The 57671-nt window shown below is 35.2% G+C and carries 59 protein-coding genes, 2 pseudogenes and 1 riboswitch (1 of these 62 running past the window's edge); of the genes and pseudogenes, 6 read left to right on the forward strand and 55 right to left on the reverse strand.

The annotated features are described in order from the left end of the window. The 4 genes in view from LKE46_RS09090 to LKE46_RS09105 are tightly spaced (each overlapping or abutting the next) and all read right to left on the reverse strand, a layout consistent with a single transcriptional unit that may run on beyond the window. Window positions 1-94: the 5' end (the start) of a LiaF transmembrane domain-containing protein gene (locus LKE46_RS09090; protein ID WP_291720880.1), read on the reverse strand. The gene continues 212 nt to the left of window position 1, outside the view; the window shows 94 of its 306 coding nt (coding positions 1-94); its start codon is at window positions 92-94; its stop codon lies off the left edge, out of view. Further along, complete coding sequence (locus LKE46_RS09095) at window positions 91-612, reverse strand: hypothetical protein (RefSeq protein WP_291720883.1); 522 nt, start codon at window positions 610-612, stop codon at window positions 91-93. Before LKE46_RS09095 ends, LKE46_RS09090 begins: the two co-directional genes overlap by 4 nt. Then, window positions 593-1051, reverse strand: a complete 459-nt coding sequence (locus LKE46_RS09100) for an anti-sigma factor family protein (protein ID WP_291720886.1) — start codon at window positions 1049-1051, stop codon at window positions 593-595. The genes LKE46_RS09095 and LKE46_RS09100 overlap by 20 nt, the downstream gene beginning before the upstream one ends. Next, entirely contained in the window at window positions 1048-1566 is a 519-nt protein-coding gene (locus tag LKE46_RS09105) for an RNA polymerase sigma factor (protein ID WP_291720889.1), read from the reverse strand. Before LKE46_RS09105 ends, LKE46_RS09100 begins: the two co-directional genes overlap by 4 nt. Before the next feature lie 110 nt (window positions 1567-1676). Here LKE46_RS09105 and LKE46_RS09110 point away from each other — a divergent pair, with 110 nt between their 5' ends. Continuing rightward, window positions 1677-3122: a DEAD/DEAH box helicase gene (locus LKE46_RS09110; protein ID WP_291720892.1), complete on the forward strand. Its 1446-nt coding sequence runs from the start codon at window positions 1677-1679 to the stop codon at window positions 3120-3122. A 9-nt stretch (window positions 3123-3131) separates the two neighbouring features. Here LKE46_RS09110 and LKE46_RS09115 read toward each other — a convergent pair whose 3' ends face one another. From LKE46_RS09115 to LKE46_RS09145, 7 genes are all read right to left on the reverse strand, one after another. Continuing rightward, entirely contained in the window at window positions 3132-3962 is an 831-nt protein-coding gene (locus tag LKE46_RS09115; protein ID WP_291720895.1) for an HAD family hydrolase, read from the reverse strand. A 17-nt stretch (window positions 3963-3979) separates the two neighbouring features. Then, window positions 3980-4399, reverse strand: a complete 420-nt coding sequence (locus LKE46_RS09120) for a GNAT family N-acetyltransferase (RefSeq protein WP_291720899.1) — start codon at window positions 4397-4399, stop codon at window positions 3980-3982. Between the two features lie 37 nt (window positions 4400-4436). After that, window positions 4437-5552, reverse strand: coding sequence for a THUMP domain-containing class I SAM-dependent RNA methyltransferase (locus LKE46_RS09125; protein WP_291720902.1), 1116 nt, complete (start codon window positions 5550-5552; stop codon window positions 4437-4439). Window positions 5553-5579: 27 nt separating this feature from the next. Beyond that, window positions 5580-6692 (reverse strand): DUF362 domain-containing protein, encoded by a 1113-nt coding sequence (locus tag LKE46_RS09130; protein ID WP_291720905.1) that lies wholly within the window; start codon window positions 6690-6692, stop codon window positions 5580-5582. A 29-nt stretch (window positions 6693-6721) separates the two neighbouring features. Further along, window positions 6722-7495: an alpha/beta hydrolase family protein gene (locus LKE46_RS09135; RefSeq protein ID WP_291720908.1), complete on the reverse strand. Its 774-nt coding sequence runs from the start codon at window positions 7493-7495 to the stop codon at window positions 6722-6724. Window positions 7496-7632: 137 nt separating this feature from the next. Further along, window positions 7633-7941, reverse strand: coding sequence for a 2Fe-2S ferredoxin (locus LKE46_RS09140; protein WP_291720911.1), 309 nt, complete (start codon window positions 7939-7941; stop codon window positions 7633-7635). A gap of 122 nt (window positions 7942-8063) precedes the next feature. Further along, window positions 8064-8546, reverse strand: a complete 483-nt coding sequence (locus tag LKE46_RS09145) for a ferritin family protein (protein ID WP_291720914.1) — start codon at window positions 8544-8546, stop codon at window positions 8064-8066. Window positions 8547-8874: 328 nt separating this feature from the next. Between LKE46_RS09145 and LKE46_RS09150 the strand changes: the two genes are divergently transcribed. Continuing rightward, window positions 8875-9543 carry a CAP domain-containing protein gene (locus LKE46_RS09150; RefSeq protein ID WP_291720917.1) on the forward strand — a complete coding sequence of 223 codons (669 nt, stop codon included), beginning with the start codon at window positions 8875-8877 and terminating at the stop codon, window positions 9541-9543. 265 nt (window positions 9544-9808) lie between these two features. On the opposite strand, the gene LKE46_RS09155 is transcribed toward LKE46_RS09150, so the two are convergent. The 5 genes from LKE46_RS09155 to LKE46_RS09175 are packed head-to-tail and all read right to left on the reverse strand — an operon-like array spanning window position 9809 to window position 13772. Further along, the gene (locus LKE46_RS09155; RefSeq protein ID WP_291720920.1) at window positions 9809-10336 is read right to left on the reverse strand and encodes a cysteine hydrolase family protein; all 528 of its coding nucleotides are present in this window, start codon (window positions 10334-10336) and stop codon (window positions 9809-9811) included. 2 nt (window positions 10337-10338) lie between these two features. Further along, window positions 10339-10962, reverse strand: coding sequence for an HDIG domain-containing metalloprotein (locus tag LKE46_RS09160; protein WP_291720923.1), 624 nt, complete (start codon window positions 10960-10962; stop codon window positions 10339-10341). After that, window positions 10949-11791: an aldo/keto reductase gene (locus LKE46_RS09165; protein ID WP_291720927.1), complete on the reverse strand. Its 843-nt coding sequence runs from the start codon at window positions 11789-11791 to the stop codon at window positions 10949-10951. Before LKE46_RS09165 ends, LKE46_RS09160 begins: the two co-directional genes overlap by 14 nt. A 32-nt stretch (window positions 11792-11823) precedes the next feature. After that, window positions 11824-13218 carry a DUF4179 domain-containing protein gene (locus LKE46_RS09170; protein ID WP_291720930.1) on the reverse strand — a complete coding sequence of 465 codons (1395 nt, stop codon included), beginning with the start codon at window positions 13216-13218 and terminating at the stop codon, window positions 11824-11826. Further along, on the reverse strand, window positions 13215-13772 hold the full coding sequence (locus tag LKE46_RS09175) for a sigma-70 family RNA polymerase sigma factor (protein WP_291720933.1): 558 nt from the start codon (window positions 13770-13772) through the stop codon (window positions 13215-13217). Before LKE46_RS09175 ends, LKE46_RS09170 begins: the two co-directional genes overlap by 4 nt. A gap of 225 nt (window positions 13773-13997) precedes the next feature. On the opposite strand from LKE46_RS09175, the gene ahpC reads away from it, so the two are divergent. Both ahpC and ahpF read left to right on the forward strand, forming a co-directional pair. Next, complete coding sequence (ahpC, locus tag LKE46_RS09180; RefSeq protein WP_291720936.1) at window positions 13998-14561, forward strand: alkyl hydroperoxide reductase subunit C; 564 nt, start codon at window positions 13998-14000, stop codon at window positions 14559-14561. Window positions 14562-14574: 13 nt separating this feature from the next. Further along, window positions 14575-16104 (forward strand): alkyl hydroperoxide reductase subunit F, encoded by a 1530-nt coding sequence (ahpF, locus tag LKE46_RS09185; RefSeq protein ID WP_291720939.1) that lies wholly within the window; start codon window positions 14575-14577, stop codon window positions 16102-16104. Window positions 16105-16167: 63 nt separating this feature from the next. On the opposite strand, the gene LKE46_RS09190 is transcribed toward ahpF, so the two are convergent. From LKE46_RS09190 to LKE46_RS09300, 23 genes are all read right to left on the reverse strand, one after another. Then, window positions 16168-17088 carry an AEC family transporter gene (locus tag LKE46_RS09190; protein WP_291720942.1) on the reverse strand — a complete coding sequence of 307 codons (921 nt, stop codon included), beginning with the start codon at window positions 17086-17088 and terminating at the stop codon, window positions 16168-16170. A 2-nt stretch (window positions 17089-17090) separates the two neighbouring features. Further along, window positions 17091-17870 carry an aspartate/glutamate racemase family protein gene (locus LKE46_RS09195; protein WP_291720945.1) on the reverse strand — a complete coding sequence of 260 codons (780 nt, stop codon included), beginning with the start codon at window positions 17868-17870 and terminating at the stop codon, window positions 17091-17093. 33 nt (window positions 17871-17903) lie between these two features. Continuing rightward, on the reverse strand, window positions 17904-19094 hold the full coding sequence (locus tag LKE46_RS09200) for an NAD(P)/FAD-dependent oxidoreductase (protein WP_291720949.1): 1191 nt from the start codon (window positions 19092-19094) through the stop codon (window positions 17904-17906). Beyond that, window positions 19091-19378: a (2Fe-2S)-binding protein gene (locus tag LKE46_RS09205; RefSeq protein ID WP_291720952.1), complete on the reverse strand. Its 288-nt coding sequence runs from the start codon at window positions 19376-19378 to the stop codon at window positions 19091-19093. The genes LKE46_RS09200 and LKE46_RS09205 overlap by 4 nt, the downstream gene beginning before the upstream one ends. Next, window positions 19371-19874, reverse strand: coding sequence for a DUF362 domain-containing protein (locus tag LKE46_RS09210; protein ID WP_291720955.1), 504 nt, complete (start codon window positions 19872-19874; stop codon window positions 19371-19373). The genes LKE46_RS09205 and LKE46_RS09210 overlap by 8 nt, the downstream gene beginning before the upstream one ends. A 19-nt stretch (window positions 19875-19893) precedes the next feature. Then, entirely contained in the window at window positions 19894-21021 is a 1128-nt protein-coding gene (locus tag LKE46_RS09215; RefSeq protein WP_291720958.1) for an NAD(P)/FAD-dependent oxidoreductase, read from the reverse strand. Between the two features lies 1 nt (window position 21022). After that, complete coding sequence (locus LKE46_RS09220; protein ID WP_291720961.1) at window positions 21023-21340, reverse strand: (2Fe-2S)-binding protein; 318 nt, start codon at window positions 21338-21340, stop codon at window positions 21023-21025. Window positions 21341-21368: 28 nt separating this feature from the next. Next, complete coding sequence (locus LKE46_RS09225; protein WP_291720962.1) at window positions 21369-21740, reverse strand: Rid family hydrolase; 372 nt, start codon at window positions 21738-21740, stop codon at window positions 21369-21371. Between the two features lie 12 nt (window positions 21741-21752). Then, window positions 21753-22742: a C-terminal binding protein gene (locus LKE46_RS09230; protein ID WP_291720965.1), complete on the reverse strand. Its 990-nt coding sequence runs from the start codon at window positions 22740-22742 to the stop codon at window positions 21753-21755. Between the two features lie 14 nt (window positions 22743-22756). Continuing rightward, complete coding sequence (locus LKE46_RS09235; RefSeq protein WP_291720968.1) at window positions 22757-24034, reverse strand: aspartate aminotransferase family protein; 1278 nt, start codon at window positions 24032-24034, stop codon at window positions 22757-22759. A 30-nt stretch (window positions 24035-24064) separates the two neighbouring features. Beyond that, a complete protein-coding gene (locus tag LKE46_RS09240; RefSeq protein WP_291720971.1) occupies window positions 24065-25219 on the reverse strand; it encodes an iron-containing alcohol dehydrogenase in 1155 nt (384 codons plus the stop codon). Window positions 25220-25234: 15 nt separating this feature from the next. Beyond that, window positions 25235-25945: an amino acid ABC transporter permease gene (locus LKE46_RS09245; protein WP_291720974.1), complete on the reverse strand. Its 711-nt coding sequence runs from the start codon at window positions 25943-25945 to the stop codon at window positions 25235-25237. A gap of 20 nt (window positions 25946-25965) precedes the next feature. Beyond that, on the reverse strand, window positions 25966-26685 hold the full coding sequence (locus tag LKE46_RS09250; RefSeq protein WP_291720977.1) for an amino acid ABC transporter permease: 720 nt from the start codon (window positions 26683-26685) through the stop codon (window positions 25966-25968). A gap of 52 nt (window positions 26686-26737) precedes the next feature. Next, on the reverse strand, window positions 26738-27598 hold the full coding sequence (locus tag LKE46_RS09255) for a transporter substrate-binding domain-containing protein (protein ID WP_291720980.1): 861 nt from the start codon (window positions 27596-27598) through the stop codon (window positions 26738-26740). Window positions 27599-27625: 27 nt separating this feature from the next. Beyond that, window positions 27626-28381: an amino acid ABC transporter ATP-binding protein gene (locus LKE46_RS09260; RefSeq protein WP_291725638.1), complete on the reverse strand. Its 756-nt coding sequence runs from the start codon at window positions 28379-28381 to the stop codon at window positions 27626-27628. 214 nt (window positions 28382-28595) lie between these two features. Then, the gene (locus tag LKE46_RS09265) at window positions 28596-29273 is read right to left on the reverse strand and encodes a FadR/GntR family transcriptional regulator (protein WP_291720984.1); all 678 of its coding nucleotides are present in this window, start codon (window positions 29271-29273) and stop codon (window positions 28596-28598) included. Window positions 29274-29472: 199 nt separating this feature from the next. Then, window positions 29473-31119 (reverse strand): hydroxylamine reductase, encoded by a 1647-nt coding sequence (gene hcp / locus LKE46_RS09270; RefSeq protein WP_291720986.1) that lies wholly within the window; start codon window positions 31117-31119, stop codon window positions 29473-29475. A gap of 92 nt (window positions 31120-31211) precedes the next feature. Continuing rightward, the gene (locus LKE46_RS09275; protein ID WP_291720991.1) at window positions 31212-32099 is read right to left on the reverse strand and encodes a DUF4097 family beta strand repeat-containing protein; all 888 of its coding nucleotides are present in this window, start codon (window positions 32097-32099) and stop codon (window positions 31212-31214) included. Between the two features lie 4 nt (window positions 32100-32103). Continuing rightward, complete coding sequence (locus LKE46_RS09280) at window positions 32104-32760, reverse strand: permease prefix domain 1-containing protein (RefSeq protein ID WP_291720994.1); 657 nt, start codon at window positions 32758-32760, stop codon at window positions 32104-32106. Then, window positions 32753-33094 carry a PadR family transcriptional regulator gene (locus tag LKE46_RS09285; protein WP_291720997.1) on the reverse strand — a complete coding sequence of 114 codons (342 nt, stop codon included), beginning with the start codon at window positions 33092-33094 and terminating at the stop codon, window positions 32753-32755. Before LKE46_RS09285 ends, LKE46_RS09280 begins: the two co-directional genes overlap by 8 nt. A 147-nt stretch (window positions 33095-33241) precedes the next feature. After that, window positions 33242-34045, reverse strand: coding sequence for a zinc transporter ZupT (gene zupT / locus LKE46_RS09290; RefSeq protein ID WP_291721000.1), 804 nt, complete (start codon window positions 34043-34045; stop codon window positions 33242-33244). A 43-nt stretch (window positions 34046-34088) separates the two neighbouring features. After that, on the reverse strand, window positions 34089-35471 hold the full coding sequence (locus tag LKE46_RS09295; RefSeq protein WP_291721003.1) for an amino acid permease: 1383 nt from the start codon (window positions 35469-35471) through the stop codon (window positions 34089-34091). Between the two features lie 264 nt (window positions 35472-35735). After that, window positions 35736-35822: riboswitch (glycine riboswitch) on the reverse strand. Window positions 35823-35988: 166 nt separating this feature from the next. Further along, window positions 35989-37389: an APC family permease gene (locus LKE46_RS09300; protein ID WP_291721006.1), complete on the reverse strand. Its 1401-nt coding sequence runs from the start codon at window positions 37387-37389 to the stop codon at window positions 35989-35991. 611 nt (window positions 37390-38000) lie between these two features. On the opposite strand from LKE46_RS09300, the gene LKE46_RS09305 reads away from it, so the two are divergent. Next, the gene (locus LKE46_RS09305; RefSeq protein WP_291721009.1) at window positions 38001-38399 is read left to right on the forward strand and encodes a (deoxy)nucleoside triphosphate pyrophosphohydrolase; all 399 of its coding nucleotides are present in this window, start codon (window positions 38001-38003) and stop codon (window positions 38397-38399) included. A gap of 14 nt (window positions 38400-38413) precedes the next feature. On the opposite strand, the gene LKE46_RS09310 is transcribed toward LKE46_RS09305, so the two are convergent. After that, window positions 38414-41320 (reverse strand): DEAD/DEAH box helicase, encoded by a 2907-nt coding sequence (locus LKE46_RS09310; protein WP_291721012.1) that lies wholly within the window; start codon window positions 41318-41320, stop codon window positions 38414-38416. A gap of 1177 nt (window positions 41321-42497) precedes the next feature. Between LKE46_RS09310 and LKE46_RS09315 the strand changes: the two genes are divergently transcribed. Continuing rightward, window positions 42498-42662, forward strand: coding sequence for a hypothetical protein (locus tag LKE46_RS09315; RefSeq protein ID WP_291721015.1), 165 nt, complete (start codon window positions 42498-42500; stop codon window positions 42660-42662). Between the two features lie 215 nt (window positions 42663-42877). Here the strand turns inward: LKE46_RS09315 and LKE46_RS17720 are convergent, their stop codons facing one another. The 15 genes and pseudogenes from LKE46_RS17720 to LKE46_RS09385 all read right to left on the reverse strand — a co-directional run bounded on the left by LKE46_RS17720 (window position 42878) and on the right by LKE46_RS09385 (window position 57277). Beyond that, window positions 42878-43027, reverse strand: a complete 150-nt coding sequence (locus tag LKE46_RS17720; protein ID WP_291728102.1) for a CPCC family cysteine-rich protein — start codon at window positions 43025-43027, stop codon at window positions 42878-42880. A gap of 151 nt (window positions 43028-43178) precedes the next feature. Further along, a pseudogene (locus LKE46_RS09320) lies at window positions 43179-43595 on the reverse strand (GTP pyrophosphokinase); the annotation flags it as partial. 25 nt (window positions 43596-43620) lie between these two features. Then, complete coding sequence (locus tag LKE46_RS09325) at window positions 43621-44274, reverse strand: SIMPL domain-containing protein (RefSeq protein WP_291721019.1); 654 nt, start codon at window positions 44272-44274, stop codon at window positions 43621-43623. Window positions 44275-44307: 33 nt separating this feature from the next. Further along, window positions 44308-44466, reverse strand: a complete 159-nt coding sequence (locus LKE46_RS09330; protein WP_291721022.1) for a hypothetical protein — start codon at window positions 44464-44466, stop codon at window positions 44308-44310. Between the two features lie 20 nt (window positions 44467-44486). Next, window positions 44487-44714, reverse strand: coding sequence for an SWIM zinc finger family protein (locus LKE46_RS09335; protein WP_291721027.1), 228 nt, complete (start codon window positions 44712-44714; stop codon window positions 44487-44489). 194 nt (window positions 44715-44908) lie between these two features. Then, the gene (locus tag LKE46_RS09340) at window positions 44909-45967 is read right to left on the reverse strand and encodes an FAD-binding protein (protein WP_291721030.1); all 1059 of its coding nucleotides are present in this window, start codon (window positions 45965-45967) and stop codon (window positions 44909-44911) included. 28 nt (window positions 45968-45995) lie between these two features. Beyond that, entirely contained in the window at window positions 45996-46205 is a 210-nt protein-coding gene (locus LKE46_RS09345) for a helix-turn-helix domain-containing protein (protein WP_291721032.1), read from the reverse strand. Between the two features lie 10 nt (window positions 46206-46215). Then, on the reverse strand, window positions 46216-46668 hold the full coding sequence (locus tag LKE46_RS09350) for a DUF2975 domain-containing protein (protein WP_291721035.1): 453 nt from the start codon (window positions 46666-46668) through the stop codon (window positions 46216-46218). Window positions 46669-47079: 411 nt separating this feature from the next. Next, window positions 47080-48389 (reverse strand): annotated as a pseudogene (locus LKE46_RS09355) (IS30 family transposase). Window positions 48390-48637: 248 nt separating this feature from the next. Further along, window positions 48638-51253 (reverse strand): phosphoenolpyruvate synthase, encoded by a 2616-nt coding sequence (gene ppsA / locus LKE46_RS09360; RefSeq protein ID WP_291721036.1) that lies wholly within the window; start codon window positions 51251-51253, stop codon window positions 48638-48640. Window positions 51254-51423: 170 nt separating this feature from the next. After that, entirely contained in the window at window positions 51424-51840 is a 417-nt protein-coding gene (locus LKE46_RS09365) for a hypothetical protein (protein ID WP_291721039.1), read from the reverse strand. 25 nt (window positions 51841-51865) lie between these two features. Then, window positions 51866-52522 carry a hypothetical protein gene (locus tag LKE46_RS09370; RefSeq protein ID WP_291721041.1) on the reverse strand — a complete coding sequence of 219 codons (657 nt, stop codon included), beginning with the start codon at window positions 52520-52522 and terminating at the stop codon, window positions 51866-51868. A gap of 427 nt (window positions 52523-52949) precedes the next feature. Next, window positions 52950-54677, reverse strand: a complete 1728-nt coding sequence (locus LKE46_RS09375; RefSeq protein WP_291721044.1) for an ABC transporter ATP-binding protein — start codon at window positions 54675-54677, stop codon at window positions 52950-52952. Then, window positions 54667-56412 (reverse strand): ABC transporter ATP-binding protein, encoded by a 1746-nt coding sequence (locus LKE46_RS09380; RefSeq protein ID WP_291721046.1) that lies wholly within the window; start codon window positions 56410-56412, stop codon window positions 54667-54669. Before LKE46_RS09380 ends, LKE46_RS09375 begins: the two co-directional genes overlap by 11 nt. A gap of 205 nt (window positions 56413-56617) precedes the next feature. Then, window positions 56618-57277: a helix-turn-helix transcriptional regulator gene (locus LKE46_RS09385; RefSeq protein ID WP_291721048.1), complete on the reverse strand. Its 660-nt coding sequence runs from the start codon at window positions 57275-57277 to the stop codon at window positions 56618-56620. Between the last annotated feature and the right edge of the window lie 394 nt (window positions 57278-57671).

Consider the following 57671-nt stretch of genomic DNA (forward strand, 5'->3'; position numbering starts at 1 on the left):
TTTTCCCAAACATAGTATTGATCAAAAACATCACCCCGAATACAACAAGAACTATACCTGCCGTAAGTGTCCCAACTCTTCTTCCTCCTATCATTCTAAATTGTCCTCCTTTTTCCTGCCTATGATGAGTTTTATCCCGATTACAGTTATAACAGCACCAACAACAACCTGGGGAACTATTGTTCCAAGACCACAGATGAAATCATATACTCTGCTGTCCATATATGGTGCCAGTGCATATTTGAGATTATCCCATACGAGATATATTCCGAGGAGGATTAGGAGTACTCCAAAAAACAGCCTTCTCTTTTTAAATAAATTCCCGTCAAATTTCAATATTTTATCCATTGAAAACATGTATTCGTCCTGAAGCATATTGAACTTTTCCTCGGGCATATATTGTTTGTTTATACAGTCAAAGAAAGAATAGAACCATATAAGCGGAAGTACAAATAGAAGAGGTCCTATATGAAGCCATGAGGAAAGAAATATTATAAAGAAGAACAATGACATGAATGACAAGCCCATCTTCATAAATCCCATGTACATGTGTCCTGCTCCCGGCAGGAAAGAGAAAACTACAGTTAAGAAATTACCTTTTTTCATTTTCATTGTTGAATACCTCCGTATTGATTATTTTATCGGTAAAATTTCCAAGTTCCATATTGATTGAATTTACCATTTTAAAGCTCGGTGCATTGATCTGCATAGTCTTTATTCTGTTATTCGCCATAAAATTCAACACATTTGAGAATACAAGCATAAGGGAGAAACACACTGCAATAGAGACTCTGAATGAATACAGGAAAAATTGAGTATTGTTTTTTACTTTTCCAGCAACTTTTCTTTTAACTTCTTCTTGAAATCCGGAAGGTACTTCCAAAAGTTCACTGTCATCAAAACTTTCCGCAATAAGTTCGGCACATTCTTCACAATTTTCCATGTGTTCGGCTATACTGGCAAGTTCTTCGTCACTCAAGCATCCATCTTTGAATTTTTGTATGGATATCACCGTCAGATGCCCATAATCATCAAATAAATCATTTCTCAAATTGATTCCTCCCTCCATAAAACTGCAAGTAATTTCTTTGACCTGTACAGACGTGTTTGAAGTGTCTTTAAATTTTCACCTGTATTTTTTGCCATATCAGAAAGCTTCACATCCCTGCAGAAATAATTTACTGCCACGGTTTTATAGGGTTCTTTCAACTGGCTGCACAGATTGTATATTCTCTGATTCATATAATTGTTCAACATAACTTCTTCAGGTGAATTCCCACTTCTGTCATCCAGGAGTTCATAGTCCTCACAGGAAAGATTCTCCACCTTTCTGTGGGGGCTTTTAATATAGTCTCTGCATTTATTTGCCGCAATTTTTGTAATCCATGCTCTGAAGTTTTTTCCGTCAAATCTGTCCAAATTTTTATAGGCTGTCAAAAAAGTCTGCTGGGCCATATCTTCTGCATCAAAATAATTTTTGGTAAATGAAAAGCAGACGGTAATGACTAGACGTTCATATTGTCTTATGTATTTTTCAAACTGTTCTTTTTGAATAATCATCACCATCCTTATTTGTCTCTACACTAATATAACGATTCAAAAATAAAAAACACTTCAATTTGTAAAAATATATATTAGTATTATAATGATATTAAAAACATGTGAGGTCAAATATTATGAATAATCTAAGCTTTAATGATTTTGGACTCGATATGGATATACTCAAGTCCATAAAAATACTTGGATATAAAAATCCATCTGAAGTCCAGGAAAAAGTCATACCTCTCATTCTTAAAAAGAATGACATCATAGTGAAATCCCAGACCGGGAGCGGAAAGACTGCCGCCTTTTCCATACCAATCTGCAGCCAGATACATATTGATGAAAATCTGCCGCAGGTACTTGTAATCTCTCCGACAAGAGAACTTGCCATTCAGATAAAGGAGGATTTCTCAAACATAGGAAAATTCAAAAGAATAAACTGCATGGCTGTCTTTGGCAAAGAACCTATAACAGTACAGACAAGAAAGCTCAATCAAAGAGTTCATGTGGTAGTTGGAACACCTGGAAGAATACTTGACCATATAAAACGAAAAACATTCAATGTCAAAAACATAAGGTATCTCGTCATAGACGAGGCAGATGAAATGCTGAACATGGGATTTATAGACCAGGTTCGATCAATAATAAACAAACTTCCGAAAAATAGATCAACGCTTCTCTTTTCTGCAACTATATCCTCAGAAATACTAAAACTGTGCAGCAGTTACATGACCAATCCAACAAGTATAGATATCAAATCCAGAGATTCCGTTCTGGAGAGGATAAAACAAACATACTATGAAGTTGAGGCAGCTAAAAAATTCGATCTGTTAGCCAAATTGATATATATTGAAAAACCTGACAGTGCCATGATATTTTGCAGGACAAAGAAAAATGTTGAGGATTTATTGTGTAAAATGAAGGATAAGGGCTTCCCCTGCAGCGCTCTCCATGGTGGATTTCTTCAAAGTGAGCGAATTGATGCAATAAGACAATTCAGGGAGGGTAAATTCATCTTCCTGATATGTACGGATGTAGCAGCACGAGGCATAGACGTGGAGGACGTTACCCATGTAATAAACTATGATATTCCCATGGAAAAAGAAAGCTACATACATAGAATTGGAAGAACAGGCCGTGCGGGAAATACCGGAACTGCGATAACCTTCGTTACCCGCAAGGAATTGAGATTTCTGGAACAGACAGCAGAAACATTTAATCTGAACATAGAAAAAGGCAGAATTCCTACAAAAGAAAAAGCTGCATCAGGCAAAAAATTATTTAATGAAAAATTGGAATCCGCTCCGAAGCTAAAAAAAGACAGATCGAAGCATATCGACAAGGATGTGACAAAGGTATATATAAGTGCCGGTAAAAAGAAAAAGATAGGCCCCGGGGACATAGCAGGAACCATATCAAGCATAGCTGGAGTAAATCCTGAAGACGTAGGCGTAATAGATATAAATGATACCTTTTCTTACGTAGATATACTCTCCGGAAAGGGCAACATGGTCATCAACGGACTTGAAGGGAAAACCATAAAAGGGAGAAAAATACGTGCGGAAAAGGCACAGAAATAACATTTTATCTTAAATTCTATTTGAATTCAGTTTTAAAAATTCTGCCACTCCGTCTTCATTGTTGGAATCTATGACTCCTGTTGCCAGCTTCTTCAGCTGTGCATATGCATTTTTAACTGCATATTTTACATCTGCCGCTCTAAAAAGAGGTGCATCATTTAGATTGTCTCCAAAGCAGATAAGTCTGTCAGCCTTCAAACACTTTTTAAGATATAGCGCTGCACAGCTCTTGTTTGCATTGATATTTGTAGTCTCAAGCCAGAAAAACCCCTTTGAATATATTTCCTCGGTATAATGACAGCTTACATTGAGTTTATCTTTAAACAATTTGTATTCATAATCCAGCCTGCCGCTTTCTTCTATTGAAAAAATGTTTATAATATTGAAGTGCCCGATTATTGAGAAGTCGCTTACTCTTTGAAGTCTCCTGTCTTTATTCTTCCTCCTTGAATTTATATATATCTCCTGTCCTCTGTTAAATACACCCTTGTAAAATATTTTTTTATTTCCTGCTGAATCCACTGCGGATACAAAGGGAGAAATATTTCTATAAAGGTAGCTGTCCAGTATAAAGTCAACATCTTCATGGGAGAGATAGTTTTCAACAATATTTTTACCTGAAAAAGGGCTGTAAATAAAGGCACCATTATTTAAAATAACAGGCAGTTTCAAATGAAGTGGTTCAAGTATATTTTTAGAAGCTTCATAGGACCTTGCCGTAGCAATTGTAAAATTTAATCCAGCTTCTATCAATCCATTTATTATGCCGGCCGACCTGTCACTTACAACCTGCTCTGAATTCAGCAGTGTTCCATCTAAATCCGAAATATATAAGTCCAAATTCATTACCTCTTTCGCTATTGTTTATACGGCCTGTTGAATAGATAGCTGTACTGCTTTTCCTCCTTGAAGCCGCATTTTGAATAAAAGCCATCTGCATATGTTGTCCAGAGAAATTTACTGGTGTTCTCTATTGGTGGATAATTCACTATAAAATCAATCAGTCCTTTTCCGATTCCCCTGCCCCTGTATTTTTCATCCACAATTACATCCATAATCAGGGTATAAACTGCATAGTCACTTATAAATCTTGCAAACCCAATCTGAACTCCTTCATGATAAACTCCAAAGCAGGTGCTGTTGTTGATTGTATTCTCTATTACCTTTTCCGGGCGATTTTTCGCCCAATGGGACTGTTTCAGCAGTCTGCATACATCTTTGAGATTACTGCCGCCAATATCATCGGTAAATATATACCCTCCGTTATCTATTTCCATATCAAAACTCTCCTATACAAAATATATTAAACTTTAGTTATCTGTTGAAATACTGATAGTAATAGCACTTCAGTCTTCCATTATAAAGTTTCCTGTTTTTATCAGATTTTTTACCAAAATATTTTTCAAATTTATCATGGGCCGTTATTATAAAATAACTCCACCCTTCAAGTCCTGAAAAAACTCTTCCCATGTCTCCATACAGTTTTTCAACTTCCTCAAGCTCACCGAGCCTTTCTCCATATGGAGGATTGCTTATTATGAATCCACGTCTTTTCTTTGAGCTGAAATTCTGTACCGGCATTTTTTGAAATGCTATGCAGTCCCCGATCCCCGCCTTCTCAGCATTATTCATTGCAGTTCTAATTACCCTGCCATCTATATCGGAGGCAAGAATTCTGAACTGTCTATTATTTATGGAGTTTAAAGCATGCCTTCTCAGATCACTCCACAAGTTCTGAGGGATTATGCCCCATTTTTCGGAGGCAAAACTTCTATTCAATCCCGGTGCAATATTTTTTCCTATCAATGCAGCTTCAATCGCAATTGTTCCGGAACCGCACATAGGATCAGCAAGTGTTATGGACGGCTCCCATGTACTCAGCAGTACAAGAGCTGCTGCCAGTGTTTCCTTGATAGGCGCCTCCCCTGAATTCTTCCTGTATCCCCTTTTATGGAGTCCCTCGCCTGAAGTATCCACTGTAAGGGTAACCATATCCTTTAAAATTCCCACTTCTATTCTGTACTCGGCTCCGGTTTCATCAAATTTTTCCAGCCTGTATTTATTTTTCATGGACTCGACTACTGCTTTTTTTACTATGGACTGGCAGTCCGGGACACTGTGCAGCTGGGATTTCACGGACTTGCCGGTCACATGCATAAATGCATCTTCCGGCATCAAATCCCCCCAATCCACAGAAAGTGTTCCCTGAAAGAGTTCCTCAAAGCTCTGTGCCCTGAATTCTGCCATTCTTATAAGTACCCTGTCTGCAGTTCTAAGCCACAGATTGCAGGTAACTATATCCATTTCATCACCATGAAAGATAACTCTCCCATTTTCAATTTTCAAGTTTTCATATCCAAGTTCTCTGAGTTCTCCTGCAACTACTGATTCCAACCCGAAGGTTGAAGTTGCAATTAAAGTATAGCCCATTATCTTCCTCCATATAATGTAATACAGTTAAATTTCTATTAGATTGTAATTCCTGGTTCCCAGTCCTATTTCTTCCCCATAACTAAGCTGGACGTATCCATAGGTATTACCTCTTAGATTTTTAAATTTATCGCTGCAGTCTTCATGATCATGCCCATCACAGAGCATTGTATTTGCCAGGGCTGCCGCATTGTTTACAAGGTCATAGCAGGCTGTATCCAGTGCAACAGGATCTTTGGATGCCAATATGCCTATATCAGGTACTATGGGTGTATCACTCCATGGAACACAATCACAATCCGGAGTAACATTTATAACAAAATTGATATATCCTACTTTATCCTCTTTTCCCATGACAGCACCATAGGCATACTCCGTAAGTTTTTCCGTAAATATTTTAGACTCCATTTCACCTCCGGATTCAATTGCCTTTACAGGACAGACTGTCATGCATTCTCCACAGCCTACACATTTCATTTTGTCTATAGATGATTTTTTATCTTCCATGGCAATGGCCGCCTTAGGACAGACCTCACTGCATTTTCCGCAGCCAATACACTTGTCTGTATTTACACCCGGTCTCACCGAGTGCTGATCCTTTTTTCCACGAGGATTTGCACATCCCATGGCGAGATTTTTGATTGCTCCGCCGAAGCCGGCCATTTCATGGCCCTTAAAATGAGACATGACAATCATACTGTCAGCTTCTGCTATGGCACCTGCAATCCTCGTATTCTTGAAATGTTTCTTGCCTATGTGGACTTCTTTTACATTTTCACCCTTCAATCCGTCAGCTATTATTACGGGGGCATCCACCACCGAGTGATTGAACCCGTGAAGTGCTGCAGTATTTGCATGATCGACTGCATTTGCCCTGCTTCCCGAGTACAATGTATTTGAATCGGTCAAGAATGGTTTTGCATTCGACTCCTTTATTTTATCCACAACCTGCCTTACAAAAACAGGATTTATGTATCCATCACTTCCAAGTTCCCCAAAGTGGATTTTTACAGCTGTTAGATCTCCCCTGTTTAAGAGCCCCTTGAACCCTGCCCTTTCAAACAGTTTCCTGATCTTGTTAACCTTGTTTTGTTTCTTGCTTCTTGCCCTCAAGTTTGCAAAATAAACATCACTTTTCATTATGATCCCCCTTTACTATAGTTGTAAACTTATTTCAATTCTCCCTCCAGAAATCCTATGCTATAGTCAAGCACTTCTTCCTCCCAGCTCTTCTTATTGAATGTATGATCTGCTCCCTGAACAGCATGTAAAACAGCCTTTATCCCATAAATTTCAAGATATTTTTCCGATACGTCAAATGGGACAGTTTCATCATTATCACCATGTATAAGCATGACATTTTTATCATAAGGAGATGCCTTTTCCAAAATATCCAGATCCTTGAGATCATCCAAAAATCCTGTACCCAGAGACAGTCCTTCCACATCCCAAAAACCCTGTTTGCGCATTTCAATTATATCATCTTCCATTTTGCCATTTATAACAATTTCTCTTATGTTCCCAGCAGGCGCCCACAGACAGAGACAGCTTACATCATCCCTGCAGTCTCCTGCAAGCATGCTTGAAACCGCCCCTCCAAGGCTGAGACCTAAAACTCCTATTTTACCTGTATCAATAAACTTCAGTGATTTTACATATTCAAGAACAGTTTTTGCATCATCAAGCTCCCTGGAAACAGTCATATCAATAAAATCTCCATCACTTTCCCCGCTTCCGGCAAAATCAAATCTCACACTGGCTATTCCCCTGTCCGCCAGCATCCTGGACAACTTTACAAATATAAAATGCGGTCCCATCTTATGTCCCGTAAATCCGTGAAAAATGCAAACTACAGGAACCTTCCCGGTAATCTTCTCAGGTGTATGAAGCATTCCCCTAAGCATCTTGCCTTCCGTATTTTTAATCTCGACTGATTTTTGCATTAAAATTCGCCTCCAAATAATATCAATAACTTATTATATCCAATATTGCAGACACTTTTCAACTGAACGTCCTCTTGTATATAATAAAAAAACAGCAGGATAATTATATTATCACTGCCATTTAAGCACACCATTTTTCATATTTGAAGTCTCTTTACTATTTCGCCGCCTTCAATATGCTTGTCCATAATTTCTTCAACATCATCTGGAGTAACTCCACCATACCATACTCCATCTGGATACACAACTACAATCGGGCCCCTGTCACAAAGTGAAAAGCATCCAGTATTGGTTACCAGTACTTCTCCATCCAGTTCCCTGTCATCTATTTCCTCCATAAACTTCCCCACTATGTCCACAGAATTTTTGGAATAACATGCACCCTGCTGTTTTCCATTAATTCTGCAGCTTGTACAGACAAAAATATGATACTTGGGATTAACCATATAAATACCCCCTTAATAACTTTTAGATTATATAAAATAATCTATCACAATTTGTTATCAATTTCAATATAAAAATATCAATTTATCACAACTCGGGCATTATATTAAAAATTTGATTATATCTACACTATTTCTTTGAGCAGTTTTGAAAAATATGCAGCATGTCCTTTTTCTTCTTCTATTATGAGCGACAAAATGTCTTTAACTTCTTTTTTGGAAATACCCTTATATAATTGAGAATAAACATCGACTGTAAGTTCTTCTGTCTTTACTGCATGCTCTATTGCAGTTTTCAAATCTGCAAATGCATCTTCAGGCTGCTCTTTTTGATTAAAGACTTTATTTTCGATTAAATTTTTGAGATGTGCAGTTACTTCTTCGTCAAAAAGATAGTCGGAATCAGTATCTTTTTTATTTGACACTTCATCAAAAAGCTTTCTGAACTTTTCCTTGTGAACAAATTCCTGTCCTGCTGCAGATATTAAAAATTGCTTAATCTTACCTTTAGTATAATTTGCACCATTTGTATAAAATTTATATCCTTCATCTTCCATAAGTATTGCAACTTTAAGCATCTCAGCTGCATTAAAATTATTGTTGGCCATTAATATCCCTTCCCTTCTGATGATTGATTCATATAGTTAAATAATACACTCTCAAGAAACATTTATCAATACCGTGAATTCTGACATTTATTTAATGGAATATTTATTTTAAGCATGCAGAAACAAGAAATAAACTATCAAAATACCGGATTAAATACAAACTTAATCCTATATTTCTATAATTTTCTGTAAATTCTGTTAAATATTTTAATTTCATTAACAAATTAGAGACACTATATTCATATTTATTATTTATACTTTAAAACAAGTTTTGCAATTACAGCAAAATTTATTGTACAACAAATAAAACTTTAGGAGGTTTCTCTTTATGAGTAAACGAATCAATTTGATAATTGCAGCATTGGTTATAGCAGGAACTTTGCCGGCTTTTACACCTAATACAGCAAAAGCAGCAGGAACAGCCTGCCCTACTTCAGTAAATCAGCAAAATCTGTTAAAAGACATTCTAAATAAATATCCTCAACTGAAAAATTGTAAAATTACTAATTCAAAAAATACAACTACCCAAAATTCAGGTTCAAACACTTCTACGCAGCCTAAAAGCAATGCAAATACAGCAGGAAATAGTGGACAAGCCTCCTCTATAAGTGCAGAAGCAAATGAAGTAATCAGGTTAGTGAACGTTGAAAGAAATAAAAATGGACTAGCGTCTCTCAAGGCTAACGCTGAATTATCCAAAGTAGCATCAGTTAAAGCCCAGGACATGATTGACAAAAACTATTTCAGTCATACTTCACCTACATACGGATCTCCTTTTGACATGATGCAAAAATTCGGTATAAAGTATACAGCTGCAGGTGAAAATATTGCATATGGCCAGAAAACTCCTGCAGAAGTAATGAATGGATGGATGAATTCTTCAGGACACAGGGCAAATATATTGAATTCCAATTTTACTGAAATTGGAGTCGGAGTTGCCAAGGACAAAAATGGGACTCCATACTGGGTTCAGATGTTTATAAACCCTGGAAAATAAAAACTATTTATTTCAAGGACTGTTGATAAAATGTACTTTATCAACAGTCCTTTCATCTACATAAGACTTTTTGCAGTTAAAAAAGTAATGTTAAAATATTTTATTTTAAATTTTACATGAATGCTCTTTTTCTAAATCACATCCTGTATTAAAATTAATTTGAATAGACTATTTACAATTACTACGGTCAGTCCTACTTCTATTTCTACTTTTAAAATTTTCGTCTTATTATCAGTAAATTTTCCTTTAAATATAGCTCTATGACTTATCTGTTTATTACTTTTATCTGCATTCCGCTCATGACATCCAGGGCCTTTTCATTCAAGCTCTCGTCATTGCTTGCAGTGCAGAGTGCATCTACTATGATCTCTGCTTCCGGAAGTGCAGCCTTTGCCAAAACAGCATTTGATATTACACAGATATTGGATACCACACCTACCAATTCAACACTTTGAAATCCACCTTTTGACAGATAATTTGCCAGTTCCATTGATCCAAAGGTTACCTTTTCGAAACCTTTTGTATCATCATCAAACATGTGATAAATTTTTCCGTACAGATTCCATCCTTCTGTATTCTTTATACAATGCCTTACAGGTAGATTTTTCCCTTCCTGAGTACTCAGATAATCCTCACCATGAGTATCGAATGTAAATACTACTTCATACCCATTGTTTTTGTACTGCTCAATTTTTTCTGCAATTCTGTCCTCCAGTTCAACTGCCTTGTCAAATCCAAGACTTCCCTTCACAAAGTCATTTTGATAGTCCACTACAAGCAATATCCTTTTCATTATCATTCCCCCCTAGCTATATTTTTAAGAAACTGCATTATATTTTTCCATTCTTCCTGCCTGCTGCTGTTCAATCTTCCCATCCTGTCACAAAAGCCAAGCAGGGCCACTTCCATGACATCCGTATGCTGTTTCATTCCATCTATATCTGCAAAGGGCAAATTTTTTGTTACAAAGAGTATATTCATATGATATCTTACTAGCCAGGAGACCTTGTCAATGAAAATTATATCATCTGTAAAACACGACAGAAATTCATTGACCAGCCTGGCACCAACCTTGTCGTGGTCATATGAAGTTATTTTCCCCTTTCTGTTCCTCGTGGTGGAAGATTTCCCTATGTCATGAAGAAGTGCCGCCCACATAAACACCCTTTGGTCTCTACTTTTTATTTTGACATTTGCTGCTTCATCCACCACAAGCATAGTATGGTTCCACACGTTTCCTTCAGGATGATATTTAGGAGACTGCTCTGTAATTTTCAATTTATACAGCATGTCAAATGGATATTTATCAAAGGATGAATCATTGCATATTTGTTCTAAATAAAAGGATGGTTGGGAATCCTCCAATAAATGGCGCTCAATATTAAAATACAATTTATCAAATATCTTAGAGTTCTTCATATACTGCCGGGTCCTGATTTTTATTTCTTCCCGATTCACGTGTCAATTCACAAATGCTCTCCATTTCTCTCTCGGACAATTCAAAATCAAATATATTCAGATTCTCAACCTGATGCTGCTTTGATACAGCTTTGGGGATTGGAACCGCTCCAAGCTGCACATGCCAGCGTAAGACCACCTGTGAAGCTGTTTTATTATGCGCCCTTGCTATTTCACAAATTCTTTCCTCTTTAAGTAAGCCATTCGACCTCCCGAGAGGACTCCATGATTCCGTTACAATATTGTGTTCCCTATTCCACTTGCGCTGATTTTCCTGGTTGAAATACGGGTGGAGCTCAATCTGGTTTACACTGGGTGTTACACCTGTTTCTTCTATCAGTTTGCCTATGTGCTCAGGAAGAAAATTGCAGACTCCTATGGACCTTATCAGCCCCCGCTTTTTGGATTCTATCAATGCCTGCCACGCTTCAACATATAAATCAATTCTCGGATTCGGCCAATGAATCAAGTACAGATCATAATAATCAAGCTGTGCCCTTAACAGTGATTCCTGAACAGTTTCAATTGCCTCTCCATATGAATGGTGACGGCCTGGCAATTTTGAAGTAATCAAAAGTTTATCTCTCGATACGGAACTTTGTTTAACAGCTTCTCCAACTGCCCCTTCATTTTCATAGTTGAATGCAGAATCAATCAGTCTGTATCCAATATCAATTGCATCTTTTATGGCATCCACTCCATACAGTCCATTTAACTTATAGGTTCCAAATCCAACAGCCGGTATTTTAAGTCCATCGTTCAATTTAATTTCAGCAACCTTGTTCTGCATAAAAAACATCTCCTCTAAATTCTAAATAAATCTCAATTATTATCCAGATCAATTGTGAATTTACTATCTTCAAGTAATTTTATATCACTCATATCAGTCGTTCCAACATATATTTCGCCCTTATCTCTATCCTTAAATACTTTCGTAATTATATCCCTGTTACTGGATACATTTTTATAATCTCCTCCTGAATCTTCATCATCCAGCATTTTTTTATTGCTATCATATAAATACAATCTGCCAAGTTGTATGTCCAATCCCAAATTTCCTTCACATCTGTACTTTGCATATACCTTTCCATCTCTCCTGGTTATACCATATACAATCAATCTGTTGTCCTCATCCTGTTTTAATACAATAGGAAAATTTCCAGTAACTTTTAATGGCTCCAGATACCTTGGATTGTGAGTTGCATAATATGGAGTTATATACATTTTCTTTGAATCTTTAGGCATTCCAGAAAACAGTTCAAAACTCATATCATCTTTATCAGCATAGTTTACAGTATTTTTATTGGGCATTAACTCTGAACCTTTCCATCTAAGATAATTTCCTCTATTATCCGTAATTATAAAATCCAGTGGATTAGTATACTTGCGATTGGGTGAAATATTATAAGTGTAGTCAAATAGAATTTTTGTACTGAGTGGTGTTACATTAATCTGTTTGATTTCCGTATCTATATTATACCATTTGATACGTTTATTTATTTTAACAATTTTTGTACTGTTCATAATTTTTTTCTTTGATACAGTAAAATTAAAATCCCATGGTCCCTTTATTACTCTACTTTTTTTTGAATCTGGCGAAACGGCATTAAAATCTGCATAGGATATTTTTACATGCATATTGTCCGGTATATTCATATTGTCCGGTATATCTATAGTATCTACAGTCGTATAGGTAGTATAAGCAGCATTATTAACAATTTTACTGTCCTTTCCACCACTTCCATTTAACCATTTTCCATTAACGGTTATGGTAGGATTCACTGTAGGAAAAGATTTTTCGTAAAATTTATATCCGGTTTTAAATGTTGCAGCAATTATAAATCTATTATCATCAATGGCAACCTCGTTTAAAGTAACTTTAATACCGTTTTTTTCTATTGATTTATTTATTACAGATGTATAAGTGTCGAATTCACCATTATCTCTATCTTCAAAATTCTTTATTATATTTCCCAACAGAGGTATTTCTCTGGCAAAAGTAGGCTTCACATTAAATATTATTATACATGCTAAAAACAATACTGCAAAAGATATGCATGCATTTTTCACAAATTTTTTCAAATTATATATATTTTTTTCAGTATAACGATGTAATCTCTTTTTTATCTTTTTTTTATCTATATCATTCAAATCAGTTTTATCATATTCTTTTAAATCAATTTCTACATAATTGAGGAACTCGTATATATCCTTCATAATTTGTCAACCTCCCTGAAAATAATTTTTCTCAGCTTTTTTCTACCTCTACTAAGTCTATTATTTACAACTTCTCTATTAACATTTAATTTTTCTGCTATATGCCCAGAAGTTTCATTATTAAAATACTTGAGAATAAATATTTCCCTGTCCTGTGGTTTTAAGTTGGATAATAATTTCATTATTTCATTATAATTTTCTTTTTGCAAAATATCTTCATCTACGGTGTTCATGCTTTTTATTTCCATTTTATCTATATTTTCATTTTTCAACTCTTTAATTAATTTTCTCTGATAGTCTATTGATTTGTATTTTGATATTGCAGCTATCCAGCTCTTGAAACTACTGTTTCCATTATACTTATCTATATTATTCCAAACCGCCAGCAAAATATCATTTATACATTCTTCCACACCACCATTATTTTCGAAATTAAACAGTATTTTTTTCACTATGGAATGTATAAGTCCGCCATAAGTATCTACAACAAAATCCAATGCTCTTGGATTTCTCTTTTTGAGTTGCGAAATTACATTGTCTTTATTAATTTTCACTATTTCTCTCCTTTCCATAAAACCTACTTCATAAATTATGTCGTAACAATTATGAAAATAATATCAATAAACAACAAATACATATTTAACCGCTATATAAAATTTTTACAAGCTCTTGACTTTTAAATATATTTATATAATAATTAATACATAAAGATAATGATTATTATTTACATTCAAATAAAAGAGTAAAATATTATTCCAAATTTCAAGGAGGTAGTTATTATGTCATTAATTGGAACTGAAGTAAAGCCATTCAAGGCCACTGCTTATCAAAATGGAAAATTTACAGATATTACAGAAGCGGATTTCAAAGGAAGATGGAGTGTAGTACTTTTCTATCCAGCTGATTTCAGCTTTGTATGTCCAACTGAACTTGAAGATTTGCAAAACAATTATGAAACATTGAAAGAACTTGGCGCTGAAGTATATTCTGTTTCAACAGATACTCATTATACACACAAGGCATGGCACGATAGTTCAGAAGCTATAAATAAAATTACTTATACTATGATTGGAGACCCTTCCCAGACATTGTCAAGAAACTTTGATGTACTTATTGAAGACAAAGGTCTTGCTGACCGTGGTACTTTCCTCATTGATCCAGACGGCATAATTCAGGCTATTGAAATCAATGCCAGAAATATAGGCAGAGATGCCGCCACTGTCGTAAACAAATTAAAAGCAGCACAATATGTCAGAAACAACCCAGGTGAAGTTTGCCCCGCTAAATGGAAGGAAGGCTCTTCAACCCTAAAACCTAGCCTTGATCTTGTAGGGAAAATTTAAAGAGGTGATATAAATGATTCTGGATGCAGATATAAGATCACAATTAGTCCAATATCTCGATCTTATGGAAGGTGATGTACTGCTTAAAGTCAGTGCTGGATCAGACAAGATATCCGGTGACATGCTGACTTTTATAGATGAACTTGCAAGCATGTCACCTAAAATCAAGGTAGAAAACGCCTCACTTCAAAGGACTCCAAGCTTTAGTGTTGACCATCCACATGAAGATACCGGTATAGTTTTTGCAGGTATTCCTCTAGGACATGAATTTACTTCATTTGTACTTGCACTTTTGCAGGTCAGTGGAAAATCTCCAAAGATCGACAGTGAGACACGCGAACAAATAGAAAACATCAAAGGCGATTATTCTTTTGAAACTTACGTAAGCTTAAGCTGCAACAACTGTCCGGATGTTGTCCAGGCACTTAACATTATGAGTATTATAAATCCCAATATTACACATACCATGATTGACGGTGCGGTTTTCAAAAAAGAAGTGGAGAGAAAAAACATCAGGGCTGTACCTTCTATCTATCTTAATGATTCCCACTTTGACACTGGTCGTATGACACTTGAAGATATTCTTTCAAAAATCAACGGCAATACCATACCATCAGGAAATTTCAGCAAAGATCCATACGATGTTCTCGTTGTTGGGGGAGGACCTGCCGGTGCAAGTGCAGCAATATACGCAGCTCGAAAGGGAATACGAACTGGAATTGTTGCTGAACGCTTCGGTGGTCAGGTTATGGATACTGTTGGTATTGAGAATCTCATAGGTATAAAATACATCGAAGGTTCAAAGTTATCTGCAAATCTTGAGGAACACGTTAAAGAATACAACGTCGATATAATCAGCTCCCGGCGTGCCGCAAATTTAAAAAAGAAAGAATCAATAGAAGTTCAGCTTGAAAATGGAATCATACTAAAAAGCAAAACTGTAATTCTTGCCACAGGTGCCCGATGGCGGGATATTGGCGTACCCGGTGAAAAAGCACTGAAAAACAAGGGTGTAACCTACTGTCCGCATTGTGACGGCCCTTTGTTTAAGGGAAAAGCTGTAGCAGTCATAGGCGGCGGTAATTCCGGTATCGAGGCAGCCATTGATCTGGCCGGAATTGTAAATCATGTAACTGTCATTGAATTTATGCCTGAGCTGAGATCTGATGATGTGCTCCAAAAACGCCTTGGCAGTTTGTCTAATGTAACTGTTATAAAAAATGCCGAAACAAAAGAAATTACCGGAAAGGACAATGTAGACGGCATTACCTATGTTGACCGTTCCACAGGTGAGAAACATCATATTGACATACAGGGTGTATTTGTCCAGATTGGTCTAGTTCCAAATACCAATTGGCTGGGTGAAACCGTAGCTCGTAATTCAAAAGGAGAAATCGTCACAGATAATCACGGCGCAACAAGCATACCCGGAGTGTTTGCAGCAGGTGACTGCACAAATAGTCCATACAAACAAATTATTATTTCTATGGGATCGGGTGCAACTGCAGCTTTAAGTGCATTTGACTACCTAATCCGAAATTAATTTGAAAAGAGGCTGTAGTACAATCAAATTTGTGCAACAGCCTCTTTTATTTTACCCTAAACATCAAAATAATTTTATAGCTACGGATAACACAATAGGCAATGTAAGTACCATAAAAGTCATGGTTTCAACAACTGTTCTGGCTGCATATTCAGGATTGCAATTATATTGCTGAGCCAATATGACATTTAATGATCCTGAGGGTAAACTGCTCAAAATAGCAATAACTATTGCAACTTCTCCTCTAACACCTAATAGCTGCAATAATAAAATTACAACCGCTGGAAATAAAATCAACCTTATAAAAGTTACAAAATGAGCATATTTATCCTTTAATATTTCCATTGGTTTCATGTCAACTAATGTACATCCGATTATTATCATAGATAATGGCACTATCATTCCACCAACTGCAGACATTGATTCACTTATAAATTTGGGGAATCTATACGGAGATAAATATATTGCAATAGTTACAAAAGATGCTAAGGAAATCGGGCTTTTAAATATTGAAATTAAGTTAGTTTTCTTATCATCACTTAATAAATTGATGCCGTAAGTAAAAAGAAATATTTGATAAAACATATTGTAAACTACAGTATACAGCAATCCGTTATTTCCATATAATTGCTCCGCCAGAGGAAATCCTATAAAACCTACATTGGCAAATACGGACATTGTAATGAATATTTTATTATGTGAATTATTTATCCTGAATAATTTTGTAATAACATGAGCCAGTATTAATGTAAGAATATAGTATATCAAACACACCACTGCAGTAGTTGCAAGACCTTTTGACAACTGTGGTGAAAATAGATTAGAAGATGATGACAAGATGCTTACTGGCAGTACTGCTTTTAATAAAAAATTAGATAGTTCCTTCTGAAATTCATTGTTTATTATATTAGTCTTTTTCAAAATGAATCCGAACAAAACTATCAAGACTACCTTGGCAAAGATTACAATCAATGAATTTTGCATAATTATATAAAACCATCATAAGGTTTTTGAGTAACACTATTATGCAGCCATTTTATCAATGTAGTAAAATCAAACACCGGCAATTTTACTTCTCTCTGAATTGCTGCGGCGTAAGGCGGCATGTCACTGCATTCCAGCAAAACAGCTCCAATATCTGAATCTTCTTCTACCATCTCTAATGCTCTTGAAATTATCTCCTGTTTTACGATTCTATTGTCAAATTCTCCTCTTCCCTCTAAAATACACGAAAACTCAGGTTCATTTCTCATATCTTTGACAACCAATTGTCCTTTATTCGTAACCCCACAATTTTCAAGAAGTTTATCTGTCAATGATGATTTATCAGCAGTTAAAATTCCTATTTTCTGGCTTGGCTTTATAATAGTAGAAATCCAGGGTATCTGTATCAAACTTGAAAGACCTACAGGTACATCAAGGGACTCCACCAGATCCCTTTGAAAATTCCCAAAAAATCCACAAGCTGCAGTAATAGCTCTTACCCCTTCTTTTTCCAACTCCCTTCCCGCCTTTATAAGATCTTCCAGAACATCTTTTTCCGCCCTGAAAAGTTTGGGAACATTCAAACCTTTTACAGCCTTCAATCTAACAGGGAAATCAAAGGTGTAGCCATTTACGATATTTCCAGGTATCATAGGATACCATACATCTTCAATATACAATATTCCAATAGGATAGCCCGATATATTCTGTCCTTTTAACATTTTAACCTTGTGGCACGGATTTGATGGAGATAAATATCCATATACTCTTCCTTTATTCACTAATATCCCTCCATTCTAAAGTATTTATATGAACTATTTGGACACCATCTCACTTTTGAACCTCTTAAAATTCAATTGACCTATATCGAAGTCTGTATCCTCACCAGCTACCACCTGAGCCATCAATTTTCCTGTAATAGGTGATAGACAAATCCCGTCTCCTTCATGGCCTGCGGCTATATAGAAACCGGGGACCTCATCTACAGCTGATACTATAGGCAGATGGTCCTCTACAAAAGGTCTTACACCAGCATAACTTCTTATACAATTTACCTCCTCCATGCATGGGAAAAATCTCAGTCCCCTTTCAGCTATAGCTTTCATTGCCTCTATTTCAGAACGATTATCAAATCCCCTGAATCCTCTGTACCCTCCAAGCAATATGTTATCAGCATGTGTATACTCAATATTGAATGCAACATTATATTCTTCAACAATAGGGCTCACATTTCTCTTAAAATTTATATCCTCAAATTTGCTCATCATGTAACCGAACTCCAATATTTTATGATAAACAATCTTCTTGGTCTGCTCTGATACCAAATTCATACCCTTCCTTGGCTGTATTGGAATATCAATTCCTACCATGCTTCCGATTACAGGCGCCCAAACTCCTGCACAATTTATTATTATTTTAGTCTTTATATTACCTTGATCAGTAATAATTTTTTCAACTTGATTATTGCTTCCAAGCTTTATCTCCTTTATATTACAGTATGTAAATACCTTCAATCCAAATTTTCTGCCTTCTTCAACAAATGCAAAGCACACTTTATAAGGGCTCATTGCAGCATCTCCCGGAGTCCAGATTCCACCTATGAGATCCTTTGCCATATATGGTTCCATTTCCTGAAGAGTTTTGGAATCAATCATTGACATTTCATAACCATCCTGCTGTTGTTTTTTTACATAACTGGATGCAGCCTCATATTCTGATTCAGTTTCACAAACATAAAGACAACCCTTTTGATCGAATTCAAAATCATAGCTGAATTTTTCTGACAGTTCTTTATAGTGAGCAATGCTCGCTGCTCCCATTTTTGTATCAATACCAGGTTTTTTATCACAAATCAATGCGACTGCATCGCAATGGCTTGATGAGCCATGTGCTATATCCCCCTTGTCAATTATAGCTACACTAAACCCTTTTTCAGCTAAATGATATGCAACACTTGTACCTATTGCACCAGCTCCAATTACAGTTACATCAAATATACTGTTCATTCTACATCCCCCTTTGCAAGCTCTCCAAAAGATACCGGTCTTATAGGCGGTCTTGCGGTGGAACTGCCTGCTTCTTTGACTGTAATCCCAAGTTCACTGCACAAAATCTGCTGAACCAGTTTTTCGCAAGTCCTTCCCTGGCATAGTCCCATGCCTGCACGTACACGCCTCTTTACACCAGTTACGTCCCTTGCCCCCTGCCTTATCGCCATTTTGATTTCTCCCAAAGTAACTTCTTCACAGCGGCAAACAAGCATGTCATCATCACTAAAACTCCTATTCATAAAAATCACCCCTTTTTATGCTCCTAACTTTATCGGAAAACTGCTTTGGTATTTCTATAGTAACAACACAAGTATGATCAAAGGATTTGGGGCTTAGCACTTTAACTGTTTTTCCCTCACAAACAACATCGCCTTTTCTATCTACAGCTTTTACTCGACTATTTATTTCAGGCAATGGATAGTATTCATATGGAAACGAAACTTTTGCATTAACATCTGAATATGATTTATCAATTACAAATATAGCCATTCCAGGACATCTGGCAATGCACTGCCCGCATCCAACGCATTTTTCAAAATTTACATTTGGCAAATTTATTATAGGCTTCCCTATTTGTATGGCACCTTTCGGACATGATGATTCACAAGGATTGCACGGTATCTCCTGTACACATTCTACAACAGCTACAGGTCCCTTACTGTATTGTTCCTCATCAGGCAATTTTTGAATGGACTTTAATTCTTCATATTCTAGATAGCCTGTATTAATCAACATATTTTTTACCTCCTCAAATTTATTTGCAAATGGTCTTTTCCATTCTTGTCTCATATTCTTCCAAAATCTTTTTCTTTGCAGCAAGTCGTTTTTCTCCAAAGGGTCCAAGTCTCAGGCTCTTCAATCTTTTCCAAATTTCTGCCTTGTTGGTTTCTGCAGTGTCAGTGTCGATATAACCTAATTTCTGAGCTGCTGAAATGCCTGCAATACGCCCTTCCTCAAGGGCAGTGTTTGCTTCTTCAACCCCGGTTGCATCACCTGCTATATATATTCCCTCATTTGATGTCTCCATATCTGTATTGTGTATAGGTACATTACCTCCAAATACAGGATTAAATGTAAGTTCACAATTCAATAACCGTGCAAGTTCAATAGACGGCTTTAATCCTGCCCCAATTGCAACTACATCAGCTTTAATGGATTTTTCAGTTCCGAAAATAGGTTCAAACTTTTCATTTACCTCCGAAATTATTACTTCTTCAACTCTGTCTTTTCCTCTAACTTCAGTTATAGTATGTTTAACATATATTGGAACACCAGCTCTTCTTATTTTTGCTGCATGTACAGCATATCCACCTATTTTAGGTGCTGCCTCAACAAGTGCTGCAACCTCGCAGCCTGCCTGCATAAGCTGATATGATACAATCAATCCAACATTTCCGCTTCCAATCATCACTACCTTGTTTCCTGGTCTTACATGATTTACATTTACCATGGTTTGTGCTGCTCCTGCACCCATAACTCCTGGTTTCGTCCATCCTTTGAACCTGACTGCATTTTCAGAAGCACCAGTTGCAATTATTATCTTTTTGGCTCTAATAGTAACCAATTCCTTTTTTTCATCATCACCGCCTTTCTCTATTCCCACTTTATTTCCCGGGAAAAGCCCTATAACCGTACTTCTAAGCCAAATTTCCACTCCATTTGCCCTTGCTTGTCCAACAAGATCTTTTCCAATATTTATACCTCTTGTACCTGATTTATGTGCAGAGGATCCAAAGAACTTGTGTATCTGTTTAAAGAGCTGTCCTCCAGGCTTTATATTTGAATCTACAACCAGAACCTGTGCTCCTGCTTTGGATGCCTCAATACTTGCAGATAATCCGGCTGGTCCTGCTCCTATTACTACAATTTCTTTCTCCAACATATCACATTTTCCCCTTTCCCAATCCATATTGAGTTTCTATTACCATACCTGCTTTTACTGGAGTTATGCAGGTTCTCACGTTAGGTACTCCATCCACGATCATCGCACAATCTGTACACTGTCCAATTCCACAAAATAGTCCCCTTGGTTCCTTGCGTTTTAATGTATACCTATTTATGATAATATTATTTGCAAGCAGTGCTGCAAGTATAGGTTCGCCCTCCCTGGCCTGTACTGTTCTACCATCCACAAAGATTTCAACCATTTTAAAATCTTTATCAATGTCCAATATAACATGATTATCTACCCTCAAACACATATTAAAAACCTGCCCTTTCTAATAAATTTTACAATGCTGCAACCAATGACATTTCAACCAAAGCTCCATCTGACATGCCTGCTACCTGCACACAACAGCGTGATGGGTAAGGCTTTGTAAAATATTCACTGTATATCCTGTTCATAAGCTGTACATCCTCCATGTTTACAATATAAATAGTACACTGGATTACCTTATCCATGCCTGAACCCTGTGACTCCAAGATCAATTTGAAATTCTCCATGATTTGTCTTGTCTGCTGCTGAATACCGCCTTTTGCCAAATTCCCATATTTGTCTATCCCTATTTGTGAAGCATAAATCATATTGTTATATACAAGTCCCTGTACATAAGGTCCCTGTGCCAGTGCACAGCTTTCAATGCTTATTTCTTTTTTCATATAAAACACCCCTTACAGCGTAATTTTCAAATTATTATTTACCAAATATTCTGGACTTTTATTTTTGGATAATCTCAGTACAAGCTGTTTCAATGATCTTTTTCTTCCTTCATAAAATGAATCTTCTGATACAAATGCAGCATGAGGAGTAATAATTGTATTCTCAAGTTTGAACAATTCACTTTGTTCCGCCTCTTCATCTTCGATTACATCTACTGCAGCTCCTTTTATTTTACCGGACTCCAGAGCTTTTACCAAAGCCTTTTCATCTACCACCTTGCCTCTGGCAGTATTTATAAGATAGGCCGTATCTTTCATAAGTTCAAGCTCTCTTTCTGAAATCAGATGAGTTGTTGATTCCATAAGAGGACAGTGAAGCGATACAAAATCCGATCTTGTAAGCAATTCTTCAAAAGTGTCAACTTTTTCCACTCCATATTCCATCAAATATTCTTTTGTCTTTGTAGGAGCGTATACTAATATGTTCAGTCCCAGTGCTTTAAGCACAGGTGTCATGGCTTTGGGAATACTGCCAAAGAAATACAAACCTGCTATTTTCCCTGTCAGTCTATAAGTCTTATATCCATAAAGCGGGTTCCATTTTCCCTTTCTCACCGAACGATCTAAAAATGTTATTTTTCTTACCAGATCAATAATCATTCCAACCGTATGCAATGCAACTTCTTCCGTACAAAATCCAGGAATATTGGTAACACACACACCTTTTCTAGTAGCCGCATCAATATCTACATTATTGTATCCAATACTCTGAAGTGTAACTATTTTCAAGTTTGGAAGACTATTTATAATATCTTCAGTAATTTGCTGGTATTCCACTACTACTCCATCAAAATCATAGGCATATTCTACAAAAGACTTTGATCCTTCCTTGTCTTTAACTTCCACAAGTTCCAAATTATCTATACTCCATTCTTTCAACAGCATATTTTCATAATCTAAATTATCATCGATATTATAATAAAGCACTCGTCTTTTATCCATCATTTATCCTCCTGTTATTTCCAAACTTTATTCAATACTTTGTCTATAATTGCAATTCCCTCATCTATTTCCTTTTCAGTGACATTCAATGGTGTAGCAAATCTAAGTCCATTGCCATATACACCACATGCCAGAGTCAATAGTTTATTTTTGAAACATTCATCTCTTACCTTTGAAAATACATCACCTGCCGGCGTTCCATCTTCATGAGAAAATTCTATGGCAATCATTAATCCGATTCCTCTGATATCTGATATACAACTGTATTTTTCTTTAAGAATGTTCAATTTTTCTTTTAAATACCTTCCCATTTTCTGTACATTTTCAAGTATATTGGTTTCCTTATACTCGTCTAATACCGCAAGTGCAGCAGCCGCACATACTGGATTCCCGCCAAATGTGGTTCCATGCATTCCCGGATGCCATTCTGACATTATTTCTCGAGTAGATATTACTGCGCTCATTGGAAGTCCTCCAGCTATTGCCTTGCCCACAGTCATAATATCCGGGACCACATCAAAGTTTTGTCCTGCAAACATTTTTCCGGTTCTCCCATATCCTGATTGTATTTCATCGAATATAAGCAAAATTCCATATTCAGTACATAATTTTCTAACTCCCTGTACAAATTCCTTAGTTGGTACCACATATCCACCTTCTCCCTGTACCGGTTCCATTATAATTCCCGCAACCATTTCAGGATCCACAATGTATTTAAATAAACTCTCCAATTCATCCAGACAATATTCTGTTCTCTGTTTTTCATCAAAACCTTTAGGACACAAATCCTTTGAGGGATAAGTAGTAAAGTAAACTCCTCCCATCATTGGTTCATAATATTTTCTATATTTTGAATTAGATGCAGTAACAGTGGTAGCACCTATAGTTCTTCCATGGAAAGATCCCTTAAAAGCTATTATTACCGGCCTTTTAGTATATACCTTGGCTAATTTTAATGCTCCATCAGTTGCCTCGGCACCTCCATTTGAAAAAAATACCGAATTTAAATTTCCCGGAGTAACCTCGGATAATCTTTTTGAAAGTTCCAATGTAGTTGGAAAATTAACCAAATTAAATGAAGCATTCATCAGCTTCTTTGTTTGCTCTATAACAGCTTCTACAACCCTAGGATGGCAATGTCCCAATGCGTTTACTGCAATACCCTGTACAAAGTCAAGATATCTGTCACCATTGATATCGGTCATATAGCATCCTTTGCCATTTTCCATTATCAAATCTGTAGCCTTTGCCAATGCCGGACTTAAATATTTTTTATAATTTTCAAATTTCATTTGCGATTCCTCCTAATATTTTGAATACTCTTATATTAATTCATCCAATATTTCATATATGTCCTTTTTCTCCAATTTAACCGGATTTAAAGACAACATTCTGTAGTCCATAGTTCCTTCTACTATTTTCGAAAACATATCTTCTTCTACATTAACTTCTGAAAATTTACAAGGTATTTTTAAATCAAGACTCATCTCCTTTATTCTTGCTGCACACTTTAATGCTCCTTCTCTGTAAGTCAGTCCTTCAACTTTCTGACCCAGCAGTTCAGCTATTTTACTAAACTTTTTCAAGTCCCCAAACATGTTTTTTTTAATAACTGGCGGAAGCAGCATGGAATTGGCTATACCATGTGGTACATGAGCCACACCGCCCATTGCCTGTGAAATTCCATGAACTGCTCCCAGCCCTGCATTCGCGAAAGCTACTGCAGCCAGTGTACTGGCTATTGCCATTTTACTTCTAGCTTCTATATCACAAGTAGTAAATGTTGCCGTATAAATATTTTCCCCTATAAGCTGGATTGCCTTTTCTGCATATGAATCACTTATTATCGATGCATTTTTAGAAACATAAGCTTCTATTGCATGAGTCAGTGCATCCATTCCCGTACTTGATGTTATCAGCTGAGGCATGTCCAATTGAGTTGCAGGATCCAAAATCGCAAATTGAGGTATTAGACTGGGGTCAGTTACTGATAATTTTACATTATTTTCTTCATCTGATACTACACTAGCTCCAGTTACTTCACTGCCACTTCCTGCTGTAGTTGGAACTGCAATTAAAGGCAGCGGCTTATTTTCTACTCTTCTATTGCCACCAAACAAATACTCTTTTATGGATCCCTCATTATTTTGGAGCATACACATTGCTTTACAGATATCAATTGTACTTCCGCCACCAACAGCCACTACTACATCACAGTTACTGTTTTTCAATTCCATGGATGCTTCATCTACTACTTGTATTGTAGGCTCGGGAATAATATCCGTGAATACAGTAACATCAAAATTTTTCTGTCTTAGATTGAATACTATTTTTTCAAAATACTTTGTTTTACTAAAAGATTTACCTGCAACTACAAATACCTTTTTCAAGTCCAATTTATCCAGTAGTTTATGTATCTCCAGTGATGAATTAACTCCAAAAATAATTTTTGTAGGAACATCAAACGAAAATTTCATTATCTATCACCTCATCTATTGTGCTATAGTTCTTCTATATCTGCCAGTATTGGATTCAATTACAGAAAACAAACTGTCAACCCCTATACAAACAACCCAATATATCAATGCGGCTACTATATAGGTCTCCATAAATCTCTGTGTACCAGTTGCATAATTCTTTGCAGCTCCCATCATTTCGATAATACTTACCATATATGCCAATGATGTCGCCTTTAATATATTCACAAAATGATTTCCGAAAACAGGAATACATACAACTGTCATCTGTGGAATTATTATCCTCCTCATTGATTGAAAAGTTGTAAATCCTATGGAAGCACAGGCTTCAATTTGGCCTTTAGGTATGGTATTGTATGCTGATATTATCATGTCACACATATATGGAATATAAGTTATACCAAATGCAAATATACCAAATATCATTTTAGGCGGATCTTTTATGTCATAGCTAAAGCCAAGACTATTTGCCAATGGTTGAAGCAGTGACGGCATTGAATAATATAAAATATACAGTATTACCAGAACCGGAATCCCCTTTAAAAATGAATTTATAAAGTGTACTACCTTTGACAATATAAATATATTTTTCGTGATTATAATAGAAAATATCAAACCAAATATCAAAGCCAATATTGTAGCAGCCAAAGTCATATACATGGTAACTGAAAACTTGGACATTATGGGTTTTATACATTCAATCATATATCCTAAATCTAGTTCCATAGCTGTGCCACCCTCCTTTATTATGTAGTTTGACTTGTGTTTTCAATAATCGAACTGGAATTATCGCATCTGTTGAGTCTTAAAGTCACACTGTGTGAAATTGCAAACATTACAGATCCCATTATCCAATATATAATTCCTGCTGCTATAAAGGTTTCTGTCTGGCCAATTCCATAGTTGTTATATGAAATCTGCTTTGCCATTCCCATCATATCTGCTACACCTATTGCTATTCCAAGAGATGTATTCTTCATAAGCTCAATAATCATATTAGTTGTGTTGGGCAGTGCTTTTGCCGCAGATTGTGGAAATATTATTCTTCTGAATATTTGGAATTTTGTCATTCCAATACTTTTTCCAGCTTCTATCTGGCCTTTGTCTATATCCAAATATGCCGAACGGAATATTTCAGCGAAAAATGCTGCCTCATTCATACTAAAAGCAATTATTGCATAGATTACATTATTCCAATTTGAAGTATCTACCTCTAAATTACTTAAAATCAACGGAATACCTATAAAAGCCAATAGTAACTGAACGATCATTGGGGTGCCCCTCATAAATGATATATATATACTTGCTATGATTCTGATGATTTTATTTCTGCACACCCTGGCATATGTTAATATCATTCCTAGAACAAAGGCAATTCCAACTGAAAATACCAATATTTCCAAAGTAACGGGCAAAGCACTTAATATAATTGGTAATTTATCAATCATAAATTCTATTTGTTTCACAAAATACGCCTCCTTATAAGGATGTTTGTCCAATTTTATAAAAATAAATTATCTATTTTTTGTATACATCTGCTAAGGCACCAGTCTTTTTTGCAATATCCCATACATCCTTATTCAACCATTTTTTAGATAAATCAGATAATTTTCCTTCTTTATATAGCTTGACCAAGCATTCGTTAATTTGATCTCTTAAATCAGTATGATTTTTATTTATTACAGCTACACAAGGAGCAGTATATATAGGTTCTGAGCAATAAAGATCCATAGGTTCTTTTTTGATAATATCGTAAAACATCGTATCTCCACCAAACCAAACGTCCCATCTTCCATTCAATACCCCACGCATACCATCTGCATATGGTATATAATTTGAAACTTCTTCCTGTTTGAATTTAACATTTGGATATTTCTTTGCAAGATCATGTAATACCACATATAATCCATCATTAGGTGGGTTTGGGACTAAAGTTTTTCCATTTAAATCTTCAAATTTAGTGAAGCTGTCCTTTTTACGTGATATTAAATTTACCGGATAATAAGATTCTGGATTTGACAGAATAAAATTTTTTTCTCTCGCAGGTGTTATGAAATGAGCTGATGCAGAAAGCGCATAAGTACCTGCCTGAACAGCTGCCGCAGCTGCATCTGGTTCAACTGCATTATAATGAAATTTGTATTGAGGCAGCATTTCATCAATCATAGTCAACAGTTCATAATCATACCCTTGAAATTTTCCATTATTGTCTACATAAGTATAAGGCGCCATTCCAGTTAATATAGCAATTTCAACAGTTTTGGGATTATCTGCAGTACCTTTGGTGGAATTATTCGCTGAATTGGATTTGCCACAACCTGATAAGAAAATTGTAAATACTATCATTACACTAACTAATACATTCAATATTTTTTTCATAATAATCCTCTCCTAAAATATTATATTTTACAATACTGAGCTTTCTTTTTGTTCCATAATTCTTGATAGAAATTGTTTTGTCCTTAATTCTCTAGGACTATTGAATATCTTTTTCGGCAGTCCTTCCTCAACTACTACTCCATTTTCCATAAACACTACACGGGTAGCAACTTCTCTTGCAAAAGATATTTCATGGGTTACAACTACCATGGTAATACCTGTATCAGCCACTTTTTTTATAGTACTCAATACTTCTCCAACCATTTCCGGATCCAATGCCGAAGTTGGTTCATCAAACAATATTACTTCAGGATTTAATATTAAAGCCCTTGCTATTCCTGCCCTCTGTTGTTGTCCACCTGAAACCTGTGAAGGGTAATTATTCAGCCTGTCCCCCAAGCCAATACTTTCCAGTAATTCTATACTTCTTTTTCTGGCCTCAGATTTAGGGATTTTTTTCACAACTACGAGACCTTCCATAACATTTTCAAGTATGGTTCTATTTCTAAATAAATTATATAGTTGAAAAACCATTGCCGTTTTACTTCTTAGCTTTCTTATGTCTTTTTTGGATGCCTCACTGCAATCCACTTTAAAATCGCCTACTATTACACTTCCGGAGTCAGCTTTTTCCAAAAAATTGATACACCTAAGCAACGTTGTTTTTCCAGAACCGCTTGGCCCAAGTATTACTACAATTTCTCCTTTTTTTATATTCATATTAATTCCCTTCAATATTTCATTTTTACCAAAAGATTTATGAATATTATCAAGCCTTATCATATAATCCATATATATTTCCTCCCTATAATGATTAAACATTATTAAATTAACAATTGGTACTACCGGTTGTACCAATTGTTAATTTAATAATTATTATAGCATCTATTGAACTATTGTCAATATTTTTTTATTATTTTTACAAATAAAATAAAAAAAATACAAGCTGTTATTTTTAACAGTACTTGTATTTTAATAATCACTGGCTATATTGATTTTATTTTAATTTTTCCATTTCTGCTGCAAGACAGTTTACATGAGAATCTACAGCCTTTATTATTTTATCTTCATTTCTCTCTTTTATAGCATCAATCATGGCTCTATGTTCTCTTTGGGCCTTTTCCGCCCTATCTGGATATAAATAATGAAGTTTATATAAATTCTTACCTGAAATTTTATTAAATGTATTTATAAGTAATGCTAAAGTTGAATTTCCTGTACATTTTGCCAGTTCTATATGAAAATTAATATCCTCCTTTTCAAACCCAATTGTATCTCTAATTGATGATTCCATTCTAGCATAGATCCTTTCTAAAGATTCTATATCCTCTTCCGTAGCTACCTTAACAACTTTTCTGGCAACAGCTTCCTCCAGCACTTTTCTTACTTCCAAGATTTCATAGAGATTTGATTTACTGATACTTATGGCTTCCTGAAGCTTGCTGGTTATCACACTGTCCTTTGGTATGGATACATATGCTCCCCTGCCTGTATATATTTCAACCAACCCCTTTTCGCTCATCACTTTAAAGGCTTCTCTAACTACGTTACGGCTTACATTATATTTTTCAGCCATTAATCTCTCTGAAGGCAATCTTGTACCATCAGCTAATTCACCTTGTTTAATTTTCATTTCCAAATCTTCAACAATGGTGTTATATAAAAACTGGTTCACAAAAACTCACCTCCCTTATCTTTAAAATATACTACCTGTAATACCGGTAGTACCAATTATTATATAAATAAGCCCTTCATCATATGTATACTTTATTCTATTAACATTTTTCTTCAAAGTCAACATAATTAATAAAAATCATAGAGAATCAATTATTCCCTATGATTTTATCTATTATATATAATTTAAAAATATGTTTTTACTTTCCAAAGAAGAGTTCTACGTCATCCTCTACAGATCCTATACCTGCAATTCCAAAATTCTCTACCAGTACTTTTGCTACATTTGCCGAAAGAAATGCAGGAAGCGTAGGTCCAAGATGAATATTTTTTACACCAAGGTACAACAATGCGAGAAGTACTATTACTGCCTTCTGTTCATACCATGCAATATTGTATACAATAGGAAGCTTGTTGATATCATCCAATCCAAAGACTTCTTTCAATTTCAATGCAATTACCGCAAGAGAATAAGAGTCATTACACTGACCTGCATCAAGCACACGAGGTATTCCTTCAATATCACCCAGGTCAAGTTTGTTGTACTTGTATTTTGCACATCCTGCAGTAAGGATTACTGTATCCTTAGGAATGGCTTTTGCAAAATCAGTATAGTAATTTCTAGATTTGGCCCTTCCATCACATCCTGCCATAACAACAAATTTTTTGATAGCACCTGACTTAACTGCCTCTACAACTTTGTCCACCAGTGCAAGAACCTGATTATGCGCAAATCCACCTACGATTTCCCCCTTTTCTATTTCAGTAGGAGGAACACATTTTTTAGCATGCTCAATAATCTCCGAGAAGTCTTTTTCCTCTCCTATTTCACCTGGAATGTGCTTGCATCCCGGGAATCCTGCAGCACCGGTAGTATATAATCTGTCCTTATAAGTGTCCTTAGGAGGAACTATACAATTCGTTGTCATTAAGATAGGTCCGTTGAAGCTTTCAAATTCCTCTTTCTGTTTCCACCATGCATTTCCATAGTTTCCTGCAAAATGTGAATACTTCTTGAATGCCGGATAATAATGAGCTGGAAGCATTTCAGAATGAGTGTATACATCAACACCGGTGCCTTCTGTCTGCTTCAGAAGCATCTCCATATCCCTCAGGTCATGACCTGAAATAAGTATACCAGGATTATTTCTCACTCCTATATTTACTTTTGTAATTTCAGGATTGCCATAGGCGGATGTATTTGCCTTGTCCAAAAGTGCCATTCCATTTACACCGTATTTACCAGTTTTCAGTGTCAATGCTACAAGATCATCTACAGTCAAAGTATCATCCAATGTTTTCGACAATGCTCTCTGTATGAATGCATCAACTTCTTCATCATCCTGAAGCAGGGCATTGGCATGTTTTGTATATGCAGAAAGTCCTTTTACTCCGTAAGTTATGAGTTCACGCAGACTTCTTATATCTTCATCTTTTGTAGAAAGCACACCGACTTCAGCTGATGCTGCTTTTTGTACAAACTCTTTTCTATCTGAACTGTCCCATAATGCAGCTTTCGGAAGATCATTTTTATTGTCCAGCTTCTCCAGAAGCTCCCTTTTCTTTTTTAGTGTTTCAAAAATTCTCGAAGCTATGGCATCTTCATCAAAATTTGCATTTGTTATTGTTGTAAACAGATTGTATGTTACAAGATGATTTACTTCCCTGGCTACCTTTTTTCCCTCATTACGGAGTGCCGTAGTGACTGCAGATATTCCTTTTGTCACATATACAAGCAAATCCTGCACAGCTGCTACTTCAGGTCTTTTACCACATACTCCTATTTTGGTACAGCCTTTACATCCTGCTGTTTCCTGACATTGATAACAAAACATCTTATTTTCCATGATTACTTTCCTCCCTGTTTATCTTTATGAACCTATATTAACATGGTTTTAAGAAAAGTTCCGTAACATATGTTACGGAACTTTTCTATTATCTATTTTTTAGATATATTTATGTCTCCAGATACAGTACTGATATCTATTCTTTCATATGGCCCGCTTCCAATTTTGGCAGAGGCACTGCTGTGTTTCTCATTCTCATAGTTTATTGGAAAATTCGAATTTATATTACCGGAGATACAATTTCCATAAAATTCAAAGCCCGACTTTTCTGGAATACTCAAATTTATATCTCCTGAAGTAGCCTTTACCTGCCCTGAACCTGAAAGTAAATTTATATTTACATCTCCTGAAATTGAACGTATATCATAATGTTTCGAAGCCAGATTATTGATGCTTACATCTCCGGAAGTCGAGTTCACATACATGTTATTGCTTACAATATTGTATTCACTTTCAAAATCACCTGAATTCTGATCTATTTCTATATCATCCATTTTTACATCAGATGCAAAAATAATATCCCCGGAAGCCGTATATATACTCAAACTTTTCATATAATTCTTAGGAACATATATGTCTATCTTCTCACTAAAATTCAATTGGAATATTCCATAGGATCTGTTGATCCTCTCCACTTTTACTGTAATATCATTTGTTCCCCTGGTAACTGCAAACTTTTCTCTGTCTTTAAGTGCTGATGTTGAATTTTGAACAATCCTCAGATTTGAAGCATCAACAGTATGAACAATTACGTCTGCATTTGAAAAATTAAAATTCATTTTACTGCAATTTTTCAGTGGCACATTCTCATCTTTCTGAATTGTATATGTCCTATTGAATGAACTGTTTTTCAGTCTAAAAATCTCTGAAATTCCTGTAACATTTGCACGGTGTGTCAGACCGTATACGAGAAAACCTACGGACACCGCTGCAATAATCGACCATATTACAATCAATATCTTTATTAAATGTCTATTCATATTTCTACTCCTTTAATTTAAAACTCAATACAATAATTTTTTCTACTGCCGCTCCTATTATGAATATAATCCACGAATATGCCCATGCCCCAAATACAAAACTTAAAACGAAATAAACAGCAACTATAAAAAGCCACATTATAGACTTTATAGATTTGATTATCTCATTTTGCGTATTATTTAAGGATTTCCATTCCTTGAATTCTTCTACTATGGTATCATCGGATTTTACATATCTTGGTCTGGATACATGACTATATATAATAATACCGGTGGCAACAGCAATTATTGTAAGCATTATACTTGCAGCCACGTTTTCGTTAACCATAAAAACTTCACTTAACAATATTAAAACGACCACACTCATTATATACAATCCAACTGAGACTGAAAGCAAAATAGCACTTTTTTTACGTTGTTTCTCGATATTTTTGTAGTTGAATACATCATTATTTTTTAATTCCTCTATAAGTTCATCAACATCTCCAATACTTGAAATTGCTATTTTAAAAGCATCCTCTTCATTTTTACCCGAAGACACCAAATCATCATATTTATCTGTAAGATTAGCCAAAAGTTCTTCCTTGAGTTCATTAGCCCTATTTGTCTTTGGTGCATTCTGAAATAATTCTTCAACACTTTTTCTCAATTTTTCATGCATTATACCTACCTCCATTAATCAATTCTTCAATTAATTCTTTTGACTCATCCCAGTCTTTCCTGTATTGGTCAAGAGCTTTCCTTCCCAATTCAGTTATGGAATAGTACCTCCTTCTTGCTCCAGTAGTTTGATTTCCCCAATATGAAGTTATCAATGATGCTTTTTCAAGCCTTCTAAAAGCTGAATAAAGAGTGGCCTCCTTAAGTTCGTACCTGTTGTCTGTCTTCTGTTTTATGAATTTGTTTATTTCATAACCATAGCTGTCTTTGGACTCAAGTTGTGCAAGAATTATGGTTTCAGTATGTCCCCTTATTATGTCAGATGTTATAGACACAGCATCACTTCCTTTATAAAATTATACTTTATCGTCTTACTTATAATATAATATTATATACCTCGCCTGTCAATATATATTGCATAAACAAAAGCATAGATAAATTTTGCAGATCAAATTTATCTATGCTGTAATACAAAATATCAATTAAATAAACAGCAGCAGGCTTACAGCCATAACTATCATTCCAAATATCAACCCATATATGGATAAATGGTGCTCGCCATATTTTTCAGCAGCTGGCAGCAATTGGTCTAATGATATGAACACCATTATACCTGCCACTGCTGCAAAGAGTATTCCAAACGTTGAATCACTTATGAAAGGCAATAATATCAAATACCCAATAAATGCACCCAGAGGTTCCGACAGTCCAGATAAAAATGAATATATAAATGCTTTTTTTCTATCTCCTGTGGCAAAATACAGAGGTACCGATACTGCTATTCCTTCAGGTATATTATGAATAGCTATGGCAACAGTTATTGGTACAGCTATTGTCGGTTCCTTCAATGCTGCTGTAAAAGTAGCCAGTCCTTCTGGAAAATTGTGAATAGCTATAGCCAGTGCAGTAAATGTTCCCATTCTCATCAGATTACTATCAACACCATTTTTACCTTCGCCTATATCCTTCATTTCATGAAATTCATGTGGATTCTCATAACTAGGAATAATTTTATCAATCAATGCGATTAAAAACATTCCTCCAAAAAATGCAATCACAGTAATCCAGGATCCCATTTTTATTCCAAATTCAGATACAAGAGAATCCTTGGCCTTAAAAAAGATTTCAATCATGGAGACGTAGATCATTACACCTGCAGAAAATCCAAGACTCACTGCTAAAAATTTGGTATTGGTTTTTTTAGTGAAAAAAGCCAGCGTGCTGCCGATTCCCGTAGATAATCCGGCAAAAAGAGTCAATGCAAATGCCACAATCAGGTTATTCATGTTAAGCCTCCACAAATAAGTATTAAAGTAATTATAGCACATCTTATCCCAAATCCGTTCCGGCATCTTCCTGATTTTTCTTTTTTAGTTTGAGTACCTTATAAATAATTCCAAGAGCTACAAACCAAACCGGTGTCACGAACAGAGCTATACGTGTTTCCTTATTGAGCGCCAGTACAACTAGAACAAAAGCAATAAATACCAAAATCACATAGTTGGCAATTGGATAAAATGGCATTTTGAATTTGTTCCTGGCAGCAAGTTCCGGATTAGTTCGTCGATACTTCAAATGGCAGACAACTATAATTGCCCAAATAAAGATAAAGCAGAATGTAGATATACTCGTAATGAGTACAAACACTCCCTCGGGCATAATGTAGCTTAGAATAACCGAAATCAGAATAACAGCTGCAGAAAAAATCAGGGCATTTGACGGCACTTTATGAGAAGTCAATTTCTTCATGGATTCGGGTGCATTATTTTCTCTGGCAAGAGAGTAAACCATCCGGCTTGTACTGAAGATACCGCTGTTACAAGCAGATGCAGCTGATGTCAGTACGACAAAATTTATAATACTGGCTGCGGCTACTACTCCCACTGCAGCAAACACCTGTACAAATGGGCTTTTGGCTGGATTAATTGAATTCCATGGGTATATGCTCATAATAACAGTAAGCGCCCCAATATAGAAAATAATAATTCTAATTGGAATATTGTTGATTGCTCTTGGAATAACATGCTCTGGATCTTCTGTCTCACCGGCTGTTAAACCGACTAACTCAATTCCAGTAAAAGCAAATACAACCATCTGAAAAGAAAGTATGAAACCGCTCATCCCATTTGGGAACCAGCCACCGTGATTCCAAAGGTTTGCAAAACTAGATAAACCCGCATTCGTAGAAAATCCTTTAATAATCATAAATGTACCAATTAAAATCAATGCTACGATAGCAACAATTTTAATTAAGGCAAACCAAAATTCCATTTCCCCAAATAAACTTACCGCAGTAAGATTCATAATCAACAAAATTATAAGAGCTACAAGACTTGGAACCCATTGTGCCACATTCGGGAACCAGTACTGCATATAGAGTCCGGAAGCAGTTAAATCAGCCATTGCAAGCGAAATCCAGCAGAACCAGTAAGTCCACCCAGTAATAAATGCTGCTCCATCTCCAAGATAATCATATACAAATTCTACAAATGAATGATAATTTAAATTGGAAAGCAGCAATTCCCCAAGAGCACGCATAATAAGAAAACAAATTATTCCTGTTATAGTATAGGCAAATAAAATAGATGGACCTGCCAAGTGAATGGATCTTCCTGAGCCGAGGAATAATCCAGTGCCAATTGCACCCCCAATTGCAAGTAATTGAACATGACGATTTTTTAATCCCCTCGATAAATCTTGATTTTCCGACATATATATTCCGCCTTTCTAATTATTACTGTATTATGCATTCGTTATTTGATCGTCCAAGTAATAATAGAAGTCATGTCAGGATGGACTCCATCTTTAATCGGTAAAAATCAAAGTATCCTTCCAAATAGTATTTTTGTAGTTGATCCATTTTATCCCTCCATTTTAATAGAAAGGCATATGATAAAAACCTTTCTAAAATATAAATATTTGTAATTGGAGATACAAATGGGAATAGATAAGATCCAAAAGAATTTAAGATATTTTACCTTTTCCCCTGTCCTTTTACCTGAGAGTTTTACCTTGCGGCTTGCTCCTTCGGTGCTCGTTTAGAGTCTCTCCAAGGATTCATCCAATAGCGGTCATCTCTACATTAAATAGGTACCTGAAAGATTTACTTCTTCGGTGAATGACAATAGTCATAACTCTCCCACTATTTTCATCTGAATTGTTGTTTTTTACCGTTATATACTAATACAAATTCGGTAATATTGCAATAATTTCTTCATAATTTAACTTTCTATGATATTTTCTCGTCTCCATCACTTTCACTCTGCACTGTACTATGAAATCTTCCATAAGAAAAATAAACTATCAATCCCAAACAAAGCCATACGGAAAACCCGATCCAGGTTATCAGACGCATGGATATCAGAAGTATCAGACAACACAATATAGTTACAACAGGTGTAAATGGTACTCCCGGGCATTTGAATTTTCTTTCTACATCCGGCATTGCCTTTCTCAAATAAATAACGCCTGCGGATACTACCATAAAACTCAGCAGTGTACCTATACTGAGAAACTCCACTATTACATTCAGCGGAAGAAGGCCTGCTATTATAGACGCTATAACACCCGTTATTATAGTAGCCTTAACCGGAGTGTTGTGCTTTGAATTTATTTCGCAAAACACCTTTGGTATGAGTCCGTCTCTGGACATAACCATGAATATTCTTACCTGTCCATATAACATTGCTATCATGACGGAAATCATTCCCAGAATTGCACCAATGCCTACAAGCGCAGATCCCCAGGTAATGCCTACCCTCGCAAGTGAAGCCGGGACTGCATTGTCTGAAACTATTTCTTTATATGGAACCATTCCAGTAAGCACCACCGCCACTGAAACATAAAGTATACATACTACTGCAAGGCATATTATAATCCCTCTAGATACATCTTTTTTCGGATCTCTTGCCTCCTCTGCAGAAGTAGAAATAGCATCAAATCCTATGAATGAGAAAAATACAGTACTTGCACCTGTAAAGACTCCTTTCCACCCATAAGGCATGAATGGCTTATAGTTGGATACATTTATATGTGATACTCCAAGAAAAATAAAAAGAAGTATTATTAGTATCTTTACTGCAACAATAATATTGTTTACCCTGGAACTTTCCTGCATGCCATAGCAAAGAAGCGCCGTTAGAAACAATATTATAGCTACTGCGGGAAGATCTATAGCTCCTCCTTTGCCGGGTGAACCGGCTATAACAGATGGAAGATTGATCCCTGCCGACTGCAGTATTCCCCTAAAAGTACCAGACCATCCTGAAGCAACAGCACTAACTGCAACAAGATATTCCGCAGTCAGACACCATCCTATAATCATGGCCACAAATTCTCCAAAAGCAATATAAGAATATGAATATGTACTGCCTGCCACCGGAAACATTGTAGCAAGTTCACAATAACATAACCCACATAAACATGCTACTATTCCAGCCAGAACAAATGAAAGTATTATTCCCGGGCCTGCTGCATGGGCCCCTTCACCTGTAGCAACAAATATTCCAACTCCAACTACGGCACCTATGCCAAGTGCGGCTATGTCTTTGGATGTAAGACTTTTTGACAAATTTGTTTTTTCCACACTGCTTCTCAACTGACTCAGCGTTTTCTTCTTGAAAAGATCCATAAAATGCCCCCTAATCCAGTCTTGTTACACCAATGTAGTTTATTATATAATATTTTGCAATAAAACAAAAATCGCTTGATTATATTGTATTATTTATTGCACTATTTATATCCTGTAAATTGTAATAATTAACATTAAATTTGCTGTTTTAATAATAAATGAATAATTTCATGTAGTCAAAAATAATAATTTCACACAATTAAAATAAAAAATAAAATTACTTTGAAACCTGATGAAATATCATCCGATACCCAAAGTAAACATAAACAGAGTTCTTTGCTTCAGGTGGGGTTTTTGAAACCATCTGAAGTTTAGAAATCGTTATCAAGTGGCAGATAGCCTTTCCCGAGATCTATCTATTATCTGTAACATGTAAATTTTACTAAGCACACTAAATTCATAATCCGCCCTTCTTATTACTGAGGTTATACCATAAAATATAAAAATTATACAGATAAATTTGTGGGCTCTTTTTATCTGCATTATTTAGGTTTTTATTAAGCCCCAAAATCTTATCACCGTTTTTCTTATCTGTATAAAATGAAATGTAATTTATTATAAAATTTTTAAAACCAACAGCTTTATGATACATTAGTAGGGAGGTGTTGTTCATGAAAAAATTATTAAAAGTTGTTGGAGCAATTATAGAAAATAAAGATAAAGAAATCTTGTGTGCTCTCCGTTCTCCTAAAATGTCACTTCCAAATAGATGGGAGTTTCCAGGTGGCAAAATAGAACAGGGAGAAACTTTTAAACAAGCTATTGAAAGGGAAATCAGGGAAGAGTTGTCATGTACGGTTGAATTTATAGATGTTTTTAATAACAGTATTTATGAATATGAAAAATTTACGGTAAATCTAATTACAGTTAAATGTAAATTGATATCCGGAACTCCCACAAAAAATGAACACTCAAAATTAATATGGATGCCTAAAGAAAATTTACCTTCTTTAAACTGGGCACCTGTTGATATCCCAACTATGAAAAAACTTTTACAGGAAAAAGTATAGCAAAATTAAATCTGCTATACTTTTTTGACAAATTCATTATACAATCCAAATGGCACTTGATTTTCCAGCTTTATCTTTATCGTTATAGGTTTTTCCTCCTGATATTCTATTACATTTCCCTTTCCTATATAGATATATGGCTGAACCAATCCATCTATCTTCTTATATTTTCTTATAAAAATATGTAAATTTACACTTCTCTCTTTATTGTGTATTATATTTTGCCCTCTCTCAGAATTTTGGGATGTACTATTTGGACTTTGCCACTGAAAAAGGTCTTCATTTATAAATTTATCTTTGTAATTAATACTCTCTTTAATTCCCTCTTCCTTATGCAAATCTACAAAAATAAAATATTCGCTGCCATTGCTTATAAGACCACTTCCTCTAAATGAGCTGTGAGCTTTTTCATAATTTGACAACAATGCAGTATCCGTCATTTTATACTGCATATATAGCTTTAAAAAAGGTATTCCATAATATTTATTGGAAAATTCCTTCTCATATCTTATAAGCCCATAATTCACAATATCCTCTATATATTTTCTATATTCACTGTTATGCATTAACTTTTTAAAATTCCAGGCAGAATATAATTCTTTGTTTTTTAATTCAAAACATTTAATAGTACCATGCATTTCAGCTTTGTCATAATAATTCTGATTCAAATATTTAAAAGCATGATGAATGCTTTTATCATCCACATATTCAATATGTTTTAAGATTTCATTTTTAGCCTGTCCAAAGTTTATACTTTCATGGCTTAAAAGGTACTTTACTATACTAAATTCATATACTCTTTTTATGGGCAGCTTTCCTGTGAATTCTTTCAGAACTTTAAAAAAGTCATCATTTTGCAGCAATTTTTTTAATTCTTCGTCTTTTTCTATTTTAGCTACAAATGCAGGATAGATCTTTTCCTTATTAACAAACTTAAGTGGATCAGGTGCTCCATCATACTTCATATAATCCATTAAAAAATATGAAACTCTTCCTCCATTCATCTTCTTAAACTCCATATACTCTTCTTTTAAATATTTCATGGAATTAAAATTTTCTTCATCCAGCTGCCTTAGTATTCTCTCCTGGACAATCCTGTCCATTTGAATATTAGTACAACCGTGTAAATCTTCAAATTCAGTGGCCACAGCCACCTTCAAACTATCCTTGTCATAATATCTTGAACCATTAAGAGCTATAGCTATTAAAAATGCTCTTTTATAATTACCTATAAAATCAAGCACCGTTAAAAAGCTCTTTTCCATGTATTTCCTAAGACCTCTCCCAAGCTGCTGTATAAATATTACAGGAGATGTGGTAGGCCTGAGCATTAAAATCAAATTAACAGATGATATATCTACGCCTTCATTAAATATATCCACAGTAAATATAATTTCCAGTTCATTAGTGTCTTCTTCAAGTTTCTCTATGTACCCTTTCCTTTCATCAGCAGAATTTTTCCCCGTCAAGCACACACTTTTTATACCCCGCTTGTTGAATTCAGAAGTCATATATTGGGCATGGTCAATGTTTGCACAAAAACCTATGCATTTTCTCTTTTCTCCATCATAACCATAGAAATTCATCTTTTCTATAATAAAATCAACCCGTTCATTTACCTTGAGCCGTTTGACTATTTCGTCCACATCTTTCATATCAACATCACTTATGTCAATGGAATCAATATCTGTTATTCCAAAATAGTGAAAAGGAATAATTAAATTCAATTCCAGTGCTTCCCTAAGTCTCACTTCCAGTGCCACATTATTATCAAAAATATCAAATATACTCTCCCTGTCATATCTTTCAGGTGTAGCAGTCATTCCAAGTAAAAAATCCGGTTTAAAATACTCCAAAATTCTCTTATAAGATAGACTAGACGCATGGTGAGCTTCATCCAAAACAATATAATCGAATTCATCTCTACTAAAATATTCCAAATAATTATTCATGGATTTTATAGTTGAAAATAAGTAATCACAATCCAAGTCTTTGCTTGAACCCGTTAACAGCCCTAATGTCCTGTGTTTATTTTTCACCAATTTGGAAAAAGTATTTTCAGCACTTCTTAAAATCTCTTCTCTATGAACCAAAAAAAGCATCTTTTGGGGATTATAATTCATAACATCAAAAGCCGATAAATAAGTTTTCCCTGTACCGGTAGCCGCAATAATCAGTGCTCTTTTCTCACCTGAACCCCTGAGTCTCTTTAAATTTTCCATAGCTCTGATCTGCATATCATTTGGCCTTATTATTTCATAATCATTAAAACATAGTGCCTCATCATGTCTTCTTTTTTTGATTTCTCTCAAAAAATTCTCATAACTGTTTAAAAATTTATTATCTACAACAGAAGTTGTTTTCCACAAATTTAGATATTCCTCAAGAACCTGACAGGAAAAGCTGTCACCTTTTTTTAAAATTGTTCTCACATTCCACTCCACATTACTCTTTAAAGCCCTTTGGGTAATGTTAGAAGATCCTATAATAATCTTGTAATCTTCACTATTCTCAAAAATATAGGCTTTTGTATGAAAACCCTTATCTCCGGAAGCAATAAAAACTTTCAAATCAATGTTATTAAACTTTCTTGTTCTTTCAAGCGCCTTTGGTTCAGTAAAATTGAGATATGTAGAAGTTATAATTCTCCCTTTGATTCCCTTTTCTTCAAGCTCTTTAAAACTATCAAGTAAAAGCTGGAGTCCGCTGAAATTTATAAAAGCCACACTGAAATAAAATTTTTCGCATTGACTCAGACATCTTTTTAGTTCACTTAATAGATTACCTTTATCTGAATTTACTATTAATTTATTATTTACGAGATAATTACTATCCTCTATTTCCTTATTTTTAATATCAATATATGTATTTTCCTGCTTTTCATTATTTATTTTATCAGGTATGGATTCCATGATTTTCATCTGTCCTTAAAATAATTTTTTAAATCTATTTAATAATTTATCAACTCATACTGCCACCTCTCCTCTGCTGTCAATTACCCCAACAGCCCCTTTTGTGAGAGATAAAACCATGGAGGCAGCTGTCTAAAAATATTCATGCTATCTTAAATATTATAAATCACTATGTGAATTTTTACTATGTTCCTCTTGCCTTTAGTTTTCAGCAATTAAAGTATATGATATAATCTAAAATGTAATAAGAAAAATTTATATGGCTGCCTCTTCTTTATTCATGGGTGGATTATGGTTAATAATGTCTGCGTATGAAGAAGAGGTGATGTATTTATGGCAGGAGAATATTTAATATTGTTCTTCAGTTTATTTTCAATAACTGCTGTTTGTATAGTGGCGTTATCTGATAAAAAGTCAGATATTAAAATCGAAAATAAAATAACTTTGTGACCTGATGAAATATCATCCGATACCAAAGTAAACATAAATAACTCTGAAAAAAATAATAGATAGGCTTCCTTAAACTCTATCTATTATTTAAACCATGTAATTTAATCAAGCAGACTAAATTCATAATCCACCCTTCTTATTACTGATATTATACCATAGAATATAAAAATTATACAGATAAATTTGTGAGTCATTCAGGGCAAACGCATGAAAAGTAATATTTTGTTGTTTAGGAAATGTATATTAAAAAACGAATGTAAATCATATTAAATTTTCACAATTTTTAACATAACTCAAGAGAAAGTATTTTCAAATAACCAGACAGTCTTTATTATATTTAAGATATATCCCGTAAAATCGAAAATAGGCTCAATTTTATCAAGCTAAAAATGTGTTTTTTACAACTAGATCAAGAAAAGCTTTGTCTGTCATCGCTTTGGCCCTTTTTCTTGGACCACTCATTGTTTTTTCAGTCTCTATATTTCTAAGTATACGGATATAAATAATATATCCGTCAGCTTATGCTTAATTTTTACTTTCTGTCTTCGCTCTGTTATTATTCCAAAATAATCTATCATTTTATTTTTTATCATAGCACCATACTCCATATAATTTATATGAGCTATCATACTATAATGATTAACCTAAGTGAAGCCTTAAAACCACAATTTCAGTCATGTTTACAGTTTATTTACTCATGCGTTTGCCCTGTACTTCCATTTGGTTAGCTGCAGTTATGCAGTTTGGTTTGAAAATGAGATTCTTCAAGCCTTTTGAGGACTTCAATCTCAAAATGAAAAAAGTAAAATATTCTGTTTATCAAAAGCTTATAACTACTATGATGTCTATTGTTATTGGCTGTAGATCAACTAAAGACATAAATGAATATTATAGAAAATAATAACAGGTAAATACATGAAAATATAAGCTTTATATTTGTACGAAATCTAGGTAGTTACCATGATTATTTTATTGCACAATTTCTCTGTAATTTCTTATCAAGCTGTGGGCAATAATGATCATACACCATTAACTCTTTATGCAATATTTCTCTATTAAAATATCTCTTAGACTCATTAAGACTCATTGAATTAGCCCACCACTATAATCTGGTCGTTATTTTTGCAGAGGATCATCCTCCCAGTCACACAGACCACAAATATCCCAACTATTTTCTTCATCTAGCGACAATGCTCCACAACAAGGGTACCACCTTTTCTTTTCCACTACAATCCCTCCAAATATTTTAATTTTATTTCGATTCATTTATGCCGCCGCAAAATGACCAGTAATTTCTCTCAATAAAATCTATAAACTTATCCCAGAATTCATCTTCTAAACAGTTTTCTGGTACTGATACACAGCCATCTATTTCAATTTCCTTGGTGTTGATGAATTCTCCATCTTCATTTTCATCAAGAGCATCGAATATCCTGTCCTCGGCTTTACGGTATTTTTTCACCCTCTCGTAATCTACAGCTGAAGGATTTTTTATCCTTGACAAGTCCGTGTTGTCACATAAATCACACAGTTTTACATGACTGGCTATCTTATTTTTTACAATCCTACTTATGTATTCATCATAGGTTTCACCATCTCGCCTGGTCAGGGCATCCAGTGCAGACAGTACTTCCTCAGAAAAGCCCTGATCTCTTAAGTAGTCCAGAGATATATCCGTATCTTCTACTACATCGTGGAGTACTGCACATATTCTCTCAGCTTCACTTCTTCTTGAAAACATTACCCGCAGAGGATGCAGTATATATGGCTGTCCACCTTTATCAACCTGACCCTCGTGGGCCTTTGCAGCTACTACAATTGCCTTGTCCAACATTATATTTCCTCCTTAATCATCACATTTACTTTATCTTCCATGAAAATAAAACTGTATCACTGACTTCTATATTATCCGGTTCGATATCCGGGGCATAAGATGACTGAACAGTCATGCAATTTTCCTCCACCTCATATTTTGTTTGAGAATAAAGGTGCAGTTCACCCCAATCGTAATCAATACCAATCAGATCGCCAAGAGTAACTCCTGATGCTTTTGCTAAGACTTCTGCCTTATGTTTTGCATTTTCAGCGGCACTTACCAAAAGTTTTTCACTGATAGCAGATTTATCCTTAACAGAAAACTGTATATCCAACTGTGGATTTATTTGTGTTTTTGCAATAGCAGCAAATACCTTTGACATTACTTCCGTGTCAAAATCAAACTCAATTTTTAAACTTTGCTTGCAAATGTATCCATCAAATTTGCTTCTATAATTGTCGTTATTATCACGACAACTCTCATAGTGCATTTTTATATTAAAACTTGTTGTTTTTAGATCTTCTTTGTCAAAACTTGCTGATTCAATTGCATTTTGTAAAATTTCTATTGAATCAGCCGCAAGTTTCATTGTCTTGCCATAATCATAATGTTGTGATTCAAGGTTCATAGCAATAACAATTAAATCCGGCTTAACATTAATATTACTTGTACCTTTCACTCTAATTAAATGATCCATTCAAATAACCTCCTTCAGTTCCATTTCATATGCTCAATAATCATTTGCTTTCAATCTTCTTATATAAAAGTTCAGCTGTATCTTTATCTCATTCTGTCTATAGTCTCTATCATATCCTCTATGAATCTGCTTGTATACCTGAATCTCACTCTTTCCAGTTTCCCTGCCTGCATGAGTCTGAATCATCTGCATATTGAAAAGCTTTCACGGATTCATGCAGAATCACAATGGCAATATATAATAAAAGCATTTGAATACAGCATATCTCCACCTTCATCTATTTTTATATCTACCCGGTATTTTTCGCTTCCTTCTATGAAAAAAACATATTCACTATTCCCTTTTTTATAGAACTCGACTATATTTCCATCGTTATAATAATCATATCCCCTATCTAAGATAGTCTTATCTACGTGCTCTTCGAAATCATTTACATTCATCTTCTATTCCCCATTCTTATAAGTCTATTATTTTAAAATATACACTTAAAATTCTACCCTGACAATATGATATTATTATCAAAATCAAAGGCTTACTAAATGGAGTTATGTAAATCTTCAAGATTATATTGAGCTGAAAGTTCTATTTTATAAATAAACCCCATCATACAGTATAGTAACAGTTAACTAGGTTATTAAATACTAAGCAGACCTGATTTCATAGCTAAATGTCTAAGAAATGGATTGTACATAGCTGGAGATTTTAAATTTTTAATGAGTAGATTTAACTTGATATGCTTTACCCTGTGCTTATATCTATCCAAAAAACCATCTATTTCCTCTTCAAGACTCTGCGCTAAATATAAGGAACTTTTTAATGCATAACTGATTCCCTCTGCGGAGCTAGGGCTAATAGCACCTGCTGCTTCTCCGACCAGGGCTATACCATTCCTTCCTGCACAAAGCTGGGATATCTTCTTCGGTCTGTAGATATATGCTCCCTCTGTTTTTATTGTGTTATCAAAATTAAAGCCTAGCTGTGTTAGTTTTGTTTTCAATATTTCATACTTTTTCCTGGTATTATCCCTGGGTCTAAGTGCTGAGCCTAATAATAAATAATTTTCCTTCGGTATTATCCAAGAGTAGAAATCACTTATTTCTTCATCAAAAATTGCAGTAAAATACTGCATAGGACATGGACATTCAAACCATTGCTGAATTGAAATATATTTTTCAGGAATATTTACATCTTTGTCAATAAAATTCCTTATCCTTGAAGATGCCCCATCAGCACCTACAATAATTCTTGTCTTTGCAGATATTTCTTTTCCATTATGAATATACTTTATTTCATATCCACCTGACACTTCAGCAAAACTTTTAAAATGGGAATTAAACTTTTTATCAACTCCATTTGGAATTATAGAAACCAGCCACCTGTCAAATTTACTCCTATCCATATTAAAATAAAATCTCTGATATAGCCTCTCTAGATTATTAGTTAAATCAATGGCTCTTACAGCAAAGGGCTGCGGATCAACCAGGATATCTTTCGGTATACCTAACCCTAACTTAGCAATCATTTTCTGGGCATCGGGAGCCAATAATCCGCCGCAGCATTTATTTATATGGTTTTTGGGATTCTCATTTTCCAGATCTCTTTTATCTATTAATAAAAGCTTATATTTATCTCCAATTAATCGTGCAAGTGTGGAACCTGCAGGTCCTGCTCCTACTATTACAATGTCATACATAAATGTAGCCTCCCAAAATAATCTTCTTTTAAGTATCATTTCTATATTCTAGAATATCTCCCGGCTGGCATTCTAAAGCCTTGCAAATTGCATCTAAAGTAGATAATCGAATTGCTTTTGCCTTTCCATTTTTTAATATAGAAAGATTGGCCATGGTTATTCCAACCCTCTTTGAAAGCTCTGTAAGACTCATTTTCCTTTTGGCCAGCATAACATCAATATTGATTATAATTGCCAAGTTATCCACCTCAAATCGTTAAATCATTTTCTGATTTTATATCAATAGCATCTTGTAAAAGTTTTTGAAGAACAGCAGCAAAAACTGCAATAACAATTGATGCAAAGATAAAAATTACTGGAAATGCTATGAGACCCGGTGCATCATCTGCATCTGCTATAGGAATTACAAATGGTATAAGTACTGTATATATAACACTAATTATGATTGCGCAGTATTTTATGTACTTTAAAATCTTTACAGAAATTTGAGAGAAAGCTTTATTCCTGTCAATATAGCTTAAAAGTCTTAAAGCTTGATACAGAGCAAAAAAAAATGTTGCAGCAGCTGCATACACACCAATTAGAATGGGATAATGTAAATAATCTGCAGTTGAAGGCAACCAAAATATGCACAAAGCAAAAACTGGAATTCCAATAAGAAAAACTGCCACCTTTAAAAAAATTGTTGATTTAAGTCTCATAAAAGCACCTCACTTATTCATTATGATTTGATTTTAACATATGTTTTATTGTTTTACAATATATTATTATTGAATTTAGCTATATATTTGTTGTTATTATTCAATAGTAAATTGAAGGGGGTTAATTGAAAGATGAGATGCCACTTTGTAAAACGAAAAACTATGTTTGTAATTTAAAACTTAATCCTTGTAAATGAAACGCAGTTTTTGTAACCTAAAGTCCAGTTTTGTAAGCGAAGAGCCACATTTGTAATTCAAATGCTGTTTGATTTCTCTTCATTTCTGGTGTATGATTGTGAAAAATAAGCATGCCAAATGGAGGTCAACTCCCTCTCGATTTTTTTGTAATCGGAGAATCCACCCTTGAATCTTTGGTCAGATAATAGGTTGGCGGCACTGATTATTTAAAGGTTACTTTTTAAGAAGAGCTGGTTTTAGCATGATATCTCCGGCGGCAACCGGATAACATCCAAGTTTATGCAAAACCTCTTCTCCGTGGTAAAAGCTGAATGTTTCGTACGGACTGCGTTTATTCAGCTTTTTTCTTTTGTAGGAATTAATATGATTCATCATCAGATTGATATCATCCTGTGTAAGTTCATTAAAGCTACTACCTTTTGGAAGAACCCGACGAATCAATTCATGGTTTACTTCGATAGCACCTTTTTGATAAGGACTACCTGCATCGCAATAAAATATATGTGTACGCAAAAATGGAAATCTATCCCGATATTCAATGGCTTTTGGGTTGGAAAACTCACTCCCGTTGTCTGTAAGAATGACAGGAAATAACTCTGAAAACAATTCCTGGCCAAGTATCTTATCAAGATGATTAAATACATCAGTAACAGACTTTGAAGTGTTGGCATCCCTCAGGGACGCAAGCATCAGGCTGCAATCAACAAAGTGAATAGTTAAAAGACATTTACCGCCCTTGACTCCCATGACAGAATCCATCTGCACAATTGCAGTATCAGGATTCTTGTTAATAAAGGTTTCAAAATCTTTGTAGTTGCGGCTAATGCGGCAGCCTTTATCCACCTTGAACTCCGGCTTTTTATAGCGTTCACGAAATCTTACTTTTCGTGGAAGGTCGATATTTCTAATATCAAAAAGACAGGCATCAATATAGTTATAAATGGTCTTTTCACTACACATCAACTCATCCTGATGATTAATGTAAATCTGATTGACAGACTGCCCATTTTGAATGAGTGGTGAAATTATACGATTCAATCTGCTAATTTCATTTTCAGAAACGCAAAGTGTTTTTGGCAAGTATAAATTCTAGAGTTAGAAATCTTCTCGTGAGCTTTGATGTGAGCATGTTCAGCATCATAGATACTTTTCATGAGAGTGCATTTGCCAATGGCTTCACAGCCATTGCAGACATAAGGAACACGATATTTTGCAGTACATATTTCTTCTATGTACTCTTTGCAGTTCGTGTTACAGGAAGAGCATAGTTTACAATAGGTTACAGATTTCCTGCTACAGTCCTTTCCACAAATGCTTTTTAATCTACAGTTAAAGCGATTCTTGCAAGCGTTAAATGGAAATCCAGGATAGCCTGTTGCTACTTCAGAACTGTATTTACGAACTTCTCTGGAAATAGTGGTTGGATCTTTTCCCATACGGCGAGCGATTTCTTTAAATGAAAGGCCTTCCTTTAGGTACTTTTGCAAATCTAATCTCGCTTCATAAATAAAAAACTTTGACATATATCCTCCATTTCTGCCGCCAACTAATAAAGGATATATAAAACAAAACTAATAAGCAAACAAAAGACTGGTAATTAACCAATCTCTTGTTTGCTAAGATGCAACTAACTAACGAGTGAATATTTATTATTATTAATACAACCTAGTTAGTATCGGAATGGTCGCATTTCAATTTACAATTGAGGATATTGATGGCTTTATCCACAGATAAAAGGCATCCAAACTTTAACTTAGATGCTTTTCCCCCATTATAGGATTTCTACATATCCTTCTGTTCCATTAACCCGGATTCTCTGTCTGTCATTTATCAGTCTGGTGGCATTTTCTACTCCCACAACTGCCGGCAAACCATATTCACGTGCGATAACCGCTCCATGGGTCATAAGTCCGCCAACTTCGGTAACCAGGCCTTTTATGGATACAAACAATGGCGTCCAACTGGGGTCAGTAAAGGAGGTGACCAATATATCCCCCTCTTCCAGATCAGCATCCTCCATGTTTAAAATGACACGTGCCCGTCCCTCTACAACTCCGGAAGAAACAGGCAGACCTGCAATAGCTCCTGCCGGGAGATTCTCTCGTTTGTACTCACCTGTAATTATTTCGCCATCAGAGGTGATAACACGGGGCGGAGTTAGTTTTTTATATAATTTGTACTCCTCTTTTCTCCTTTCTATGACCTTGTAATCCAGTTTATCTGTGTACACCACTTCCCGAAGTTCTTCGAAGGTGAGATAGTATATATCTTCTTTTTCATTAATAGCGCCTGCTTGGACGAGCTTAACGGATTCTTTCAGCAAAGCCTGCTTATAAACGAAGTAGCGATTAACCATGCCGTATTTTGGATATTCCCTAAACCCGATGAAATTCCGGATCAGATCGATCATTTGTTTTGTTTCTCTGGCTTTTTGTTCGCCATCTGGTAACTGTTTCAATCCATCTAATAACTCCTGTTCTTTTTTCAAAGCTTCCTGCCGCCCCTGCTCAAATTTCCGCCTGCCGGCATCAGGTTCAAAGTTTTTGATGTTATTGAGAATCATGGGAACAAGTGCAGTGGGTTTTTCACTCCAGCGAGGTTTGGTAATATCGATTTCTCCGGCACACCGCATTCCGTATTTATTGAGATAAGCACATACAGCCTCCCGGGTTTCCTGTCCGCCATCAAACTTAACCAGGTCATCCAAAAAGTTATCATCTTTTACATGTTTTAAATAGTCAATCACCTCAGGATAGGGACGAATCACATCTGCTGCATCCAGCAGCGCCAGCCCCATTTCCGAGGTAATATTGTTTGGCACAGACTGAGAAAGCGTGTCTGCTGCATTTTTTTCACCTAACCATTCCTCCATTTTTTCATTGATCCATGATGAAGCATCCATAGCAGCCATAAACACATGAGAACTTTGCGGGTCAAATAAAATCTTTCTTAACTCCTGAACATCCTCCAGAATAAAATCAAATAAATCCGGTCCTGATAAACTCCGGATGTTTTGTTTCAGCTTTTCTATAGATTTTTGACTAGTTTCAATCAAATCAGAAACAACTTCCGGATCACTTTTGATCTGTGTCCGGAAACCTGCAGATGGCGCAATTTTATTGCCTTTATCCAAACTCTGTTCTTTTTTATCATCCGGTATGGATTTTATAAAATCTCCCCGCTCTACTATGGTCATGAGTTCATCTTTCATGAGCGGATCGTGCTGTCCCATGGTATCCAACAAGGTTTTCCTGCTGTCAGAGGAAACAAGCATCTGTGTAACATCAACAAACAGCCTTCCACCAGCTTTATGCATGGGTGCTCTGGTGGTCAGCAGGAAAAAAGACAATCCCAATGGTTTCATGGGGTCTGTCATCATCTGCTGGTGACCCACGGATACATAAACATGATTTTTCCTATCATCTGCTTCAGGTATGGGGTACAAAGTAGTGATTGGCCGACTCTGGACAATGTAAAATGTATCATCAGCCAGACACCATTCGATATCCTGGGGGCAGCCGAAATGTTCTTCAATCTTCCTGCCCAGGTGCTCAAGCTGTAAAATCTGCTCCTCCGCCAGCACTTGCTCCTTCTGTCTCTCAGGCTCAATCTCCTGTTCTTTCGTACCTCCACCTTTTAAAGCATAAATAGCCAGTTTCTTGATGGATATTTTCTTCCCAATGATTCTACCGTCACGCACTTTATAGCTATCTGCATTTACCAGCCCTGAAACCAGGGCCTCACCAAGTCCGAAGCCGGCATCAATAGACAATATCTTTCTATTGGAAGTGACGGGATCGGCAGTAAACAAAATCCCTGCCGCCCGGGGAAAGACCATCTTCTGAACAACCACGGACAGATGGACTTTACGGTGGTCAAAGCCCTTTTGAAGGCGGTAAGCTACTGTCCTTTCAGTAAACAGCGATGCCCAGCACCTGCTGATATGCTTTAAAACAGCCTCCTTTCCGACAATGTTCAGATACGTATCCTGCTGTCCTGCAAAGGAGGCCGTGGGTAAATCCTCTGCAGTTGCGCTGGATCGTACTGCATAGGCATTTTCTTCTCCAAGCATGAAGATAAATCGCGTTATCTCTTCATCAATATCCTCAGGAATGGCTATACTTTCGATGGCCCTACGGATCTCACCGCTAAGTTCACTGATTTTATCCCGGTCTTCCACCTTCAGAAGTGATAACTGATCAAGTAATTCATCAATGGATAGCATTTCCCCCATGATTCTTTTAAATGCTTCAGTAGAAATGCAGAAGCCATCTGGTACGTGTATTCCTTCAATCCTGGAAAGTTCACTTAGGTTCGCACCTTTTCCTCCAACAGCCGTAAGTTTCGTTTTGTCAATGTCCTGAAAACCAAGCACATAGGAACTCATAAATTTACCTCCTTTGGCAATCCTTTGGGTTTCACAATAATACCTGCAATAAATTACATTAATGTGTTATTGCATTATATCACTGACAAAAAATAAGAAATAGTCTGCATTTATAATTTTTTATATGTTATAATTAAAGTGGAAGCGATTTAATTTCAAATTATATTAACTTAAACACCAAGTTCATATATTAACTTCTTAAAAGTATCATAGGCCGGTTTAGGCGAATAATCATCTCTCATAATTCCATATTGATGGAAAAGATCATCTTTTGAACTATCTGCATCCCGGAGTCCGAAAAGTTCATAATGGGAAATATTAAGCTCCTGCCGCAAATTATAGATTGTTCTAACAACTGTTTCAAGAACCTCGGTTTGACGTTCATAGGTTCTTTTCATATTGGCAACAGGATTCTTTCCCGTAGGCCATCCGTTTTCTGTAACCCGTATAGGTACTGAAGTTGGTATACCTGTTGTAACAAGACTTTTTTCTCTTAAATTGCGGAGTTTATGTTCAACAGATAAAGTTATTTCTTTTAAATCCATCTGATGATCTTCAAATACATCCACATAAAAATTATGTCCCACAAAATCAACTGAATCAATAAATGTTTTATTCCCAGACTTTGCAAAATTTTTTCCAAAAGTGTGGAACTGCAGCAGGACCTTCAGGCACGGAGCCGAATCCAATTTTTATCGGTAGATTAAGCTCCTGTACTGCCTTCTTAGCTGAAATCACTCCTTCTACAAGGACTTGTATTATATATGGCTTCGAACCTTCCATAAATGACAAATTGGGTTCGTTTGTAATTTGAAGGGAAACTAAATTAAAACCGTATCGGTTAATAACTTTTCTAATAAAATTAAGCCAGTTATTAAGTTCTATATCTGGTTTCTGATTATCTGTCCAATCACCACAACCTATGGTAAGGTCTCCCATCAAACCAGCATTAAGATAGTGATCTGCATTTGATAGCATTTTTTCTTCCCATTCTTTTGTATATACAAGATAATTTCTCGGTAACAGCTTTTTAATCCCACCTTTAAGATCTCCTAAAGCTAATTGAATCTTTTTATAATTATCCCCAGGTCCTGTAGTCAAACCAAAAGGAGTGCCCGCTGCACTTAACGGATAAATCCCAAATGTTAATCCTGATGAATTCATGTTTTTAACCTCTTCCTTTTTTATATTCTTTAATTCTCCACATAAAATAAGCATCCTAAATATCAGAATGCTTATTAAAAGGAGATCTATCAAATTATTGTCCAATGGTGGTTGCACTTAAGTTTATCGTGCCCTGCAACCACAGACACCTGATTACAATAATAGAGGGAACTATTATTTTTAATTTTACTAAAATATTTTCTTACTATATTTATTATTTTATAAGTTATTTGTTACAACTTAATGTCACATTTATTAATTATTTGTAACAAATATACTATTTTATAGAGAAAAAAATAAGCACCTGATAGTTAATCAAATGCTTACTCTTTTCTCTAAGTATTTCTACTTAGGACATGTATTATTATATATGTAAATAATTACTAATTCAAGTATTAACTGTTAAATAACATCTAACATTATTTTAAAACAGAGAGAAGTCCGTCTTCAGCTAGGAAATATTATAAACCTAGAAATTACAAAGGCTTTCTTCCTTCTTCCGTGCTTCGGTCAAAATGCTATTGCAAATTCATCATTTCTCTATAATCCCATATAATTTAGCATACAGTCCATTATTATTTAATAGTTCTTCGTGCTTTCCCCCTTCTGCAATTCTACCTCCGTCTACTACTAAAATTTGATCTGCAGCTTTAACCGTATTTAATCTATGAGCTATAACAAGAAGAGTTTTATCTCTTACCAATTCGGAAATTGCTTCCTGTATATAAAATTCATTGTCAGCGTCAATATTTGCCGTCGCTTCATCCAATATAACTATGGGAGCGTCCTTTAAAATACAACGGGCAATAGAAATCCTCTGTTTTTCTCCTCCCGAAAGGCTTGCACCTCCTTCTCCCACTATAGTTTCAAGTCCTTGAGTAAGCCTATTTATAAACTCATAGCATCTTGCTTTTTTCACTGCTTCAATAACCTGTTCTCTTGTTGCATTTTTTGAACCCATTTTTATATTGTTGTAAATAGTATCCTGAAATAAATAATTTCTTTGAAATACCATACTTATACTGTCCATGAGTGTTACAAGTGAGAAATCTTTTATATTTATACCTCTGACTTTTATGGTTCCCTTCTTTATATCCCAGAATCTTGGAACCAAATTGACAATAGTGGATTTTCCTCCTCCGGAAAGCCCTACCAATGCAGTCATGGTTTTCGGATATAATTTTATGTTGATATCCTTTAAAACATCTTTTTCTTCGTATCTGAAAGATACATTTTTGAATTCCAGCTCAGGTGTACTTTTTTCTGATTCCGGCATGGTGGAATTCCCTTCCTGACTTAATTCTTTTACCTTAAAAAGTTCATTTATTCTATCCAAGCATTTGCTCATTATCATCATCATATTCATGTCTCCTGCAAGTGCCTTTAAAGGTGCGAAAAAATCAAATACAAACAGCAGCACTCCTATCAAATATGCTCCCGGCATTTCTTTTATTTTATAAAGATAAATTGATGCTGCAAATATAATAGATGTGGATACTGCTGCCAGAAGGAATACTCTTAACATCCATTTTCCCACTTCAGTTTCTAAATTAATCGCACAGTCCTTGCTGTCCTTAAAGGCATTTCTTAGAGATTTGGATTCGGAGCCCATTAAATTAAAGCTTCTCATAACAGACATTCCTTCTACAAATGAAATTACGGAATCTGTTAATTTCTCATTTTGTCTCTGCCTGATAAATGACTGCTCGTCCATATGTTCACCCATTTTTTCCGTAACAATGTAAAAAAGCACTATTGTAATAAAGGTAATGATGCCCAGCCTGTAATCCAGAACAAACAAAAATATATTCATTAATAGTGTTCCGACAATATAGCTGGTTGTAACTGCTATTTTATTCATTATATTTTCTTCTATAAACAGCATATCACTGCTTAATACCGAGCTGATTTTGCCCATATTCCCTTCTGTATAATAGCCCATGGGAATTTTCCTAAAATGATCTCCCAACTGAACCCTTGAATCTGCAAATATCATATAGCCTGCAGCACTTTGCAGCCTGTCGGACAAATAATGCACAATTATCTGCAATATAACCGTAATTATCATAACTATAAATAAATTTATACAGTTCCTGGATGTCATATCATTGTTCATTATTTTTAAGAATACATAAAAAGCATATACTGTAGGCATTTTCTGAAGAATGGTCTCTATAAAAGCAAGTATAAAGGACACTCTTATTCTATTTCTATATTTTCCGGATAAATACATAATTCTTTTAATTAATTTAATTCCCATATTCTTCTCCTTTAGGATTCCACCTTTCACTTTTTATACCGGCGTTCCAAAGCATTTTATATATTTCACTGTGTTCTATCAGTTCTTCATGCTTTCCTTCTGACTCTATCTTCCCGTCTTTAAGTACATAAATTTTGTCAGCGTCAGAAATTGTCTTTAATCTATGGGCTATAACTATAAGGGTTTTTTCTTTTACTGTTTCTCTGATTGCCTCATTCATAAGCTCCTCATTTTTTGAGTCAATAAATGAAGTAGCCTCATCCAATACCACAATAGGTGCATTTTTTAACAGTGCCCTCGCCAAACAAATCCTCTGTTTTTCCCCGCCTGAAAGTTTATTCCCCGCTCCTCCCACTATAGTATTGTATCCCTGTGGCAAGTTTTCAATAATATCCATGCATTGAGCTTTTTCCGCCGCCAATAATACCTGCTTATCCGTTGCCTTAGGATTTCCTATCCTGATATTCTCCAAAAGTGATATATTAAATAAATAGTTATCCTGAGATACATAGGAAATAAGATTCCCCAGTATTTCCAGGCTGAAATTCCGAATATCCTGTCCCCCTATTGTAATGCTGCCTGACAGCACATCGTAATAATGAACCAGAAGCTTGGCCAGGGTGCTTTTGCCGCTGCCTGATTCACCGACTAAAGCAGTTACCTCTTTTTCTTTAGCTTCTAATGAAAGATCCTTTATTACCTCCTCATCTTCATATGCAAATGAAATATTGTCAAATTTGATATCGTAATTGTCACCGTTAAAACTCCCTGAGCCTGTTTCTATAGGTTTTTGATCCATTATTTTTTCAAGATTTCCTATTTTATAATTTAATTGTGTCAAGGCCGGCAGAAAGGACACTAGCCTTAAAAGCGGTATTCCTATACCTGATGAAAGGCAGAAAATTAATATCAAGTCTGAAAGGTTTACCATACCGTTAATTACCATATATGCACCCACAGGCAGCATTACTATGGCATTAGCGGGTATGAGCACCTTATATGCTGACATCGATGGCCAGCAGGACTTGTACCAGGAGAGGGTCTTGTCCCTGTAATTTAATATATCATTTCTATATCTTCCGAAGTATTCTCCCCCTTGATTAAATACTTTAACTACTTCCATTCCGTTTATATACTCTACAATTGTATTGTTCATTCTTGTGCCTGCGTTATAATAAGGTTCCATACTGCTCTTGCCGATACTGAACATAGTAAAGAAAGCTATTATTCCAAAGGGCATTGCTGCCAGCGAAAGCAGTGCCAATCTCCAATCCACAAATAACATTGAAATTATAACAAGGATGGGTATCATACAATTGGCAATTCCCTCAGGTATTGCATGTGCTAGAAGAACCTCAATACCTTCTATGTCATCTGTGAACATCTTCTTAAGGCCGCCAACCCCCATTCCCTGGACATATCCAAGTGGCAGCTTTTCAAGTTTTCCTTGCAGAGATACTCTTATTCTGTGCAAAATATTGTACGCTGCCTTGTGAGAATTATTTAAGCCTTTACTGTAATAAATCGCCTGCAATATAAGGGATAATATTACTACTGCTATTCTAACCAGAATATATTGCACATCCAATTCTTCAAATTCAGTTACTCTTACTATAATTTGATAGCTCATAAAAAACGGTATTATCCCAAATGCCACAGATAAAAAACACTGCAGTATAGATAAATAAATTTTATTTTTATGACTGTCAGCATATTGAATTATTTTACTAAACATATTTTCTCCTCCTGAAAGTGATACAGAATATATGAAGTTTCTAAACATTTTAATATATCTGCATTATATAGTAATTGATAATCGCTATCAATTCAAACAGCATGAAAATATTCATATTGGACACATAAATTAGTCCTGCATAACTTCTTTAAATAAAAAAAATATGCCCCTTTGTCCCTGACAGTAGGTGCATACCAACCTTATATTACAACTTAATTTGATTTTTTCTGTATTGTAACGGGCTTACTCTATATATTTCTCTAAATGCCCTGGTAAAATTGCTTGAACTTGAGCAGCCTATTTCAACCGATACCTCTAAAATATTCATATTGGTTGAAACCAAAAGTTCCGCTGCCCTGGCCATTTTTATCCTGTTTAAATATTCATGAGGAGGATATTGATACAACTCCTTGAAGCACTTCTTAAAAAGAGTGGCTGTAATGTCAAACTTTTTACATATATGATCTATGGTCACTTTTTTAGATAAATTATCAATCATATAATCTCTGATGGATTTAGTCTTTTCAATGCAATCTCTGGAAAATACCTGGTATTTGTCTTCAAAAGAAAAATCTATGGAAGATATATAATTTAACAATTCCAAAGTTTTTAATCTTATTATGCCTCTTCTGCCCACACACAGCAGGTTATAGATTTCTTCACAAATATGCTTTAATTCCCTATCTGCTCTAAGTATACAGTATATTTTAATTTTCTTTAACTTTTTTTCTATAAGATTTAGACCTATATCAAAATGCTCCTGCATCATTTTTTTGATTTCATCAGGAATCCTATCCGAATACACCAAAAGATTAAAACCTCTGAACTGTGCTGTGATATTTTCAGAGCCAAAGGATTCTTTCATATTATATGTAATATACAGATCATCAGGACAGCAATGACTAAATTTCTCTCTTTTTATTTCAATTTTGAAAATCCCATAATGACTGTAGGCTATTTGGAAGTAATTAGGAATAGTATATTTATTTCTATTCCAATGATGTTTTTTTCTAACTGAGTTAAAATTATTTGAATTCCGGGATACAAGTTATATAAGATATATCTTGATTTACTATTCCCTTGACTATAAACCAGCTTAAAATCATCTTTATGAATTAATGTCATCCCCCACTGTGAAAAATCAATACTAGGTTCCAATTTAATCCGCCCTCCTTCCTACTCGCCCATTGCCTTCTGCAAAGGGAATACCCTCTCCTGTCTGTTTTATATTATAGCATATCTTCAACAGTATCTATTGA

Source organism: Clostridium sp. (assembly GCF_022482905.1).
In the GTDB taxonomy this organism is placed as follows: domain Bacteria; phylum Bacillota; class Clostridia; order Clostridiales; family Clostridiaceae; genus Clostridium_B.

What these genes read in the sequence shown, in the direction of transcription:
- LKE46_RS09310 (WP_291721012.1), bottom strand. Translation starts at nt 41,320, where the DNA reads ATGAAAATCATGGAATCCATACCTGATAAAATAAATAATGAAAAGCAG.
- LKE46_RS09315 (WP_291721015.1), top strand. Translation starts at nt 42,498, where the DNA reads ATGCAGTTTGGTTTGAAAATGAGATTCTTCAAGCCTTTTGAGGACTTC.
- LKE46_RS09280 (WP_291720994.1), bottom strand. Translation starts at nt 32,760, where the DNA reads ATGCATGAAAAATTGAGAAAAAGTGTTGAAGAATTATTTCAGAATGCA.
- LKE46_RS09140 (WP_291720911.1), bottom strand. Translation starts at nt 7,941, where the DNA reads ATGGTTAATCCCAAGTATCATATTTTTGTCTGTACAAGCTGCAGAATT.
- LKE46_RS09255 (WP_291720980.1), bottom strand. Translation starts at nt 27,598, where the DNA reads ATGAAAAAAATATTGAATGTATTAGTTAGTGTAATGATAGTATTTACA.
- hcp (WP_291720986.1), bottom strand. Translation starts at nt 31,119, where the DNA reads ATGGAAAATAAGATGTTTTGTTATCAATGTCAGGAAACAGCAGGATGT.
- LKE46_RS09350 (WP_291721035.1), bottom strand. Translation starts at nt 46,668, where the DNA reads ATGAGACTTAAATCAACAATTTTTTTAAAGGTGGCAGTTTTTCTTATT.
- LKE46_RS09205 (WP_291720952.1), bottom strand. Translation starts at nt 19,378, where the DNA reads ATGAATAGGAGTTTTAGTGATGATGACATGCTTGTTTGCCGCTGTGAA.
- ahpC (WP_291720936.1), top strand. Translation starts at nt 13,998, where the DNA reads ATGTCATTAATTGGAACTGAAGTAAAGCCATTCAAGGCCACTGCTTAT.
- LKE46_RS09340 (WP_291721030.1), bottom strand. Translation starts at nt 45,967, where the DNA reads ATGTATGACATTGTAATAGTAGGAGCAGGACCTGCAGGTTCCACACTT.
- LKE46_RS09210 (WP_291720955.1), bottom strand. Translation starts at nt 19,874, where the DNA reads ATGTTGATTAATACAGGCTATCTAGAATATGAAGAATTAAAGTCCATT.
- LKE46_RS09165 (WP_291720927.1), bottom strand. Translation starts at nt 11,791, where the DNA reads ATGCAGAACAAGGTTGCTGAAATTAAATTGAACGATGGACTTAAAATA.
- ppsA (WP_291721036.1), bottom strand. Translation starts at nt 51,253, where the DNA reads ATGAGTTCCTATGTGCTTGGTTTTCAGGACATTGACAAAACGAAACTT.
- LKE46_RS09200 (WP_291720949.1), bottom strand. Translation starts at nt 19,094, where the DNA reads ATGAACAGTATATTTGATGTAACTGTAATTGGAGCTGGTGCAATAGGT.
- LKE46_RS09375 (WP_291721044.1), bottom strand. Translation starts at nt 54,677, where the DNA reads ATGGGAATTAAATTAATTAAAAGAATTATGTATTTATCCGGAAAATAT.
- LKE46_RS09275 (WP_291720991.1), bottom strand. Translation starts at nt 32,099, where the DNA reads ATGAATAGACATTTAATAAAGATATTGATTGTAATATGGTCGATTATT.
- LKE46_RS09335 (WP_291721027.1), bottom strand. Translation starts at nt 44,714, where the DNA reads ATGAATGTAAATGATTTCGAAGAGCACGTAGATAAGACTATCTTAGAT.
- LKE46_RS17720 (WP_291728102.1), bottom strand. Translation starts at nt 43,027, where the DNA reads ATGAATCGAAATAAAATTAAAATATTTGGAGGGATTGTAGTGGAAAAG.
- LKE46_RS09220 (WP_291720961.1), bottom strand. Translation starts at nt 21,340, where the DNA reads ATGTGTTTGAGGGTAGATAATCATGTTATATTGGACATTGATAAAGAT.
- LKE46_RS09095 (WP_291720883.1), bottom strand. Translation starts at nt 612, where the DNA reads ATGAAAATGAAAAAAGGTAATTTCTTAACTGTAGTTTTCTCTTTCCTG.
- LKE46_RS09130 (WP_291720905.1), bottom strand. Translation starts at nt 6,692, where the DNA reads ATGAAAAGTGATGTTTATTTTGCAAACTTGAGGGCAAGAAGCAAGAAA.
- LKE46_RS09295 (WP_291721003.1), bottom strand. Translation starts at nt 35,471, where the DNA reads ATGTCGGAAAATCAAGATTTATCGAGGGGATTAAAAAATCGTCATGTT.
- LKE46_RS09305 (WP_291721009.1), top strand. Translation starts at nt 38,001, where the DNA reads ATGAAAAAATTATTAAAAGTTGTTGGAGCAATTATAGAAAATAAAGAT.
- LKE46_RS09230 (WP_291720965.1), bottom strand. Translation starts at nt 22,742, where the DNA reads ATGGATAAAAGACGAGTGCTTTATTATAATATCGATGATAATTTAGAT.
- LKE46_RS09105 (WP_291720889.1), bottom strand. Translation starts at nt 1,566, where the DNA reads ATGGTGATGATTATTCAAAAAGAACAGTTTGAAAAATACATAAGACAA.
- LKE46_RS09385 (WP_291721048.1), bottom strand. Translation starts at nt 57,277, where the DNA reads ATGAAAGAATCCTTTGGCTCTGAAAATATCACAGCACAGTTCAGAGGT.
- LKE46_RS09145 (WP_291720914.1), bottom strand. Translation starts at nt 8,546, where the DNA reads ATGGCCAACAATAATTTTAATGCAGCTGAGATGCTTAAAGTTGCAATA.
- LKE46_RS09155 (WP_291720920.1), bottom strand. Translation starts at nt 10,336, where the DNA reads ATGAAAAGGATATTGCTTGTAGTGGACTATCAAAATGACTTTGTGAAG.
- LKE46_RS09215 (WP_291720958.1), bottom strand. Translation starts at nt 21,021, where the DNA reads ATGTTGGAGAAAGAAATTGTAGTAATAGGAGCAGGACCAGCCGGATTA.
- LKE46_RS09170 (WP_291720930.1), bottom strand. Translation starts at nt 13,218, where the DNA reads ATGAAGGATATATACGAGTTCCTCAATTATGTAGAAATTGATTTAAAA.
- ahpF (WP_291720939.1), top strand. Translation starts at nt 14,575, where the DNA reads ATGATTCTGGATGCAGATATAAGATCACAATTAGTCCAATATCTCGAT.
- LKE46_RS09110 (WP_291720892.1), top strand. Translation starts at nt 1,677, where the DNA reads ATGAATAATCTAAGCTTTAATGATTTTGGACTCGATATGGATATACTC.
- LKE46_RS09260 (WP_291725638.1), bottom strand. Translation starts at nt 28,381, where the DNA reads ATGATAAGGCTTGATAATATTCATAAATCTTTTGGTAAAAATGAAATA.
- LKE46_RS09190 (WP_291720942.1), bottom strand. Translation starts at nt 17,088, where the DNA reads ATGCAAAATTCATTGATTGTAATCTTTGCCAAGGTAGTCTTGATAGTT.
- LKE46_RS09240 (WP_291720971.1), bottom strand. Translation starts at nt 25,219, where the DNA reads ATGAAATTTTCGTTTGATGTTCCTACAAAAATTATTTTTGGAGTTAAT.
- LKE46_RS09325 (WP_291721019.1), bottom strand. Translation starts at nt 44,274, where the DNA reads ATGGATCATTTAATTAGAGTGAAAGGTACAAGTAATATTAATGTTAAG.
- LKE46_RS09150 (WP_291720917.1), top strand. Translation starts at nt 8,875, where the DNA reads ATGAGTAAACGAATCAATTTGATAATTGCAGCATTGGTTATAGCAGGA.
- LKE46_RS09380 (WP_291721046.1), bottom strand. Translation starts at nt 56,412, where the DNA reads ATGTTTAGTAAAATAATTCAATATGCTGACAGTCATAAAAATAAAATT.
- LKE46_RS09235 (WP_291720968.1), bottom strand. Translation starts at nt 24,034, where the DNA reads ATGAAATTTGAAAATTATAAAAAATATTTAAGTCCGGCATTGGCAAAG.
- LKE46_RS09160 (WP_291720923.1), bottom strand. Translation starts at nt 10,962, where the DNA reads ATGAAGAACTCTAAGATATTTGATAAATTGTATTTTAATATTGAGCGC.
- LKE46_RS09245 (WP_291720974.1), bottom strand. Translation starts at nt 25,945, where the DNA reads ATGGAACTAGATTTAGGATATATGATTGAATGTATAAAACCCATAATG.
- zupT (WP_291721000.1), bottom strand. Translation starts at nt 34,045, where the DNA reads ATGAATAACCTGATTGTGGCATTTGCATTGACTCTTTTTGCCGGATTA.
- LKE46_RS09120 (WP_291720899.1), bottom strand. Translation starts at nt 4,399, where the DNA reads ATGGAAATAGATAACGGAGGGTATATATTTACCGATGATATTGGCGGC.
- LKE46_RS09300 (WP_291721006.1), bottom strand. Translation starts at nt 37,389, where the DNA reads ATGGATCTTTTCAAGAAGAAAACGCTGAGTCAGTTGAGAAGCAGTGTG.
- LKE46_RS09135 (WP_291720908.1), bottom strand. Translation starts at nt 7,495, where the DNA reads ATGCAAAAATCAGTCGAGATTAAAAATACGGAAGGCAAGATGCTTAGG.
- LKE46_RS09125 (WP_291720902.1), bottom strand. Translation starts at nt 5,552, where the DNA reads ATGGGCTATACTTTAATTGCAACTTCAACCTTCGGGTTGGAATCAGTA.
- LKE46_RS09225 (WP_291720962.1), bottom strand. Translation starts at nt 21,740, where the DNA reads ATGAAAAAAGAAATAAGCATTGAAAGCTGTGCACTGGCACAGGGACCT.
- LKE46_RS09330 (WP_291721022.1), bottom strand. Translation starts at nt 44,466, where the DNA reads ATGCAGATGATTCAGACTCATGCAGGCAGGGAAACTGGAAAGAGTGAG.